The 57,671-nt window shown below is 62.0% G+C and carries 32 protein-coding genes and 7 pseudogenes (1 of these 39 running past the window's edge); 26 read left to right on the top strand and 13 right to left on the bottom strand.

Annotated elements, in window-relative coordinates:
- The 7 genes and pseudogenes from AWB74_RS30505 to AWB74_RS48685 form a co-directional block, all read left to right on the top strand.
- Window positions 1-1,164, top strand: partial view of a putative baseplate assembly protein gene (locus AWB74_RS30505; protein WP_061150357.1) — the 3' end only. 1,659 nt of this gene lie to the left of the window's left edge; the window shows 1,164 of its 2,823 coding nt (coding positions 1,660-2,823); the start codon falls outside the window, past its left edge; its stop codon occupies window positions 1,162-1,164.
- Window positions 1,161-3,371: a hypothetical protein gene (locus tag AWB74_RS30500; protein ID WP_061150356.1), complete on the top strand. Its 2,211-nt coding sequence runs from the start codon at window positions 1,161-1,163 to the stop codon at window positions 3,369-3,371. Before AWB74_RS30505 ends, AWB74_RS30500 begins: the two co-directional genes overlap by 4 nt.
- A gap of 46 nt (window positions 3,372-3,417) precedes the next feature.
- Window positions 3,418-7,023 (top strand): DUF6519 domain-containing protein, encoded by a 3,606-nt coding sequence (locus AWB74_RS30495; RefSeq protein ID WP_061150355.1) that lies wholly within the window; start codon window positions 3,418-3,420, stop codon window positions 7,021-7,023.
- Between the two features lie 28 nt (window positions 7,024-7,051).
- Window positions 7,052-11,944, top strand: coding sequence for an eCIS core domain-containing protein (locus AWB74_RS30490; RefSeq protein WP_061150354.1), 4,893 nt, complete (start codon window positions 7,052-7,054; stop codon window positions 11,942-11,944).
- Entirely contained in the window at window positions 11,941-12,876 is a 936-nt protein-coding gene (locus AWB74_RS30485) for a hypothetical protein (RefSeq protein WP_061150353.1), read from the top strand. The genes AWB74_RS30490 and AWB74_RS30485 overlap by 4 nt, the downstream gene beginning before the upstream one ends.
- 140 nt (window positions 12,877-13,016) lie before the next feature.
- Window positions 13,017-14,032 (top strand): annotated as a pseudogene (locus AWB74_RS30480) (L-talarate/galactarate dehydratase); the annotation flags it as partial.
- A 2,482-nt stretch (window positions 14,033-16,514) separates the two neighbouring features.
- Window positions 16,515-16,898, top strand: a complete 384-nt coding sequence (locus tag AWB74_RS48685) for a hypothetical protein (RefSeq protein ID WP_407642489.1) — start codon at window positions 16,515-16,517, stop codon at window positions 16,896-16,898.
- Between the two features lie 349 nt (window positions 16,899-17,247).
- Here AWB74_RS48685 and AWB74_RS48445 read toward each other — a convergent pair whose 3' ends face one another.
- Genes AWB74_RS48445 through AWB74_RS30460 form a run of 3 tightly spaced genes read right to left on the bottom strand, consistent with a single transcriptional unit; the run spans window position 17,248 to window position 19,114 of the window.
- Window positions 17,248-17,898, bottom strand: a complete 651-nt coding sequence (locus AWB74_RS48445) for an oxidoreductase (protein WP_327362664.1) — start codon at window positions 17,896-17,898, stop codon at window positions 17,248-17,250.
- Entirely contained in the window at window positions 17,787-18,323 is a 537-nt protein-coding gene (locus AWB74_RS48440; RefSeq protein ID WP_327362662.1) for an oxidoreductase, read from the bottom strand. The genes AWB74_RS48445 and AWB74_RS48440 overlap by 112 nt, the downstream gene beginning before the upstream one ends.
- A 23-nt stretch (window positions 18,324-18,346) precedes the next feature.
- Window positions 18,347-19,114: an SDR family oxidoreductase gene (locus AWB74_RS30460; RefSeq protein WP_061150351.1), complete on the bottom strand. Its 768-nt coding sequence runs from the start codon at window positions 19,112-19,114 to the stop codon at window positions 18,347-18,349.
- A gap of 103 nt (window positions 19,115-19,217) precedes the next feature.
- Between AWB74_RS30460 and AWB74_RS30455 the strand changes: the two genes are divergently transcribed.
- The 4 genes from AWB74_RS30455 (at window position 19,218) to AWB74_RS30430 (ending at window position 23,846) form a co-directional block, all read left to right on the top strand.
- The gene (locus AWB74_RS30455; protein WP_061150350.1) at window positions 19,218-20,162 is read left to right on the top strand and encodes a LysR family transcriptional regulator; all 945 of its coding nucleotides are present in this window, start codon (window positions 19,218-19,220) and stop codon (window positions 20,160-20,162) included.
- Between the two features lie 1,058 nt (window positions 20,163-21,220).
- Window positions 21,221-21,823: an NAD(P)H:quinone oxidoreductase gene (gene wrbA / locus AWB74_RS30445; RefSeq protein ID WP_061150349.1), complete on the top strand. Its 603-nt coding sequence runs from the start codon at window positions 21,221-21,223 to the stop codon at window positions 21,821-21,823.
- Window positions 21,824-21,854: 31 nt separating this feature from the next.
- Window positions 21,855-22,268, top strand: coding sequence for a DoxX family protein (locus AWB74_RS30440; protein ID WP_061150348.1), 414 nt, complete (start codon window positions 21,855-21,857; stop codon window positions 22,266-22,268).
- Window positions 22,269-22,883: 615 nt separating this feature from the next.
- Complete coding sequence (locus AWB74_RS30430; RefSeq protein ID WP_061150346.1) at window positions 22,884-23,846, top strand: DUF5996 family protein; 963 nt, start codon at window positions 22,884-22,886, stop codon at window positions 23,844-23,846.
- A 1,015-nt stretch (window positions 23,847-24,861) separates the two neighbouring features.
- On the opposite strand, the gene AWB74_RS30425 is transcribed toward AWB74_RS30430, so the two are convergent.
- From AWB74_RS30425 to AWB74_RS30385, 9 genes are all read right to left on the bottom strand, one after another.
- A complete protein-coding gene (locus AWB74_RS30425) occupies window positions 24,862-25,239 on the bottom strand; it encodes a BON domain-containing protein (RefSeq protein ID WP_061150345.1) in 378 nt (125 codons plus the stop codon).
- A gap of 28 nt (window positions 25,240-25,267) precedes the next feature.
- On the bottom strand, window positions 25,268-26,419 hold the full coding sequence (locus AWB74_RS30420) for a porin (RefSeq protein WP_061150344.1): 1,152 nt from the start codon (window positions 26,417-26,419) through the stop codon (window positions 25,268-25,270).
- Window positions 26,420-26,644: 225 nt separating this feature from the next.
- Window positions 26,645-26,992 (bottom strand): Rieske (2Fe-2S) protein, encoded by a 348-nt coding sequence (locus AWB74_RS30415; protein WP_061150343.1) that lies wholly within the window; start codon window positions 26,990-26,992, stop codon window positions 26,645-26,647.
- A complete protein-coding gene (locus AWB74_RS30410) occupies window positions 26,989-28,638 on the bottom strand; it encodes a fatty acid--CoA ligase (RefSeq protein ID WP_061150342.1) in 1,650 nt (549 codons plus the stop codon). The genes AWB74_RS30415 and AWB74_RS30410 overlap by 4 nt, the downstream gene beginning before the upstream one ends.
- A gap of 7 nt (window positions 28,639-28,645) precedes the next feature.
- Window positions 28,646-29,494 carry a TauD/TfdA dioxygenase family protein gene (locus AWB74_RS30405; RefSeq protein ID WP_061150372.1) on the bottom strand — a complete coding sequence of 283 codons (849 nt, stop codon included), beginning with the start codon at window positions 29,492-29,494 and terminating at the stop codon, window positions 28,646-28,648.
- A gap of 25 nt (window positions 29,495-29,519) precedes the next feature.
- Window positions 29,520-30,500, bottom strand: coding sequence for a quinone oxidoreductase family protein (locus AWB74_RS30400; RefSeq protein ID WP_061150341.1), 981 nt, complete (start codon window positions 30,498-30,500; stop codon window positions 29,520-29,522).
- A gap of 86 nt (window positions 30,501-30,586) precedes the next feature.
- Window positions 30,587-32,599, bottom strand: a complete 2,013-nt coding sequence (locus AWB74_RS30395) for an acetoacetate--CoA ligase (RefSeq protein WP_061150340.1) — start codon at window positions 32,597-32,599, stop codon at window positions 30,587-30,589.
- Between the two features lie 53 nt (window positions 32,600-32,652).
- Window positions 32,653-33,993 carry a spinster family MFS transporter gene (locus AWB74_RS30390; RefSeq protein ID WP_061150339.1) on the bottom strand — a complete coding sequence of 447 codons (1,341 nt, stop codon included), beginning with the start codon at window positions 33,991-33,993 and terminating at the stop codon, window positions 32,653-32,655.
- Between the two features lie 139 nt (window positions 33,994-34,132).
- Window positions 34,133-35,188 carry a BKACE family enzyme gene (locus AWB74_RS30385; RefSeq protein WP_061150338.1) on the bottom strand — a complete coding sequence of 352 codons (1,056 nt, stop codon included), beginning with the start codon at window positions 35,186-35,188 and terminating at the stop codon, window positions 34,133-34,135.
- Window positions 35,189-35,381: 193 nt separating this feature from the next.
- Here AWB74_RS30385 and AWB74_RS30380 point away from each other — a divergent pair, with 193 nt between their 5' ends.
- The 11 genes and pseudogenes from AWB74_RS30380 to AWB74_RS47445 all read left to right on the top strand — a co-directional run bounded on the left by AWB74_RS30380 (window position 35,382) and on the right by AWB74_RS47445 (window position 48,130).
- Complete coding sequence (locus tag AWB74_RS30380) at window positions 35,382-36,389, top strand: AraC family transcriptional regulator (protein WP_061150337.1); 1,008 nt, start codon at window positions 35,382-35,384, stop codon at window positions 36,387-36,389.
- Window positions 36,390-36,767: 378 nt separating this feature from the next.
- On the top strand, window positions 36,768-37,517 hold the full coding sequence (locus AWB74_RS30375) for an electron transfer flavoprotein subunit beta/FixA family protein (RefSeq protein ID WP_061150336.1): 750 nt from the start codon (window positions 36,768-36,770) through the stop codon (window positions 37,515-37,517).
- Window positions 37,518-37,519: 2 nt separating this feature from the next.
- Entirely contained in the window at window positions 37,520-38,479 is a 960-nt protein-coding gene (locus tag AWB74_RS30370) for an electron transfer flavoprotein subunit alpha/FixB family protein (RefSeq protein ID WP_061150335.1), read from the top strand.
- 83 nt (window positions 38,480-38,562) lie between these two features.
- Window positions 38,563-39,034 (top strand): annotated as a pseudogene (locus AWB74_RS30365) (MaoC family dehydratase).
- Window positions 39,035-39,048: 14 nt separating this feature from the next.
- A pseudogene (gene phaC / locus AWB74_RS30360) lies at window positions 39,049-40,789 on the top strand (class I poly(R)-hydroxyalkanoic acid synthase).
- A 119-nt stretch (window positions 40,790-40,908) separates the two neighbouring features.
- On the top strand, window positions 40,909-41,913 hold the full coding sequence (locus AWB74_RS30355; protein WP_061150334.1) for an AraC family transcriptional regulator: 1,005 nt from the start codon (window positions 40,909-40,911) through the stop codon (window positions 41,911-41,913).
- A 211-nt stretch (window positions 41,914-42,124) separates the two neighbouring features.
- Window positions 42,125-43,927: an acyl-CoA dehydrogenase gene (locus AWB74_RS30350; protein ID WP_061150333.1), complete on the top strand. Its 1,803-nt coding sequence runs from the start codon at window positions 42,125-42,127 to the stop codon at window positions 43,925-43,927.
- 17 nt (window positions 43,928-43,944) lie between these two features.
- Window positions 43,945-45,388 (top strand): annotated as a pseudogene (locus AWB74_RS30345) (4Fe-4S dicluster domain-containing protein).
- Between the two features lie 64 nt (window positions 45,389-45,452).
- Window positions 45,453-46,645: pseudogene (locus AWB74_RS30340) on the top strand (acetyl-CoA C-acyltransferase family protein).
- Between the two features lie 812 nt (window positions 46,646-47,457).
- Window positions 47,458-47,808: pseudogene (locus AWB74_RS30335) on the top strand (response regulator); the annotation flags it as partial.
- Window positions 47,809-47,911: 103 nt separating this feature from the next.
- Window positions 47,912-48,130: a hypothetical protein gene (locus AWB74_RS47445; protein WP_061150331.1), complete on the top strand. Its 219-nt coding sequence runs from the start codon at window positions 47,912-47,914 to the stop codon at window positions 48,128-48,130.
- 182 nt (window positions 48,131-48,312) lie between these two features.
- On the opposite strand, the gene AWB74_RS30325 is transcribed toward AWB74_RS47445, so the two are convergent.
- Window positions 48,313-48,534 carry a hypothetical protein gene (locus AWB74_RS30325; protein WP_061150330.1) on the bottom strand — a complete coding sequence of 74 codons (222 nt, stop codon included), beginning with the start codon at window positions 48,532-48,534 and terminating at the stop codon, window positions 48,313-48,315.
- A gap of 722 nt (window positions 48,535-49,256) precedes the next feature.
- On the opposite strand from AWB74_RS30325, the pseudogene AWB74_RS30315 reads away from it, so the two are divergent.
- The 4 genes and pseudogenes from AWB74_RS30315 to AWB74_RS30300 form a co-directional block, all read left to right on the top strand.
- Window positions 49,257-50,204 (top strand): annotated as a pseudogene (locus tag AWB74_RS30315) (transposase); the annotation flags it as partial.
- A gap of 33 nt (window positions 50,205-50,237) precedes the next feature.
- Window positions 50,238-52,976, top strand: coding sequence for an MGH1-like glycoside hydrolase domain-containing protein (locus AWB74_RS30310; RefSeq protein ID WP_061150329.1), 2,739 nt, complete (start codon window positions 50,238-50,240; stop codon window positions 52,974-52,976).
- A 10-nt stretch (window positions 52,977-52,986) separates the two neighbouring features.
- Entirely contained in the window at window positions 52,987-54,465 is a 1,479-nt protein-coding gene (locus AWB74_RS30305; protein WP_061150328.1) for an alpha-amylase family glycosyl hydrolase, read from the top strand.
- 960 nt (window positions 54,466-55,425) lie between these two features.
- Complete coding sequence (locus AWB74_RS30300; RefSeq protein ID WP_061150327.1) at window positions 55,426-57,489, top strand: hybrid sensor histidine kinase/response regulator; 2,064 nt, start codon at window positions 55,426-55,428, stop codon at window positions 57,487-57,489.
- The last annotated feature ends 182 nt before the right edge of the window (window positions 57,490-57,671 follow it).

The following is a 57,671-nucleotide window of genomic DNA, read 5'->3' as shown; positions in this document are numbered from 1 at the left end:
ATCGCAGCGGGCGCCGCCGCGGTCGCGACCGACCGGGACCGGACCACGGTCGCGCTGGCCGCGAAGCTGGACTATTGCTACGACCGCGCCACCGTGACGGTCAATGCGAATGTCGCGATGGCGACGCAAGGCGCCTCGACCACCGCGATCCTCGGCTCGGGCTCGGCGGCCACGCCCAACCAGCGCTTCACGCTGGCGTCCTCGCCGCTGACCTGCGTCAGCGCGAACACGCCGTCAGGCGCCGTCTCGACCTTGCAGGTGCGGGTCGACGACCTGCTCTGGACGCCGGTCGCGAGCCTCTACGGCGCGGCGCCCACCGACCGCGCCTACAGCGCGCCGGTGAACGACGACGGCTCGACCACGGTGGTGTTCGGCGACGGCGTCGAAGGGGCGCGGCTGCCGAGCGGGCAGAACAACGTGCGCGCGTCGTTCCGGGTGGGTCTGGGCGTCGCGGGCAATGTGGCCGCCGGCGCGATCACGAACCTGATCGACCGCCCGCTCGGCGTGACCGGCGTCACCAATCCCGAGGCGGCGAGCGGCGGCCAGGACCCGCAGTCGATCGGCGATGCGCGACAAAACGTGCCGCTCACCGCGCTGACGCTCGACCGGGCGGTCTCCCTGCTGGACTACCAGAACTACGCGGCCTCGTTCGCTGGTGTCGCCAAGGCGCTCGCGAGCTGGACGCCGAACGGCCCGGGCAAGGGCATCGCCATCACCATCGCCGGCGTCGATGGCGCGACGGTCGCGCCGGACAGCGATACATACATCCATCTGCTCCAGTCGCTGCGCACCTACGGCGATCCGTTCGTGCCGATCACGCTGAGCTCCTACACGCCGGCCACCTTCACGTTGCGAATCGCCCTGAAAATGGCCGCCGATGCCGACCCGGCGGCCGTGCAGGCCGCGGTCCAAGCTGCGCTGCGCAGCCGCTATTCGTTCGCGAACCGAAGCTTCGGCCAGCCGGTGTCGATCGACGAGATCGATGCGCTGGTACAGCCGGTCCCCGGCGTGGTCGCGCTCGAAGTGCGGCAGCTTCGCCGCATTGGCGCGGCGATCGGCTGGCTGCCGCTGCTTCAGTTCGGGCGGCCGTTCCAGATCACCGCGGACACCGACGAGATCCTGACCCTCGACCCCGCGCCTCTTTCGTTTGGAGCGCTGCCATGACACTGCCCGTCGATCAGGTCTTCGAGCTGCTGCCTGCGTGGTTCCGCTCGCGCGACAGCGGCCTCGTCGCGGGCGTCACGCTGCTCACGCCGGCGGAGCAGGCCGAACTCGCGGCGCTTCTCGCCGCCGTGAATCCCGATCCGGTGCAGCAGGCGCGCCTCGACTACCTCGTCGCCAAGCGCGATCGCGGGCCGCTTGCGTCGCTCTGCGCGGTCATCGGCGAGCAGGTGCTCGTGATCGAGGAGAACCTCAAACAGCTTTACGACGACCAGTTCATCGAAACCTGCGCGAACTGGGTGATCCCGTATATCGGCGACGTGATCGGCTATCAGGGCGTGCATGCGGTCACGCCCGACGTGTCGAGCACGCGCGCCGAAGTCGGGCACACGATCTCGTTTCGCCGGCGCAAGGGGACCGCGGCGATGCTCGAAGAGCTCGCGCGCGACGTCACCGGCTGGGGCGCCTGCGCGGTCGAGTTCTTCCAGCGTCTGGGCGACACCCAGCACCTGAACCATTTGCGAGCGCAGTGCCTCTACGCGCCGGACCTGCGCCAATGGGAGCCGCTCTACTACATCGGCGGCGCGTTCGACACGCTGTCGCATACGGTCGACGTGCGCCGCATCGCGAGCGGGCGCGGACGCTTCAACATCCCGAACATCGGCATCTTCCTCTGGCGGCTCAGCCCGTTTTCGGCCACCGCCGTCGTGCCGCATGCCGATGCGGCGGCGCCGTGGCGCTTCTGGATGAGCCCGCTCGGCAACGACATGCCGCTCTTCAACAATCCGCAGACCGAGGAGCCGGTCACGCATCTGGCGCTGCCGATCGACGTGCCCGACCCGATCGGCCTGCGCGTCATGGGTGCTCATCTGCCCGACTACTACGGCCAGAGCGTGCAGGTGCTGGTGAACGGAACCGCAGTCGATGCGGCAGCGGTGCGGGTCTGCAACCTGAAGGACGATGCGCCCACATGGCTTACGCAGCCCGGCGACGGGAAGATGGTGATCGATCCGCGCTCGGGCCGGTTCGTGATGCCGACGAGCATCGCGCCGGGGCCGGGCACTACGGTCACGGTGAGCTTTCATCGCGGCTTCAGCGCGGCCATGGGCGGCGGCGAATATGCCCGCGCGGCGAGCTTCGCGGTGGCGCCGAATGCGGGCGGTCCGGTGCAGCGCGTGCCGGCCGACCAGCCGACCATTCAGGGCGCGCTGAACGCGCTGGGCGGCGCGGGCGTCGTCGAGATCGCGGACAACGGCACTTATGCCGAGGCGCTGTCGATCGATGCTTCCATCGCCAACGCGACGCTCGAACTGCGCGCCGCCGACGGCTTCATGCCGACGCTGCTGTTGCAGGCAGAACTCGACGTGCGCGGCGCGGCCCACACGATGGTCGCACTCAATGGCCTGCAGATCGCGCAAGCCCCGATCCGCGTGCCGGCCGCGCCCGACGCGAGCGGCCAGCCGAACCATCTGAGCGCGCTCACGATCACGCATTGCACGCTGGTGCCCGGCGCCGCGATCGACCGCAACAACACGCCGGCCGATCCTTCCGCCGCAGCGCTCGTCGTCGAGCTACCGGACACGGCGCTGACCCTCGCGCAATCGATCACGGGCGCGATCCGCTCCGATCCGTCCACGAGCACCACGGCGACCGACAGCATCATCGATGCGACGGTGTCCACCAACGTGGCCTATGCGGGCCTCGATGCGGCTTCGGCGGGCGGCACCCTGAGCCTCGACGCGGTGACCGTCATCGGCAAGGTCAACGCGAAGGTCATGCAGCGGATATCGAACTCGGTGCTGCTCGCCGCGCTGGCCCCGGCCGACACCTGGACGGCGCCCGTGCTCGCCGAGCGCCGCCAGATCGGCTGCGTGCGCTTCACCTATTTGCCCGTCACGTCGCGCGTGCCGTCGCGCTATCGCTGCCAGCCGCCGCTGCCGGGCGAGAACGTCGCGGCGCTTTGCGTCGTGGCGAACGAAGGGCTGCCGGTCGGCCTCGGTCCGCGCTTCACGAGCCTGCGCTTCGGCACGCCCGGCTATGCGCAGATGGAGCCCGTCACCGCCGATGCGATCCGCCGCGGCGCGAGCGACGAAGGCGAGATGGGCGCCTTCCATCAGCTGTATCAGCCGCAGCGCGAGGCCAATCTGCGCGTGCGTCTCGTCGAGTACCTGCGCGTGGGGCTCGAGGCCGGAATCTTTTATGAAACATGAGGCGATCGCCACGGCCCGCCGCCTGTGAGCGTTGAGAGGAACTGTCATGAGCTTCGATGCCAGCCGCTTCACCTTCGACCCCTGGAACGACTACGCCGGCGTCGTCATGCAGCAGGGCCGCGTGCAACTCGACGAGGACTGGAACGAATGGGTGGCGGAGGTCATGCGCCGCATCCGGACCGGCACCGCCGATATCATCGGCATCGCTGCCGTGCCGCGCGCCACCACGCCCGACGGGTTCAACATCACGCCGTCGGCGAGTTCGTCGGGCGCCTTCACGCTGACGATCGGCCGCGGGCGCATGTACGTGGACGGCCTGCTCGCCGAGAACCACGGCCTGCCGGCGCCGAGTCCGCTGAAGTGGACCGACGGCACCCAGGGCGCGTCGGCGGCGCCCGCGCTGCTGTGGGACCCGGTGCTCGACGAAGAGACCGGCAGCACCGACGTGCCGTACGACCAGCAGCCGTACTACTTCGCTCCGATGCAGGCCGCGCTGCCGACGACACCCGGGCCTCACGTCGTGTATGTCGATGTCTGGCAGCGCGAGCTGACGCATCTGCAGGCGCCCGATCTCGTCGAGAAGGCGGTCAACGTCGATACCACCGAGCGCCTGCAGACCGTCTGGCAGGTCAAGGTGCTGGCGGACACCGGCGCGGGCACGGCCTGCGGCGCGGACCTCGGCGCCCTTCTGAACGCGGCCGGGATTCACCCGTCAGCCTCGCGCCTGACGACCGACGCGATCGACGTGCCGCTGCCGACCGACCCTTGCCAGATTCCGTCGGCAAGCGGCTTCAAGGGTCTGGAAAACCAGCTCTACCGGGTCGAGATCCACCAGGACGGCGCCAACGCCGGCGGCGCGAGCTTCAAGTGGTCGCGCGACAACGCCACCATCGCCACCCTCGTGCTCCAGATCACCGCCACCGATACGCTCGTCGTGCAGAGCGTCGGCCGGGACGATGTGCTGCGCTTCAATCCGCTCGACTGGATCGAGATCACCGACGACTGGCAGGAGCTCAACGGCCTGCCGGGCGAGATCCACCAGATCAAGTCGATCGAGGACGCGACGCGCACCATCACGCTACAAACCGCGCTCATCACCCCCGCGAGCTACCCGGTCGATGGCCAGGGCAACACCGATGCCGCGCGCCACACGCGCATCCGTCGCTGGGACCAGTCCGGCAAGGTGCTTGCAGCCGATGGCGCGACCGTCTACTGGGATCTCGACAACCCGGCCTCGGCGACGGTGCCGGCCGGGACCATCCCCCTGCCGCCCGCGGGCACGCAGGTGATGCTCGAAAGCGGCGTGCTGGTCAGCTTCTCGCTCGACGCCGCGATCACGGGTGGAACCTACGCCGCCAGGGACTTCTGGTGCTTCGCCGCGCGCACCGCCGACGGCACCGTGGAAAAGCTCACAGCCGCGCCGCCGCGCGGCATTCACCATCACTACGCGCAACTGGCCGTGGTGACTTTTCCGAACGGTGTCTCGGACTGCCGCACCTTGTGGCCGCCGCTGCCGGGCGGCGGCGCGGGTTGCTGCTGCGACGTCACCATCGGCCCGTCGGACCTCAAGGGCGACACGACCCTGCAATCGATCATCGAAGGGCTCAAGAGCAAGCGCGGCAGCGCCGTCTGTCTGGAGGCGGGGGAGTATCCGCTTACCCAGCCGATCGTGTTGACCGAGGCCCATTCCGGGCTCTCGATCAAGGGATGCGGCGATGACGTGGTCCTGTCGGTGCGCAAGGGTTCGGAAGGGGCGTTTCAGGACGGGGTCATCGTCATTGTGGGCGCGGGCGATGTACGGCTGGAAAACCTGCGGATCGAGATTCCCGAGGCTCCTTTCGTGCCGCCCAAAAAGACCTTCGCGGGATTGCCGCTCGCGGCCTTGCCGCCCGACGTGAACTCCGTCATCGGGCAACTGGTCGTCTCGATCGGCGTGCGCGCGATCAACTGCGCGGACCTCACCATCAGGGACTGCCTGTTCGAGTTCGGCAACTTCGGCAAGGACATGCCCAACAAGACCGGATTCGGTGTCGGCGTGTTCGGCGGCGGCGCCAACGACGGCCTCATGCTCGAAGGCAACACCTTCAGCGGCACGGGTCCGTTTCTCGCGGGCTACCTGCTGGCGCCCGCGGTGCAATTCAATGCGCCGGGCAAGGAGAAGCCCACGACGCGGCCGCCCATCCGGCTGCCGGGCGGCATCAACCGGTTTCCGCTGACCGACCTGGCGACGGCGGCTTCGGCTGGCACCGATGCGAAGGCCGCAAAGACCGCGAAAGCCGCCGATCAGGCGGCGCTTGCCGCCGTCACGCACACCACCGGCGTGCTGCGCGCGGTCGACGGGCTGCGCACCCTCGCCGTCTTCGCGCCGCAGACCCAGAATCTGGCCGCGGCGGGCGGTCAGGTGCTGGTGCCGAGCCTGATGTCGGCCTCGATCCGGAACAACGATTTCTCGGGGCTGGATATCGCCGCGCTCATCCTGGCGCAAGCCGGCGCCGTCGATTTTTCGGCCAATCAGGTCGATGCCGGCGGCGGGCTCTGGATTGTCGATCCGCAGGACCAGCTCGTGTTCGCCTACGACACCACCATGCTGCTCGGCAGCCTCGTGGCCTGTGCCTACCCCCTGCCCGCTGAACAGGGCATCGGCGATATCGCCGTCACCGCCGTGAAGGCGGCGTCGCCGCCGGTGCGCATCTATGCCGGGCCGAAGAGCTTCACCGACAGCACGGGCGACGTATGGACGCCCGACGCCAATGCCGCCGGGGTCGCGGTCTCGGGAGGCAGCCTGAACCGGCCGGCCAACCCGGCGGCGATCACCAACGCGCTGCCCGCCGCGTCGGATCAGGCGCTCTATCAGAGCGAGCGTTTCGGCAGCTTCAGCTACACCTTTTCGAACCTGCCCGCGGGCTACTATCAGGTGCGGCTCAAGTTCGCGGAGATCGCCGACACCAAGCCGGGCCAGCGGGTCTTCAATGTCTCGATCAACGACGATCGGGTGCTGACCAGCTTCGATGTGTTCGCCGATGCAGGCGGCGCGAACATTGCCGTCGACCAGACCTTCGGCGGCATCGTGCCGTCTTCGGGCAAGGTCGTGATCGACTTCGAGGGCGCGGGGAGCCCCGATCCGAACGCGAAGGTCGGCGCGGTCGAGCTGGCTTCGCAGCTCTACCAGTTTCCGGACTCGCTCAACGAGATCGGCCAGTTCCTGGTGCAACTGACGACGCTCGGCGCCCAGCCCTTCGCCGGAGCGTCCGGGCCGGTGCCGGACGTGCGCGTCGACGCGAATCACATGAGTGGTCTGGACGCAGCCGGGCTCCTGATGTTCAGCTCGCCGGACCCCGCCATGCAGGGCTCGGTGACGATGAACGGCAATCTCGTGCGCGTCGCGGCCGCGCGCGGCGAAGGCACGTTCTTCTTCTTCCTCGCGACGACCTGCCTGCTCGGGCCGAAGATCGCCACCGTGACCGGCAACCAGCTGCTCAACGCGAACCTCGAAGGCCTGGGCCTCCTGATCGCGATGGCGGACCCGCAGTCTCCCAAGGCCGCGATCACCGGCAACGTGCTGAGCGGGCGCTGCGTGCTGCCGGCACGCAATCTGGGCAACGCAGTGCCGCCGCCGATGAACAGCTGGGAGTTCATGAACACCCTGTTCTGAGGCGGGCACATCGCACCGGGATGCGGCCATGCATGCGTTCGAACACGCCAGCCGGTCTGAAGGAGAAGCCGGGCGCGCGCTCGGGGAGCGCCAGTGCGAGGCGCCCGAGCGCGAGCTGGACGGCAGGGCGCCCGCGAGCGCCGGGCCCGGCCGCGCGGCGGGCGCGTACGGTGCAGCGGGTGCAGCAGGCGCGCCGTGCGACGGCGGCGCGGCGAATGCCGGCGCTGCATGTGCGGCGTTCAGTTTCGCGCGCGTGCCGATCGCGCCCGGACAACGCGCTCCGGATGCGGATGCGGACGAGGCGGAGCGGCTCGCTCCGCGCGTCGCGCGCGTGACGGCCGAGATGTCGCGCGCCTTCGGACTGGACTTCTCGAAGGTGCGCATCCGCCACGATGCCGCGGCGGCACGCATCGCGGAAACCCATGGCGCCCTGGCGCTCACCGATGGCCGCGAGATCCTGTTCGCCCGCCATGCGTTCGCTCCCGGGACGACGTGGGGCGATCGCATCATCGCGCACGAGTTCGCTCACGTCGCCCAGGCCATGGGCGGCACGAAGCGCAGCGGCCGGCTGCGCGTGCGGGGCAGCGCGGTCGCGGCGCTTGGCGCACTGCATTTCGACGGCGCACGTCAGGCGGCTTCGGGAAGCGCCCTACGCGATATCGAGGAGGAAGCCGACCGCGCGGCGCAGGCCTACCTCGATGGCGGCGAGCCCGAGGTCGAGGCCGCCGCGCTCGACGCTCATGGTGCGCGCAAGGCGGCGTCGGATGCGCCCGCGCCGGCGAAAGCCCCGAAGATTCCCGCGCCTCCGCTCGGGGTATGGATTCGCGTGGCCAACGGCGAGACGTTCTTCTATCTGTTCAACCCGGCCGATCTGTCGAGCAAGAGCGCGCAGGAGGCGGCCCGATGGGTCTATGGAGTCTATGCCGCTCAGGTGTTCGGCGTGGGCCGTCAGCTTGCCGACAAATGCGCCGACGCGCAGGGCGTGCACTTCGAAGGCGGTCGGGCGCCGGCCGACTATGCGTCCGACGAGGGCTTCTGGGTGCGGATCGAGCCGGGCTTGCAAGAGGAAACCGTCAAGTACTTCGCAAACATCGGGATCCATCCCAAGCTTAGTCCGACGAAGGTCGCGACGATATACGACGAGCTCGGCAAGGGGAGCACCGGCGGCGCGGACGAGAGCGGCGAAGACACCGGCGCCGGCACCCAGCCGAAGACCGACGAGACCGCGGGCGACAAGGAGCGCCAGAAGGAACAGGACTCGCCCGAGCTTAAGAAGGCGCGGGACCTTCTTCAGCTGCTGCGCACGAAGTACCCGGAGATGTTCACCGCGATCAAGTCGGAAGACCTATCGGAACTCGATCTGCTGAAGTTCATCGCCCAGAACCCGACGCTCTTCGAGGACCTGCCGAAGATACCGATCGGCGCGACGCCGACCGCGGACCTGTCGAAGTTCAAGCAGTTCCTGGAGAAGTGGAAGGGCTCCCATCAGAACGACCAGGGAACCGGCGACACGCCCGGCCAGGGCGGCGGCACCAATCCCGAAGGCGAGGCCGTCAAGATGCTCCCTCCGGACGGCGAGATCGCGCTCGATCCGCCGCTCGATGCCTCGAAGGGCGACAAGTTCATCACCGGCTCCACGGTGGAAGCCAGCATGAAATGGAAGGGCGAGGCGCTCGGCTGGATGGATGCGTTTCCGCACTGGGGCCAGTTCGACTGGCGCCTCGTCGATACGCTCAAGAACACGGTCGTCGACAAGCCGTTTCACATCGGCCTCGGCGTGGGCGCCGACAGCTGGAGCGTCGATGTGCCGAAGCGGGGCGGCACCTATCAGCTGCTGGTCACGATCGAGAGCCCGCATTTCTACGGCTTCTCGTTCACGCCCAAGCCGGTGATGATGCCCACCGTCAACGAGGCGACCCGCGACAAGGATGTCTTCAACGCCTCGTTCGTCGGCGACGACGACAAGTTCCCGTTCGAGCGCGACGAGCGCGGCAAGCTCCGCCTCAAGCCGGGACAGAAGTCGCTGTCGCTCGATGACGAGATCACGAGCCTCGATACGCAGATCGGCGGCATCCATGCGCTCGAAGGCAAGGGCAAGCTCACCGCCGAGAACGCGAAGAACTACGCCGAGTACTTCGAGAACGAGAAGAAGGCGCTCGGAGAACTCAAGACCAAGACCGAGGCGGCGAAGGGAACGTACTTCGTGCGCATGACCTTCGTGTCGCGCGAGAACTCCTCGACCATTCCGCAGATGCGGGTGTACATGGTCGAACTCGAAGACTCCGTGACGCTCGATGACGACGAACAGGGAACGGCGACCTTCAAGGTCATCCTCTACGACACGACGCTGAACCAGGAGAACTACACCCGCCATCCCGGCGAGGGCGAGACGCCCATTCGCAAGGGCCACGAGGCGCGGGCGCACCAGCAGGCCGAACTGGACGCGGTGAAGGACATGGCGGAGCACTTCCACAGTCACAACGACTACCCGAAGGGCACCATCCACATGGCGGTGAAGCTGCTGCTCACCAACGGCGTCTTCGAGGACACGCGCAACACCAACAACTGGAAGAAGCCGGCCGAGGCGGCCATCGGCTATATCGGCATGGCGGCCGGGATCGCGCTGATCCTTGCCTCGCCGCTGGACCTGGGTGCCACCGCGGTGGCGGGCATCGCGCTGATCGGCGCGGCTTCGGGGCTCATCAGCGCCAGCATCGCGCTGGAAGAGCAGTTCGCCAAGGAAGGCCGCATCAAGGTGGACTCGCGCCTCGCGCTGAATCTCGTGACGATCGCCACCTCGCTCGTCGGACTGTCGGAGATCCGGGGCGCGTTCACCACGGTGCGCCAGCTGTCGAGAGGCGTCGCATTCGTGAAGATCGGCTTCAACCTCGGCGCGACCGGCATTCAGGCCGCGATCGTCTATCAGCAGGTGCAGGACGAGCTCAATGCCCTCGAAGCCCAGTACAAGCCGCGGCTGCTCTCGATGGACCCGAACTCAGCCGAGTACAAATCGCTCGAGCGCGAGTACAAGTCCAAGGTCGCCCAGATCATGGGGGCCGCAGCGGCCAACGGCACCTTCATGCTGGTCGCGTTCGGGCAGGGCGTTCATGGGCTCGCGGAACTGCCGGCGCCGGGGATGATGTCCGGCAAGAGCTTCAGCGTCCACGAGGACGTGATCGATCTGGTCCAGCAGTTCAGCGAGACCCGCGATCCGCGTCCGATCGAAGCGCGCATCCAGTCCGGTACGTCGACGCCGGACGAACTCGGCTATCTCAAGGAAGCCCTCGGCAAGATTCCCGCGAAGAAGGCGAGCGAGCTACCGGCGACACCCGCGCCCGCCAAGGGCAAGCAGCCCGCGGCCGCCGCGGCGGCCGGGGCAGGCGCAGCACCGGCCGCCCAGCCCGACACGCCGGCAGCGCCGCCGAAGCAGCAGCCTTCTCAGGCGGCGCAGCAGGCGGGCAAGCCTGCGGATCTGCCCGCCGACCCGCTCAAGCACGCGCCCGCAGCCGACCAGCCGCCGGCACAACAGTCCGCCCCACCGGCTGAACAGAAGCCCGCGGCACCTTCGGCCGACACGCCGCACGGTGCGCCGGCCGACGATCCGTCGGCGGCCCATGCCGACGCCCAAAAGAAAGCCGATCAGGTCGCGTCCGATGCAGCGGGAGACGCGAAGGTAGACACAAAGGGAGACGCAAAAGCGGCGCCCGAGGGCAAATCTGCCGAACCCGAAAAGCAGCTCGCCGATTCCCCTGACCCGGCGACCGCGCCACAGCAGCAGGCCGATACGCCCAAGCCCGAGACAACGGAAGAACGCATCGCGCGGCAGACGCAGGCGGCGAAGGAAGCCTATCGGCTCGCGAAAAAGTCGAAATACAAGAGCAAGAAGTTCGATACCGAAGAGGAGTTCATCAAGCGCTATACCGATCCGGACAACCCGAAGATCTTCGATCTGGAGTCGCGACATTGGGTGAACGAAAGCACCGAAGGAAAACCTTCCGAAACGATGGCAAGTACCAAGGGGCTGCTCGGGCAGGCGCGCGAGGACGCCCTCAATGCGGCCATGAGCAAGTTCACCGACATCGATTCCACTTCGACCTTCAAGCCCTACTACGACATGCTCATGGAGGAGCGTCTCGCCACCAAAGCCGATGTGAGGCGCGAATTGCAGGCGCTGCTCGACGGCATCCCGAAGGGGAAGTCATACACGGTCGATACCATCCGCCACAACCTGAAGGCCAAGTTCCGCCAGGAGATCGTCAAGCGGATGTTCGCCAACGCGGAGGGCCAGGCGCTCACGCCGCAGGAGAGCCACGCGGCGATGCGGCGCATGACCAAGGATCTGAACTCCTCGGACAAGGGCAATCTCACCGAGACGTGGATCGACGGCTACCGCAGCCTCGATCCCGACAACCCGAAGGCCGGCGTCGCCGAGCACGTTCAGTTGCCCGCCGAGGGCGCAGCCGCTTCTGAACAGGGCGTGCCGCCCAGGCGGACCACGTCGAAGCATGTGGAAGCCAGCAAGGGCGAGGGCGGCGCGGCGCCCTCGCAAGACCGCGTCCTCGACCGGGTCGAGTTCGATGAGCACAACGTCGGCACCATCAACGAGATCAAGTCCGGCGAAGGCAGGATGAACGAGCACGACCTGAGCCAGCATGCCGACAACATGGCGATGGTCAACAAGATGGGCGGCACGTCGGTCAACGTAGAGGATCAGCCAGTGGCATTGAAGCAAGTGAAGCTCACCTTCACCAGCCCCGAAGGAGCGAGCGCCAATGCCGACTGGATAGGCGACCAGCTGTCGAGAAATGGTAACCTCTCCGTCGAAGTCTTCAACAAGGCCGGCGAGCGGAAGGTATTCACCAAGAGCAACGTCGGCAAGAATGCCAGCGAACTTCTCAAATTCCTGGGACCAGCCAAATGAAATACGCATTGGAGCTGGGCCTTGCGGGCCCGGATCTCACGGCCATCCTCGAAGCCCTTGTCACGCAGGGATTGCCGCGTGCGGGCGACCCCATCAGACTCACCGTCGACGCGTCGCCAAAGAAGCCGGCCGCGGACTGGCTCGCGCGCGGTCTGAAGTGCAAGGTCGAGTTCATGGCCCGATGGGATGACGCCTGGATCAGCTTGGACCGCGACAGAATCGTCAAGCTCTCGATGGACGACTGCGAATTCGACCCCCCCGCGCTGCTGAAGCTGATCGAGACGCTGCCCGTGACGCTCGTCTCGGCCGGCTCGATCCATGGCGAATGGGAGGATGGAAGCCTCGGCGAGCAATACCTCGCACCCGGATTCGGCGACCTGCACTGGTCGCATGGTCCGTTCTGCGCATTCAAGGGAGCGGGGCACGAGCGGCTCGTGTCGCGCCGCTGGCTGGAATACGGGCCCTGGAAGCTGCTGCGGGGAAACGGCGACGTGAGCCTCGTGCAGTTCCACGAACTCGGCGCCGACGCGCAGACTGCCTTGCAGGAGGCGAGGCCGGGGCACGAGCGGATGGGCATCTCGCCGACAGGCGGCTTCGTTCAGCAACCGTTCCCCTATCGATATGGACTGAAGGGGCGCTATCTGCCAGCGCTTCGCAAACTCGACTTCGTGGTGAACGGCAGGCCGGTTCCCGAGCTCGAAATGCTGGAAGCGGCCGCCTCGCGGCACGATCAGATTCTCGGCGCGGAGAAGCGGATCGAATCGGTGGCCTACACTTTTGTCGTCGAAGAGGAAGCCCGTGACCATTTGCACGAACTCTGGCTACATGGCCTGGAATGCTGGGCCATCATCGAAGGAAAGGAAGTGCGGCTCGATGAGGAATACCATCCCGATGCATCGCCACCGGGTTGGGTGAAGCAAGGCGCGTTCTGACCGGCCCCGATAGCGGCGAGCGTTGAGATACGACTACCTTTGGAAACCAAAGGATGCTGCGCTTGCACGACCGGCTGTTGAGGATCGTTCTCTTTCCTTGCAACCGGAGCAGCCATTCGAACCAGCCGCGCCCGACGTAAGCCATTCTCTTTGCGGAGATTGAAACAGCAGACGGTCATCGCGGGCTCGGCTTCAGCTACTCAAAGCGCGCCGGCGGCCCCGGCCAATTCGCGCATGCGAAAGAGATCGCTCCCGTGCTCATCGGCGAAGATCCAAGCGACATCGCTCGACTTCGGGACAAGCTCGCGTGGGCAGGCGCATCAGTAGGCCGCAGTGGCATGGCTGCACAAGCGATCGGCGCGTTCGACGTCGCTCTCCGGGACGTGAAGGCCAAACGCGCGAACCTGTTCCTTGTCAAGCTGCTGGGCGCGCATCGAGACTCGGTGCGTTGCTACAACACCTCGGGCGGTTTCCTTCATACGCCACTCGATCAGTTGCTTACTAACACCGACGCCTCGCGAGAGAAGGGTATCGGCGGGATCAAGCTCAAGGTGGGACAACCCGACTGTGCGATTGATATTTACCGCGTGCAAACGGCGCGCAAGCATTCGGGCGATGTTTTCCCGCTGATGGTAGACGCCAATCAGCAGTGGGACCGGCCTCCGCACAACGCATGTGCCGCACCTTCGAGCAGTTCAACCTTATCTGGATCGAGGAGCCGCTCGATTGCTATGACGCGGAAGGTCACGCTGCACTGGCCGCCCAGTTTGACACGCCGATCGCAACCGGCGAAATGTTGACGAGCGTGTCCAAACATTGGGAGTTCATCCGTCAGCGCGGCGCGGACTATCTAATGCCGGATGCGCCGCATGTCGGCGGCATCACGCCATTTTTGAAGGTCGCGACATTGGCTGATCATGCGCGATTGATGCTGGCGCCGCACTTCGCCATGGAATTGCACGTGCATCTCGCGGCCTGCTATTCCCGTGAACCGTGGGTCGAACATTTCGAATGGCTGGAGCCGCTGTTCAACGAGAAGCTCGAGACACGTGACGGTCGGATGATGGTTCCCACGCGACCGGGCCTAGGGCTCACACTTAGCGACCGTGTAGCAGGCTGGACGGCTCAGGAGGCGGAAGTCGGTGCCCGCGGCTGACTTAAAGGAGTCACTTCCAAACTTCCTCGTCGCTGGCTGTGCGAAAAAAGTGTGAAAGGGAACGGGGCGTTACAGCGGCGCCGGCGTCTGACCGCCCTCATTGATCCGGCTAGATCAGTATGAAAGGTCCGCGGGTGGCGTTGGCTCGGGTGCCGAACTTCGCGCTGCATTTTAAGACCGAGCGCCACTTGACCGAACGTGCATCAAAGAAGGGGAGAATGGCAGCGCTCCACCGCGTGTTTGTAGGTAGCAAAAGTTTGCTGCAGCCGATGCCTGAATCTGTTCCGAAGCGGTCGTTCGCCTTCCGCAAAGCCGAACGACCGCGCCGGGTCGGTTCGGTGCATTCGCCGATGGCCCGGCGGCGGCGAGGTTCCCGCGTTGGTCATTAGGCGGAACCCGGCCATGAAGTGTCACTCGCGCGTACTGTCGTTCGGACATTCAGGCGTCGATTCCAAGCGGAAACCGGCCATTCCGTTATTTCTGAACGGAGCAGCGTTGATGCTCGGCCAATGCGGACGCTCAGTTATCGGCATCGTTGGCGCGAGTAATCATTGCATGGCGCACTTCGGACCCTAAATTGGAGAACGCTACCGCGCACCGTCTGGACGGTGGGCGGGCTGTCTCCTTGTCGGCGAGGCGGACATTGGCTCTTTCGCAGGTGTTTGCCAAAACTTGTTACGGGTTGCCTTTTTATTTGCGTAGTTCAGCGAGCGCGCAGCACGCTGCCACTCATTGGTCTAATGGAAGGTAGGGATTAACTCACCATGAATACGTACTATCTGGTCCAATACTCGTATGGCCTCATGTAGCTCATGTTCGATATACTGTGGCTCTCTACCTGCATCTAATGAATCGGCTATAGCGTCGATTACCGGTTTCGTTATATTGGGTGAAACTTTCGCTAGCCTATGATGCAGATTCGTACGGCGTTGAAACAGCATCCAGTACTCGTATCGGTCTGATACGAACAGAGACAGCCCCTCGTATTGCTCTTTCGGGATATTGAGCGAGTCGGCGATATCTTTAACGTCCTTACCCTTAGACGCCATATCGTCTATCACGGCTGCTAGGTCCTCACTTATAGCATTCAGGAAGGTCTCAATCGTTTGCTCCATTTCAAATCCTTGTTGAGTTAGACCCGCGTCCTCAACTTAATAAGATACTCGGCCGTAGCATGAGAAGGACGGTGGAAAGGGCCACACCAATTCTTGTCGGCTAATCGATGCGAATTACCAACAGGTGCGACTAGTTATAGCTGTATTCAGCCTGAAAAGATAGACATTCCGGTGGCAGTCGTTAAAACAAGGCGTTTCGGCCATGACACCGACAGGCTCCCCTCAGCATAACGGCCAATATCAAAAAAACTGTTGAAATAGGCCACGGGTGGCAAAGGCGACAATATCCCGGATCTGGCCAATTTAGCCATCCATGGGTAGGCTGCGCCTTAATGCCACCGTTCGGCCGTAAGCGGCTATGCACGTCGTTTTGATTACGCTTCGTGCCGCCGACGCCAAGCTGGATCAGTTGCTGACCTCTCGATGATCCGGGTAACGAGTTCGCGATTGCTAGCGGTTCCATAATGAGATCCACATCGGAGCGGTTCAAGTGAATCTCGGCATCCGGATCGAAACGAAGTCGGGGGCTGCCGCTGCTGTAGATGGCAGCAGGCGCGGCCGTGCTCGGTTTCGCGATTCGGCGCGCTATTTGTGGTCGGCCATACATTTGGGCGGCACGCAGGCGAGCCGAACCGTTGACTCATGCCACGGTTATCGTCCGCGGGCTCATTTTTTGGCCGGCGCAAGCATCTGCACAATCGCCAGCCCTGACGGCACCGCACATTCGTTCCGACACACGAACCTTCGCAGCCCTTGACGCGATGCTCGTCGCGCACGCATCCGCGGCCCTTTGCGGTCGACAGAGACGCGCCAGAGCATAGGCTACCGTCACTCCCATCACCAAGCTCAAACGCGGTCCCAAACGAGGGTGCTGGGCGCCACCTTGCTGCAAGCCATCCAGGATACTCGATAGCTCGCCCCATCTTGCTTTCGCGGCAACGCGGGCCGCAGGACAACCTCCACCGCGGCCGGATCACAACCGATACGCCCAATGGATGTGGGAAAGACGGGTTCGCATCCAAACAACGAAATAAACGGAGTTCGCCCGGCGGAAAGGGGCTACAGTGAGCAGACCGTCCTCACAATGAGGACGGTCTTTCAGAGGTAGTTATGCGATTAGATATCAAGAATGCAATTCCCCTCGCGGAAAATGAGGCTGCTTACAGCCGGGATCGTCGGGCGAAGCTTCTCATTCTCAAGACTGCGGACGATAAGAGAGCAGAGCGGAGGAGTATCAGTTTTTCACATATCGATTCAACCGTAAGCAAGTGGCGATTTCCTGCTAAACCGTAAAAAGCCGATCTTGGTGCTTCGTTTTCCCATTCAGCACCGAAGTTGCGACGCCGCCAGGCATCTTTCTGGGGCTTATGACGATCGACGGAAATCACGCGACGCCGGGGCGCATGAATCTTCGGCAGCGGCTTGATTGGCTTTTCGTGACAATCTGCGTGGCCCGCTACCCAATTCACACCGGTGCCGGGGAACTGGCCGTCGCATACATCGCGGCGACCGGTATGCCCTACACCACGCACCGCGGACTACTGCGCTCGCGTCATCTTACGAAAGACCTTGCCGAGCTTCACGAACGCGGGCTGGTAAAGCGCGAAATCGTCGTTTTGCGGCAAGGAGGCAGGATCGCCGTCGTGAACAAGTACGCTCTAACTGCCAAAGGCCGAGATCAAGCAAAAGTCATTATCGCCCGCACCATTTGCGTCGAATTGATTCCGGCTGCTGAAGACGTGTACACGTGACTTTTCAGATCAAAGGCGGCACTAGCCTCGAAGTCCTCGGCGCGCCGGGAAGCCGCATACCGCTGCGCAACGGCCCGTTCACCGAACGATGGGCCTCTCTGGTTGCCGAGATCGCCGGACAAGCCGCGATCGACGTGTTGCTTTTGGCCCAACCGAGTGATCCAGGACGTCCGGGATTCGCGAATGCGGGATAGCGTTCCGGCTCTGTTCGGCCCATGAGCGGCCGGTCGAGGTCGTCGTCCAGTTTGGCTAACGGAGGCCTCGTCCGCCCTCGCTTAATGGCCGTTGTTCGGTAAGCTAATTGCCGCCCGCACTGCCTCAAGCCGCCCAGGAGCGGACCTTCATCTGTTCAGGCAAGAGCGGGGTAGTCGAGATAGCCTTCGGGCCCCTGCGTGAACCACAACACGCCTTTATCGGCCGCCAACGGAGCGCCTGCGCTGAAACGCTGCGGCAAATCTGGATTTGCGATGAACGGTCGGCCGAAGGCGATGGCGTCCGCCTCGTCTCTGGAGATAGCCGCCGCCGCGCGATCGGGACCGTAATCAGAATTCAGGATGGTCACGCCTACGAATGCCTTCCTGATGGCAGGCGCGAAGGGCGGCCGATCGGATGCGCCGAAAGTCCCGTTCATCGGCGGTTCTCGTAGTTCCAGATGCGCGACACCGAGCGCCGATAGTGTCCGCGCCACGGCGACGAACACGGGCCCCGGATCGCTGTAGCGCACACCCTGGTCCGTGCCGTTCGGCGTGAGGCGCACTCCGGTGCGGCCAGCGCCGGCTATCTCGATCACCGCCTGCGTAATTTCCTTCAGCAGCCGGACGCGATTTTCGATGCTGCCGCCGTAGGCATCGTCGCGAAAGTTGGTGCCGTCGCGCAAGAACTCGTCGATCAGATACCCGTTGGCGGCATGCACCTGCACGCCATCGAACCCCGCGCGCATCGCATTTCGCGTCGCGCGGCGAAAATCGTCGAGGAGCGCAGGCACTTCGTCCGTGCGCATGGGTCTGCCCGCGACGTACGGCTGCTTGCCGTATAGGTATGCGCGTGTCCCGGCGCGGTCGTGCCCGACGCTGATAGCGGCTGCACGCCGCCATTGAAGCTGGGATGCACGGTGCGCCCCATGTGCCAGAGCTGCGCGATGATGCGCCCGCCGGCCGCGTGTACCGCGTCGGTGACGCGCAGCCAGCCCGCCACCTGTTCGTCGGACCAGAGGCCGGTCGCGAAGGGCCATCCCAAGCCCTGCTGCGAGATGCCGATCGCCTCGCTGATGATGAGTCCGGCGCTCGCGCGCTGGGCGTAATACTGCGCCATGATCGATGTCGACACGTGATCCCGCGTACCTCGCGCGCGCGTCATCGGCGCCATGAAGATGCGGTTGGGCGCTTCGATATCACCCAGCCGGATAGGGTCGAAAAGCGTGGTCATGTCTTTCTCCGCTGGCTTTGGGGTTACACGAGGCGCGCGCCGCCATCGACGTTGAGCGTGGCTCCGTTCATGAAGCCATTTGTCATCAGGAACACCACGCCGGCGCCGGCTTCGCTGGCGCTGCCGAGACGATGCAGCGGCAGCGTCTTCTCCATGTTTGCGACGACCGCATCGCGCGCGTCGCCGAGCGCCTTGCGCAGGATCGGCGTGTCGATCGGACCGGGCGACAGCGTGTTGACGCGCACAGGCGCGAGTTCGAGCGCGAGGCCGCGCGCGAGCGCTTCCATCGCAGCGGATGCCGCCGCGAGCACTGCGGTGCCGTAGGCGTTCGGACGGTCGGCGAGACTGCCCGAGATGAAGGTGATCGAGCCATCGGCGCTCAAGCGGTCGCCCAGCGCGCGAATGACATGCACGGCGGCCCAGATGCGTTCCTCGAACGCGTTCCGCAGATGCGCGACGTCCGCCTCGCGCACCGTCCCCGCGACGAAGGTGCCGGCCAGCAAGACCAGATGATCCACCTTCGGAATGTCGCTTACCGCCTGATGCAGCGCGTGCGCATCGGTCACGTCGGCTGCACGCCATCCGGCGAAGCCATGTTGCGCGGCGACGTGTTGAGCCGTATCCGCCGATCGGCCTACGACGATGACCTCCGAGCCCGCGCGCTTCGCCTGAAGAGCCGCGTCGAGCCCGATGCCAGACGTTCCGCCGAAGATCAGTGCGGTCTTACCTGCCAATGCGCCGTTGGCGACTTCCTTGGCCTGTGCGTCCTGCGCTTTCGTATTCGCGTTCATGTCCTTCTCCTGTTTGCTTCGCCGGTATGGCGTCGATGGAAGAAGGTTAATTCGCGAAGTCCAGCTTGATAATCAGGCCATAGTTCGCTTTAATGATGCCATCATGGAACAAATCGTCGTCGAAAGGCTGACTGGGCTGATTGCTTTCGCGCGTGCCGCATCGCTTGGCAGCTATACGGCGGCTGCGCGTTCGCTGTCCGTTTCGCCATCGGCAATCAGCAAGAGCATCCAGCGGCTGGAGCAGCATTTCGGACTCAGGCTGTTCAGCCGGACCACGCGCTCGCTGACGCTAACGCCGGAGGGACGAGATCTTCTTGAGCGCACGCAACGCTTATTGCGCGAGGCGGAAGGTATCGAGCAAGGCGTCGCCGCCGCGCGCGCGCAGCCGGCCGGAACGCTCAAAGTAACGGCGCCGTTGCCCGTCGGCGTGAACATCCTTGCGCCCGCGTTGCCCGCATTTTGCCGGCAACATCCGAAAGTGACCGTCGATGTGCGCCTGAGCGATCGATACGTCGATCTGATCGAGGAGGGCGTGGATGTCGCCATTCGCGTCGGCGATCCCGGCGACACGCGGTTGATCGCGCGCCGTCTCGCACCGCATCGGATTTGCGCGTTTGCATCGCCGGAATATCTGCGGGAACGAGGCGTGCCGCAGCATCCCAACGATCTCTTGCAACACGATTGCGTGAACTTCAGATATCAGTCGACGGGCCAGGAGGCCGCGTGGCCATTCGACGTGGGAGGCAAGCTCGTCGAGTTCACGCCTGCGTCGAGCTTAATTATCGACGTCAGCGACGCGATTGCCGCGACGTTGGCGGCCGGCGCCGGTATCGGGATTTCGACGACGTATATCGCGGCGCCATTCGTTCGACGGCACGAACTCGTGCCTGTGCTGCATGAGTTCGCCTACGACAGATTCCATCTGCATGCCGTGTGGCCCGAGAGCCGACGAAGCAATCCGGCGGTGAGAGCGTTTGTCGGATTTTTGCAGGACATCTTTCCGTCTCCCGCGCCCTGGGACGTACTGGTGCAGGCTCACGCTTCCTAGCGCTTGTCGTCGAGGAACACGCGGTCATCGTTTGGATATGCGATCCGTCACACGCTCGTCCCTCGTCGCATGGAATCTTTGCGCCTTGACCGAGCTGCCGAAATTCTCCATCGCAAAGTCGATGAACACACGCGTCTTCCCGGGGTAGAAGCCGCAGCGAAGCGTAGTAAAGGGGAATCATGCCCGCGTCTGAATGCAATTCGGGCAGCAAACGCACGAGCTTGTCGCCGGCCAAATCCGGCAGTACGTTGGGAAGCGCCAGCATCGCGAGACCCAGACCGAGCCTGGCGGCTTGCGCATGGAGGCGGGATCGTTCATCACATGTCGACGATCACCACAAATTGTTACTCGTACGATCTCGGCTATGGTTTTGTGCGCGCAAGCTCCAACCTACTTGAGAGAGACGGAGACCGTGAACGGCCGCTTTAGGAAACCACGGCTGGCCGTTATGGATGGGGGTACGCACTGCCGACTGGCGGCTTCCGGGCAGCGGAATTCCACTGGCCGCTTTCGAGCGATGACTTCAAGGAGCAGACGGACGCAGCCGACCCGTACCTGCCGTTGATGCCCGCGCAGCCGTCATGGCCGCTTACAGATTGTTCCCGACATCCCCGTTGAGTAGGGCCGGCTCAGTAGCCTCACTGGGTAATCGACGCGGTTTCTGCCTCACAGTCGCCGGACAGTGTGTGCTCGGAAAGGGCAGCCGCGTTTCCGCGTCTCTGTCAAGTCTGCAACGACACTCAGTAGAAGGATGCGCTGTTACTCGTCGATCGATCGGCTATATTGTTTTTGGGGCAATATCTCCGTGCCACAGCAATCGCCCGAGAATTAAAAGATGGCAGAGCGTGCTAAGTAACTCGATATTTAACCGGCCATTCAGGCAACGAACAAGCCGAGAGCTTGCCCACCCAGGCAACTGAAGGGGGATTCGGCCGAGGACCCGCGCCGGCGAGCCGAAGTTGCGATAGTAAAGCCGCGATCCGAAACTCAGACAGAAAGTCAACTGACGCGTCTTTGCGAGTGCCGCAGGCTCGCGAAATATCCACCAGGAGCAAAAAATGGCGAAGGTACTGGTTCTGTATTATTCAATGTACGGACACATCGAAACGATGGCCAATGAAGTGGTCGAGGGTGCTCGCTCGGTGTCCGGTACGGAAGTGACGCTCAAGCGGGTGCCTGAAACGATTCCCGATGAACAGGCAAAGGGAATCGGCGTCAAGCTGCACCAGGCTGCGCCAGTCGCGGTCCCCGACGAACTGGCCGACTACGACGCGATTATCTTCGGCACCCCCACCCGCTTCGGCAACATGGCCGGACAGATGCGCACGTTTCTCGACCAAACCGGCGGCCTGTGGATGAAGGGCGCCCTCGTTGGCAAGATCGGCAGCGTATTCGCGTCAACCGGCACCCAGCATGGCGGCCAGGAAACCACGATCACGTCGTTTCACTCCACGCTGCTTCATCAGGGCATGGTGATCGTCGGTGTCCCCTACGCGTGCGCCGGGCTCACGAATATGAACGAGATCACGGGCGGAACGCCGTACGGCGCCACCACGCTCGCCGGAGCTGACGGAAGCCGGCTGCCGTCGCAGAACGAACTCGATATTGCGCGTTATCAGGGAAAGCACGTCGCCGAGCTGGCTGCCAGACTTTTCAAGTGAGATCCTGCCTCAATACAAGGTCAACGCAACTATGCGCTACTTCTCTCTCGAGCAACGCAAGGACGCATTGTTTCTGCTCGCGCGCTTGCTGCTGATGGTTCTGTTCGTCCTTTTCGGATGGCAGAAGCTAGTGGGGTTCTCCGGCACGGTCGCCTATATGGGTTCAGTCGGCGCGCCCGCGCCGACGCTTTCGGCGATCATCGCTGTCGTGATGGAACTCATCGTGGGCATCGCAATCGTCATCGGCTTCTATACCCGCCCACTCGCCTTGCTGCTCGCGCTCTATACGCTAGGCACCGCTTTCATCGGCCATCACTACTGGACCATGACGGGCATGGAGCAGTACGCGAACATGATCAACTTCTACAAAAATCTGAGCATCATAGGAGGGCTCCTGCTTCTCGTCGTCACCGGTCCCGGGCGCTACTCGCTAGACAGGAAGTGACGTGGCGACGCGTCTTTTTCGAAGCCTGATAAGCGGCTAACTCAGGTGAGGAGGTGGATATTCACTGAGGAGATTGCGCTAGTCGATCCGGTTCCGAGTCGTGGCACTTAGTGCTCGCCGCCTTCGCGGGCGAACCTCGGCATCAGCCAACTTGACACCGGCGCCCGCGATGCATAAGCGAGCATTTTCCGAGAGAGTTCCTGCCTCGTTTCCAATGTCTGAGGTAGCTATGCCAGAGTCCTTTAGCACACTCGTCACACTCCTAAAAAGCGCGTGGGCGGTAAGCTTGTTGATCGCTGCGCCCATTGGCGTGTTCGTCGGAATTCTTGTTGGCTTGGCGACGCTGCGCAAATCGAGACTCGAAACCAAGAAGGAGCAAGACGGAGCAACCGACTCGCGGAGTTTTTTGTCAAGGTGGGCCTTGCCGGTAGGAACCAGTCGATTCAGTGGAATCTTTTGGATTGTCGTTATCGTTGTCGCTGTTACGGATGTCGTTGCGACACTCGTATGGGGGATGATTCATGGGCGGTGACTCAAAGGGCACTTCTTGTTTCACCCCGGTCTTGAGGTCTCGGACTCGTACGCCGCCGCTCACCCTTCGTGGAGGACGCTCCAATGCAAAACGCTCAAGGCCCTAAGCCCGCCGCATGGCCCCCTCTCGACTATCGCGCCTGGCGCGACACCGCTGTCACGCTACAGCTTTGGACGCAAATCGTCGGTAAGGTGAGGTTGTCGCTCTCGCCATGGCTCAACCATGGTTGGCATGTGCCGTTATATGTCAACGCGCGCGGCCTCGGCACCTCGGCCATCCATCTTGGCGACGAGTTGCTGGAAATAGACCTCGACTTGTGCGCGCACCGCTTCATCGTGCGCACCTCGAACGGGCCGGAGCGCGGCTTCGCGCTCGAGCCCATGTCGGTGGCGAGCTTCTACCAGCGCAGCATGGCCGAACTAGAAGCAGCCGGCGTGCACGTGGCCATTAACGTGCTGCCCAACGAGGTGGCCGATCCAATTCCTTTTGCCGAGGATGAGTTGCATCATTCCTATGACGCCGTTGCGGTACATACTTTTTGGCGCGCGCTCATCCAGGTTGATAGAGTTTTTCGGACGTTCCGCACGGGCTTTCTTGGCAAGTCCAGTCCTGTCCATTTCTTCTGGGGCAGCTTCGACCTCGCGGTAACGCGTTTTTCTGGACGCCCGGCCCCGGCGCACCCAGGAGGTGTGACCGGTCTGCCCGATGCCATCACGCGCGAGGCATATTCCCACGAGGTCAGCAGCGCCGGGTTCTGGCCCGGCAGCGACGCATATCCAGAGGCTGCCTTCTACTCGTACGCATATCCGGCACCCGAGGGCTTGGCGCAGGCCACGATAGAGCCGCCCGACGCACAGTGGTCGGACGCGTTAGGCGAGTGGCTGCTTCCCTACGATGCGGTGCGCTGCGCCGCCGACCCAGACGCGACCTTGTTGCGCTTCCTCCAAACGACTTACCGCGCCGCAGCGGAGCTTGCGGGATGGGATAGCGATTTGGAATGCGAGATCGGTGCCACGCGCCGACCAAGATGGGTCGAGATGTCATGAGCACATGACAAGTACCGACGGAGCCGCGGCCGGCCAGCGCAATTCGAGGCCCGGTGGGAGGGGTCGGTTCCTGGATTAGTCGATGAAAGCCTGAGCATCATCCCGCGCGTCATAGTCCGCTGGGTGAGTAGAGCCGCCGTCTAGATGACCAAGCTTTGCACCGAACGAACGTCTCTTTATGGGCCGTTAGCCGAGAAGACCGAGACCGAAGCGATGGCCTCAGCATGTCGGGAGCGTAGTTGATCAGTTGATCAGTTGATCCATATAAGGGAAGTTGGGAAGTCGGAATCGTTGGGAAAACTGTATGCTTATGGATCGCTGTGGCACGGTCGGCGGATCGAAGTGTCACCATGGACTGAGGTCATATGCCACCGCGACCCTGATGTCACGCGGCCGTCAGCTGGTCGCGGAGCGGTTGTAGACCTACGCGGCAGTCCGAGAACACAGGCGGCGGTTTTGAAATTGGAAACGCCCAGCCCTATGTTCCCGGCGCGCCGGCCAGTCGGTTCGAGGGCGAACCAGTTGTGCGGTGGCATTCGTGTGGAGGGGCCCGAGAACCTCTAACGCGGGGAAGGCGCAGCGGCGACTTGACGGGCGCTTATCCGTCGCCACGCTGCCCTGCGGTGACTTTGACTTCTGAGCAATTCCGGTTAGGGGCGTCTTGTACCGGCGCGGCTTTGCCTTGCGGCCCAAATATTTTTCTCACAAGATCAGCGACTTTCTGTCTCTTCCCGGAGAGCGCGTTCACCGCCCGTCAAACCGCACATACCACTGCTCGCGGTAGGCGAGGACATCGAGAGCAGCACGAGTCGCCGGCGCGCCGCCTCTCCTTCGAGTTGGATGTGCCGCTGCGTTACGGTTTTCCCCGCCGCCGGTAGCCGACTGGCCGCGGGTCGACGCAGAGATATACACGGAAGCGGTCGCTATCGCTCCGTCGACTTGTGACAGCCGTTCCAAGCAATTGCAAAAGCCTCGCACGGAACCGGACCGGACCCAGAAGAACAGCCGTGCCGACTTACTGTCCGCCGAATGGTTTCTGAACGGTCAGCTTATTGGCCACGGACGTGACGCCGGGAACGCCCCGGGTAATTTCGGCGACTTTGTCGATCTGCGAGGCGTCAACCACCGTGCCGTCGAGCGTGACCGCGCCGCTCTTCGCGACGACGCTGATATCGCCCGCGTTGATGTCCTTACTCTTCGCGATGGCGGCGTAGACCTTCCTGCGCAGCGCCCGATCGGCCCCGCGGATGTTCTTTCCTGTCGTGCTGCCGGAGGCGGCAGCGGCGTTCGAGGCCGCGCCCGCTTCGCTTGCGCCGGGCTGCGCCCAGGCATGCACGGATGCCAGCGCGATCAATACTATGCTAGCGATCCCGAGTGCTCTTGTTGTCGTCATAAAGTGCTCCGTTGTCGTGTACGAAAGATCAGAAGCTGTGGCGGATGCCGATCATGGCCGCGGTGGTCGAACGGTCCTGAGGAACAGGCGCACCGTAGGTGAGCGTTTGGCTCATGTTGCCGTGGTTGTCGACGTAGCCGACCTGTGCATAGGCGAGGGTGCGCTTGGACACGCTATATTCGGCGCCCAAAGCATATTCGGCCGAGTGATTAGCCCCGACGTTCCGGTCATGCAGGTAGTAGAAACCTGATGTGACCTTGAAGACCGGTGTGAACTTGTAGCCCAGGCCTCCTGAGAACATCTCCAGGTTAAATCCCTTGGGCCCGGTGCCGGTTGCGGGATTGCGAGCACGGCTGTAGGACGACGACACGGAAAATGACTCGAAGGTGTATTGCGCGCCCACGTAGTAAAACTGATTGTTGTTCAAGCCCGTCGACGGTGTCGTCACAAGTCCAGCGGCGGTCGTCGTGAACGGGTTGGAGTCGTGTCCGTTGTAGTACACGCCCGCGAGGTTCAGACCGTAGTTCGAATATTGGAGCACGGCCGACTCGCGCGTGCCCCCCTGGAATTGTCCGGGAACGCCGCCGGGCGCGTACTCTAGCGCGAGCGATACACCAAAGAACTTCGGCGAGCGGTAGACAATCGCGTTGTCGTCATACAGCGCACCGACCGAGCCGTTGGTGCTCGTGCCCTGCCAACCCGAGGCCTGGTTCAGACCAAGCCATCCCGTCAAGATACTGCCGAAGTATTGCGCGTTGCGCACGTCGGTGTCGGCCATGGCGTAGATCATCGGCACGATCTGCCGGCCCATATCGAGGGAGCCATACGGGCTCGACACGCCCACAGTCGTCTGTTGAGTGAACATTGAGGTCGCGGTCGGCGTGTCGGCCAAGCCGCTTCTCCCCGTGCCACTGTTGAACGATCCCTGCAGCTTGAAGTTGACCTTGAAGCCGCCGCCAATGTCTTCCGAGCCTTTCAAGCCAAAGATGCTCGAATAGATGCCGCCGTCCTTATATTGGTATACGTGGCCGAGGTTGACCTTGGACTGGAAGTTCGGCGCGTTTGCGCTCTGATACAGCAACCCGGAATCCACGACGCCGTACAGCGTGACTGAGGATTGCGCATGTGCCGAACTGGCGAACACAACAAGCGCCGCGGCGCAACTCCATTTCGTTTTCATATTGTCTCCATGTTTGGTTTTGAAAGTTGTCCGACGGGTCCGGCGCACGTATGGCAAGGTATGTTTATAGGACTACTACTTAGGCGCGTCCGAGGGCGCAAAGCGAACAGGGTGGTCGAGCTGTTCGTCGTTGCAAATGATTGTTGCGCCATCCGGGCCACCCAAGCTTGCGCTCGCAAAAGCGGGGGCTACGTTGCATTACCTCTTCATACTGCGCGGCATGGTTCACTCGTCGCCGGAATCCGTCTGCAACATCAACATGCCCTCGATCTCGTGCACGGGAAACCTGTGCAGGCACAGTCCACCGGCCGTACCTTCGTCCGCCTTCGCGAGGTCAAACTTCAGACCATGGGCGGGACATCGCAATACGGTTCCGTCGATGCAGCCGTTCGCCAACGACGCGCCCTTATGCGGGCACGAATTCTCAATGGCTTGGATCGTTCCTCCGACGTTGAACATGACGACGCTCTTGCCCTTGACGAAGACAAGCTTTCGTTGGCCCGGGGAAAGCTGGGTCGCCAACGCGACCGGCACTAGACGCAGTGTGCTGGCGGAGTGCGATTGGCAGGTCATGCTCGACTTTGCTCTCGCAGCAACTTCTTGTTGATCTTGCCCACGCTGGTTTTCGGGATTTCCCCGACGAAGGCGATGTGATCGGCATCAGGAACCGCGTATTTACTGATTCGCTTGGCATCAACATGCTGCATGAGCCGTTCGCGGATCGCCTCAACGCAAACGCCCATTTCCGCCTCGCGAACGACGAACGCCATGGGCCGTTCTCCCCACTTTTCGTCGCGCACGCCGATCACCGCACATTCCTGTACGCCGGCGACGCCGGTGATCAGGCTCTCGACCTCGATCGATGACACCCATTCGCCACCCGTCTTGATCACGTCCTTGATGCGGTCCACGATCCGGATATACCCGTCGGATGTCACGATTGCGATATCCTGCGTGTGCAGGTAGCCACCGGCCCAAAGCTCTTCGGATGCGTCCGGCTTGCCGACATAGGTCTTGGTGAGAAACGGTGAGCGCAGCACGATTTCACCTTGCTGCTTTCCATCGCGAGCGACGTCCTCCATGTTTTCGTCGACCACTCGGAAGTCGACAAACGGCACCGGGCGGCCCGTTGCACAGCGCATCCGCACTTCGTCCTGTCGGTCCTTCGGTGCGTATCCCGGCGGCAGTTGCGCTAGCGAGACGATGGGGCCGGTCTCCGACATACCATAGGCCGTAAAGACATCCATGCCGCGCTCAAGCGCAGCTTCACACAGCGCGGGCGGCAAGGCGGAGCCCCCAATCATGAGCTTCCAGCCCGTGAGGTCCTGCCCGTGCGCGTCCGCAGCCTGCAGCACCATCTTGAGGATGGTTGGCACGCAGTGGGAGAACGTGACCTTTTCCGACTGGCGCAAAGCGACCAGACGCTCGGGAACATAGCGTCCTGGCAGCACGGTTTTGAGTCCCAGCATGACGGCGATATAAGGCATGCCCCATGCGAGCACGTGAAACATCGGCGTGATCGGCATGTAGACGTCCTCCCGATGCAGCCGCTGGCCTTCGCGGGGGACACACAGGCTCATGGCCGTCCCCATCGCGTGCATGACGATGTCGCGGTGACTGTATGCGACGCCTTTCGGATCGCCGGTCGTGCCCGTCGTGTAAAACGTCGCGGCGCGCGTCCTTTCGTCGAAGTCGGGGAATTCGAAATCCGCCGAAGCGCACGCCATCAGTTCCTCATACTCGCCGGCGAGCGGCAGTGTCGTCGGCCGCATCAGTTCACCGTCGGCAAGCACGACCACCTGGCGCACGAACTTCAAGTCTGCCTCGATCTCCTCCAGCATCGGCACGAACTCCGCATGCACCAGTACGACCTCGGCGCGGGAGTCGTTCAGGGTATAGAGGATTTGTTGGGCCGACAGTCGCACGTTGACGGTGAAAAGCGTCGCACCCATCATCGGGATCGCGAAATAGCTTTCCAGGTAGCGGTGGCTGTCCCAGTCCATCACGGCGACCGTGGAGCCGTTTTGGACGTCCAGGCCGCGTAGCATGGACGCGAGTTGTCCGACGCGCACGCGGAACTGTCGAAAGCTGTAACGCTGTTCACCGCGATAGGTGATTTCCTGATCGCCATGGATGCTCAGCGCATTCAGGAGCAGTTGCTTGACGAGCAGCGGGTAGGTATAAGCCGACGGCGTCGGCGCGATCAGATTGTCTTGCATGGCAGGCTCAGAACGGTTTGCTTCCAACGATTCCTGCGCGCTCCATCTTGCGGAGGCAGGGCGGATAGTCCATGACGGCGTAGTGCTGCGTCGCGCTGTTGTCCCAGATGGCGACGCTGTTTGGCTTCCACCGCCAACGCACCTGGTATTCCGGGATGTAGGCCTGGCTGATCAGATAGCGCAGGAGCTCAGAAGCCCCCGGGTTTGCGTCCTGGCCGTAGCGTACGCGCTCGGGCGTGTGATAGTTCGTGAAGTGGGTGGTGAAGACGTTCACATAGAGAATCTTCTCGCCGGTCTCGGGATGCGTGCGCACCACCGGGTGCTCTGCGTCCGGATATTGTTCCCTGAGTGCGTGACGCCGCTCGATCGGCATGACCGATCCGAACGTTGCTTCGATGCTATGGCGGGCGAGCAGACCAGCGATTTCATCTTTCACGCGCGGTGGGAGCTTCTCGTACGCGAGAACCATGTTGGCCCACATGGTGTCTCCCCCGACCGGTGGGCACTCGATGCATCGCAGTACTGCCCCGAACTGCGGCGCCACGCGCCAGGTCGCATCCGAATGCCAAGCGTTTTCATAGCGGTCATTCGGCTGCTCCGGCGTGCGGTAGATCCGCACGAGACCCGGATGCTCGGGGTCGCTTCCTGCTACCGGATGGTCCTCGAGATCGCCGAAGCGACGGGCGAACGCGACGTGCTCGGTGCGGCTGATTTCCTGGTCGCGCACGAACAGGACGCGATGCTTCAGCAGCGCCGCGCGGATCTCGGCAAAAAGGCCTTCGTCGTGAACGGCGTCGGCTAGGTTCACGCCAGTCAGTTCGGCGCCAAGGGCGTAAGTCAGTTGCTCGATACGCATGATGATGTCCTTCAAGCAACGATGTTTAGATCACAAAAACCGACGAGCCGGTCGTCTTGCGCGACTCCAGATCGCGATGGGCGTTCGCGGCGTCTTCCAGTGCATAACGCTGGTTGATCTCGATGCGGATGCGGCCCGATGCCACGTGGCTAAACAGCTCGCCGGCGAGGTCCGCCTTCTCCGCGGGATCGGCGATGTAGTCGGCCAGCGCCGGACGGGTCAGGTAGGCTGAGCCCTTGAGGGCAAGGATGTGCGGACTGAACGGCGGGATCGGACCCGACGCGGTGCCGACGCACACGACCAGGCCCCGGCGCTTGACTGAGTCGAGCGAAGCGTCGAAGGTGTCCTTGCCGACGCTATCGATCACCACGTTGACGCCGACGCCATCGGTCAACTCGCGCACTCGCGCGGCGACATTCTCATGGCTGTAGTTAATGATGTGATCGCAGCCATGAGCACGTGCCACTTCGGCCTTCGCTTCGCTGGAAACCGTGCCGATGACCTTCAGCCCGAGCAGCTTCGCCCACTGCGACACGATCAGCCCGACGCCGCCCGCAGCGGCGTGCAGCAGAATAGTGTCGCCTTCCTTAAAGGCGTAAATACGGCGCATCAGGTACGCCGAGGTGAGGCCACGCATCGTCATGGCAGCGGCCGTATCACAGGCGATCCCATCGGGCAGCCTGATGAGCGGAGCGGCGGTGATGAGCCGCTCCGTGCAATACGCGCCGAGCGTGTTTGCCGCGCCGGTATAGGTCACACGATCGCCGACCGCCACGTTGGTCACCCCCGGCCCCACTGCTTCCACTACGCCGGCGGCCTCAGTGCCAATGCCCGAGGGCAGCGGAGCCGGATACAGGCCGGTGCGAAAGTAGATGTCTGCAAAGTTGAGGCCAACCGCCTCGTGGCGCAGCCTGACCTGATCCGGCCCGGGTTCGCCGACCGCGACGTCCTCATAACGCAAGACCTCGGGGCCTCCCGTTTCATAAAATCGAACAATCTTTGCCATGCCTTGTCTCCTTCATTCACTGTCTGAGTAGGGGCGCGTCTGCCGTGTGCCGGATCGGCACTTCATAGCGGACGCGCGAACGTTAATTACCGAGCCACCGCGGTGCGATCGGCGGCGAACTGGGCGAACCAACTAAGGCTTTCAGGATTCGCCATGGTGTCTGGATTGGCTACTTGCGCCAGCGGCTCGCCGAGCAGCAGCTTCTTGATGGGCAGTTCCATCTTCTTTCCAGACAACGTGCGTGGAATCGCGGAAACCTGGAACACTTCATTCGGCACGTGTCGGGCGGAGAGCGCAACCTTGATGCGCTGGCGAATGCTTGCAGTGAGCGCAAGCGTCAGCTCGGCACCCGGGCGCAACACGACGAACAACGGCATGTAGGACTCACGGCCCAGGTATTCGAGGTCCACAACCATGCTGTCCAGTACCTCGGGCAAGTCCTCGACGGCTCGGTACAACTCACTGGTTCCCATGCGGATGCCATGGCGATTGATCGTGGCGTCCGAGCGGCCATAAATGATGGCGCCGCCTCGCGGGGTGATGCGCACCCAGTCTCCATGCCGCCAGACATCTGGATACATGTCGAAGTAGCTGTCGCGGTAGCGCGCGTTGTCCTTGTCGTTCCAGAAGCAGAGTGGCATCGACGGCATAGGTGCCGTGCAGACCAACTCACCGACCTCGTCTACCACTGCGTTCCCCGCGTCGTCGAAGGCCTCGACCCGCGCGCCCAGGCAGCGGCACTGCATTTCGCCCAGGTAGACGGGCAGCGTGGGCACGCCTGCTACAAAGCAACCGGCGAAGTCGGTGCCACCTGAGAGTGCATTGATCCAGATCGGGCCGACGCGATCGAGAATCCAGCGGTAACCTTCTGGCGACAGCGGAGAACCGGTCGAGCCGATCGCCCGTAGTTGCGGCAGGTCGGACACGCCGCGGGGCTTGATGGCGGACTTTTCGCAGGCCTGGAAATACGCCGCGCCCGCGCCGAAGAAGCTCACACCCGCGTCACCGATGAATCGCCAGAGCGCATTCATGTCGGGATAGCCGGGATTGCCGTCGAACAGGCATACCGTCGCGCCTGCGAGCAATCCACCGACTTGCAGGTTCCACATGATCCAGCCGGTACTGGCCTGCCAGAAGAAGCGGTCACCCGGATGCAGATCGAGATGGAGCGTGGTGAGCTTGACATGCTCGAGCACGATGCCGCCCTGCGAGTGAACAATGGGCTTCGGCAGGCCGGTCGTACCAGAGGAGTAGACAATCCACAGCGGATGTTCGAACGGCACATGCTCCACCTCGAGCGGCAGCGCGTTATCCGAAATGGATTCAGCCCACATCACGGCGTTGGATAGTCCGTGGCAATCGTCCTGGCCACGCAACGTCGGAACGACGACGACATGCTCGACGCTCGGCAACTGCTCGAGCAGCGTGCACAGTACCGGTAGACGATCGAACTCCTTGCCGCCATACCGGTAGCCGTCGACTGCGATCATGACCTTGGGTTCGATCTGGCGGAAGCGATCCAGCACCGCCAGGTCGCCCATGTCGGGCGCACAGGCCGACCAGATGGCGCCGATGCTTGCCGCGGCGAGAAACGCCACGATCGCGTGCGGGGTGTTGGACAGGTAAGCAGCAACTCTGTCGCCCCGAACCACACCCATGCCGCGCAGCGAGGCGGCCAGGCCCGCAACCTGACGTTCGAGTTCCGCCCAACTCATTTCTCCCGCCTCTCCCGCCTCGTTGCGGAAGACAATGGCCGGGCGTCCTGCCGCCGAGTGTCGAAACACCTGTTCGACGTAGTTCATCTGCACGCCCGGGAACCACGTAGCGCCCGGCATGCTGGCCTCAGCCAGTGCGACCTGGGGCTTCTGGACCGACGGGATGCCCGCCCATTGCCACAGCGCAAGCCAGAAAGCGTCGATCTCGTTGACTGACCACTGCCACAAGGCGTCGTAGTTTGCGAATGACAGGCCGCGCTCTTTTTCGAGCCATTGCATGAATTGCGTGACGCGGGCGTGGTCGATGATGTCTGAAGACGGTGACCAGGCAGGCAACGTCGGCAGTGTATCGGCGCTCAGGGTCGGACTATTGGAAATGCTCATTGCTCGGGTACCGATAAGAGGGTGTTTGCTGTCAAGGCGCATTGCTGCGCGGCTCAGGCCGATACCGTCATCGGTGATCCCGGCGAGGTCGCGGCATCTAGGCGGATATGCTCCACCTTCGCCAGTTCAGACTCATAGGTGCGCATGGCGAGCAAAAAACACAGCGCCGAGAGCAAACCGAAAGCGGGCACAACTGCGAGCGCTGCCTGCAGGCCGAAAGCGTCTGACAGCAGGCCGCCAACGAAGGGACCGACAGCAAGGCCGAACAGATTCTGGAACAGCGCCAGAATGGCGGCTCCGGTGGAACGGACACCCGGATGAATCACGTTGAGCACCACGGTGGCGGTAGGCGCCACCGTGCACATCATCAGGAAACCACCCAGCGCGATCAGCAGGAACTGCAGGTTCGCGGGCATGGTGCCGCCAAAGGCCGTCACAAAGACCAGCAGCGTTGCCGTGCACAGAATGGCCATCATCACGAGTTTGTTGCGCGGCCGGCGTACGGCAACAGCATCCGCCGCCACACCCCAGATAACCGAACCCACGGCACCGCACAGCACGATCACCGCGGCCAGCATCCCTGCGTGCTCCGGAGCGGCGCCGTGGTAACGGTGAAAGTAGCTGGGAAGCCACGACCAGATCATCGACACGACGACGAGTTGAAGCGCGGCGCCGAGGCAGGTCCACCATACGGCGGGCGAGCCAGCCAGCGTCGAGACGATCTGCCGCGCAAAGCTCTGCACAGAGTGCCGTGTCTTGTCCATGCGGGGGGCGAGTTCCACCGTCTTATAGTCCGGCACGAGCAGGTACAGAAACGCGAGGACGAGGCCCGGGACGCCGACGACACCGAATGCCGCTTTCCAGCCCCAATGCGACGCGACAACACCACCCAACATCACGCCCAGCACGGAACCGAGCGAGGCCGCCGCGAAAAAGGCGCCCAGCAGCGTGGTGCGCAGCCGCTTCGGAAACAGGCTGGCAATCAGGGCGCCGCCCACCGAGCCGTAGCCCGTCTCGCCAAGACCAACGATGGCGCGTGCTGCGAAGAGCTGTCCGAAACTGCGCGCGAACATGCAGGAGATTGTCGCCAGGCTCCACACCGTTGCCATTACGAAGATGCTTTTGACCCGGCTGAAGCGGTCAGCCATCAGCGCGACAGGAAGGCCGCCCGCGGCCACGACGATGGAGATGATTGACACCAGGCTGCCCAGTTGCATGTCCGACAGACCCCAGGCGGTTTTCAAGTGCGGAAACAGCGACACGATGACCTGACGGTCGATGTAGTCGAACAACATGAGCGCGAAAGTCATTGCGAAGGCGAACCACGCCTGACGCCGACTGACGAGGTAGCCGTCGCGCTCGTCCGAGCGCGGCGCAGCGGAATGCAAGTCCATCATTGATGTCTCCGAGCCGAGGCTCTTTCATGGAGAACCTCTTTCTATTTAGCGGCCTCCTGGAGAGACCGGGAAATCGCTGCTTCGCAAGGGCTGCGAAGCAACGACGTAGCCAGGCGGCGAACGTACGATCTTGTACTCAAGCAGCGCGCAGCGGAACACCTCGGGCGCCGGGCTGGCGGTTCGGTGCCATGCCGTTCGCTGCCAGCGTCTCGTCAACGCCGTCGTACCAGGTACCGATGCGGTAGATCTCGCGGGCTTCCTTGCCGGTGGCGATTTCACGGCCGAGCTCATGGGCGACACGCACGCACTGCCGGATCTGCTGCACGGACGTCATGCGATTGCCGTGCTGATCGGTGAGGGTGTCTTCAGTGCCGACGCGCGGATGGAACCCCATTGCCATGGACATCATGTTGAGCGGCAGCACGTTATGTAAAAGAGACTCTGAGGTGACGCAGACGCCATCGGCTGCGCGCTGCAGGAGATACATGAAGTTGTAGGGATTGGGGCCGTCGGCGCCGCCGGCGATGCCAATCCAGGTCAGGTTGACCGGGCCTTTGTAGATGCCGCGGCGGATCATGCGTTCGATCGTGTCGTAGGAGTGCACGCCCGCGAGTTGGAAGTGCGGCTGGATACCCGCAGCCTGCAGGCGTCGCAGATGCTCTTCAACCCAGCCCGGACCTGCGGGGACAGTCATCTCGCGATAGGCTTGCTGCAATACCGGTTCAGCGAGCGAGGTACCCGCCACGGCCTCCGGCGTCATCAACTCCATGATGTTCATCTGCGTGGTGTTGATCGCGATCGTTACCTGGTCAGGCTTCGGGTCCAGCTCGGCAAGCATATGGCGCGTGTCATCGGACAGCCACGTCGCGGCCTGGCCTTCATCTTCCGGCGCGAAGGAGATGGAGCCGCCGACCTGGATGATCATGTCGGGCACCGCCTTGCGCACGCCGGCGATCAATTCGTTGAACTTGGACAAGCGCTTCGATCCCTTGCCGTCGAGTTCGCGCACGTGCAGGTGCAGCACTCTCGCTCCGGCTTCATAGCAATCGACGGCCTTTTGAATCTGCTCGTCCATCGTGACCGCAATGTCCTCCGGGAAGTCGGACGGCATCCACTCGGGGGCGTAGGGGGCGACGGTGATAACAACCTTCTGCTGGTTTTGGGGATGAAGCGAGTCGTCGAGAAATTGCATGGAAAGGGCTCCTGGGTGTTGAGCACCGATGCCGGCGTGCCGTTCGGTGTATGGCTACACTGTAGGCCGGCCTTGCGATAGACTTTTTCGTTACGGCGCCAATCATTTTCGTTTTGGTGCCACTAGGTGGAAGTACCAATCGCGCGCTCAAACGGCCGTGCAGTGCGGGCTGCCGCGTCGAGGAGATCGAAAAATGGCAGAGCCGATGGTCCGTGCGAGGGCGTTAAGCGGCTACCTGCAGGTCGCGCGGCGGCACGGGCTGATGCCCCTGGAACTGCTGAGGCAGGTGGGGCTCGATGCCGTCGTCCTGCCCAATCTGGAACAACGCATTCCCATTACAGCGGTTTGCCAGCTGCTGGAAAGTGCCGCCTCGAGTGCGAAGTGCCCGACCTTTGGGCTAGAGATGGCCGACACGCGCCAACCACTTGATTTCGGCATGCTCGAGCTGATGCTTTCGCACAAGCGCACCCTGCGCGAGGTCCTACTGGCGGCGATTCAGTATCGCCATCTGCTTAACGAGGCGCTGGCTATTCATGTGGAAGCAGGCGGGAGCACGGTCGTGATCCGCGAAGAGATCATTGCCGAGCAGGGGATTACGACGCACCAGGCCACTGAACTCGCCATGGGCGTGCTGGCCCGCAGTTGTGTCGCCGTCCTCGGGGAACACTGGCAGCCAAGGGGCGTCTACTTCTCCCATCCTGCGCCGGCGAGCATCAGTTATCACCGGCGTTTTTTCGGATGCCCGATCACGTTCAACAGCGACTTCAACGGCATTGTCTGCGCCGCTGAGGATCTCGATCGCCCGAATCCGAACGCGGATCTGGAACTCGTGAGGTATGCGGAGAGCCTTGCTAACCCTCTTAATGTTTCAGGGCCAAACTCGATTGTGCTGGATGTGCGCAAGACCATCTACCTGCTGCTGCCCATCGACCAGGCTGCTGTCGATCAAGTTGCAAACCACCTTCACCTGAGCGTACGCACCATGCAGCGCCAGCTCGGAACGGCAGGTACCAATTTCTCCGATCTCGTCGAGGAAGTTCGCCGGGAACTCGCAGCGCGCTATCTAAGCAATCGCCGTTACCCGATCGGGCAGGTGGCAATGCTGCTCGGTTATCCCAGACAGTCCACCTTCACGCAATGGTTCACGGCGCGGTTTGGCACATCACCTCGCGCATGGCGGAATAAGCAGTTAGAGAAATGACAAGTGCAGGCGGTTTGCGCGCTGCGGGTGTGCCGACCGCCTCCAACACCTCGAAAGCGAGACTCTTCGAGTCAACGGTTCACGTCCGCCCCTGCGGCCTTTTCTCCAATACGGTTGGCTCTGCAGATGACTTTCTGATATCCAGCGTGACGTCCACCGACACTCCGTCGTCCCGCGCGTCGGTGACGCTGTTGGCAAGATTTATCAATAGATCGTCAAACTTGGATAGTCGATTCTGTCGTCTGCTCCGATAGCATGTCCTCAATCGTTGCTCACGTTGCTGTTCGCAATCCGGCAGGGTGGAATCTGGCTTTGAGGTCGGGCCGCGAGGGCACGAAGTACACCATTGCTATGACTGTTTCCGAGTAGGAGATTTTTGTGAGAGTTCTTGTCGCCGTAAAGCGAGTGATTGATTACAACGTGAAGGTCCGTGTGAAGTCGGACAACACGGGAGTCGATATCGCCAACGTGAAGATGTCGATGAATCCGTTCGACGAGATTGCCGTGGAAGAGGCGATGCGTCTGAAGGAAACGGGTGTTGTGACGGAGGTGGTTGCGGTTTCTTGCGGTGTCGCGCTATGTCAGGAGACGTTGCGCACGGCGCTGGCCATTGGTGCGGATCGCGCGATTCTCGTCGAATCCGTGGATGAATTGCAGCCGCTGGCGATCGCGAAGCTTTTGAAGGCGCTGGTTGATCAGGAAAAGCCCGATCTCGTGATTCTCGGCAAGCAGGCCATCGATGACGACTCGAATCAGACCGGTCAGATGCTTGCCGCGTTGGCGGGTTTGCCGCAGGCGACGTTCGCGTCGAAGGTCGTGATCGCCGATGGCAAGGCAACTGTGTCGCGCGAAGTCGATGGCGGCTCGGAAACGCTCTCGCTGAAGCTCCCGGCAGTCGTGACGACCGACCTGCGCCTGAACGAGCCGCGCTACGTGACGCTGCCGAACATCATGAAGGCGAAGAAGAAGCCGCTGACGACCGTGAAGCCGGCCGATCTAGGCGTCGATGTCGCGCCGCGTCTGAAGACGCTGAAAGTCAGCGAGCCGCCGAAGCGCAGCGCCGGCATCACCGTGCCGGACGTGAAGACGCTGGTGGAAAAACTGAAAACCGAAGCGAAGGTGATCTGAACATGGCTATTCTTGTAATCGCAGAACACGATAACGCGTCGATCAAGGCAGCGACGCTCAATACGGTTGCAGCGGCGGCTGAGGTCGGAAAATTCGTTGGCGGCGACATTCACGTGCTAGTGGCAGGTTCGAACGCGCAAGGCGCGGCGGATGCAGCGGCGAAGATCGCGGGCGTGGCCAAAGTGCTGCTCGCCGATGCGCCCCAACTCGCCGATGGCCTCGCGGAAAACGTCGAAGCTACGGTGCTGGCGCTTGTGCAAGACCCGGCGAAGGATTATTCGCACATTCTGGCGCCGGCGACGGCTTACGGCAAAAACATCGCGCCGCGCATCGCCGCGCATCTCGACGTCGCGCAGATCAGCGACATCACCGCCGTCGATAGCGCCGACACGTTCGAGCGCCCGATCTACGCGGGCAACGCAATCGCGATCGTGCAGTCGATCGATCCGATCAAGGTCATCACGGTGCGTGCGACGGGTTTCGATCCGGTCGCGGTGGAAGGCGGCAACGCAGCGGTCGAAAAGATCGAAGCCGCGGCGGACGCAGGCATTTCGCGGTTCGTGAGCCGCGAAGTCACGAAGCTCGATCGTCCGGAGCTGACGAGCGCGCACATCATCGTGTCGGGTGGCCGTGGCTTGGGCAGCGGCGAGAACTACACGAAGACGCTGGAGCCGCTGGCGGACAAGCTCGGTGCGGCGCTGGGCGCATCGCGCGCGGCAGTCGATGCGGGCTATGTCCCGAACGATTTCCAGGTCGGTCAAACCGGCAAGATCGTCGCGCCGCAACTCTATGTGGCCGTCGGCATCTCCGGCGCGATTCAGCACCTCGCTGGCATGAAGGACTCGAAGGTCATCGTCGCAATCAACAAGGATCCGGAAGCACCGATCTTCAGCGTCGCTGACTACGGCGTCGTTGGCGATCTGTTCGCCGTTGTACCGGAATTTGAGCAAGCACTGGGCTAACCCAACCAGCGGTTGGCGCGAGTTCCACAATCTACCGCGGATAACGAAGCAACACGACGCCGCCCCAAGCAACTGAAATCATCATGAATGAACTTAACGGATTCGATTTTGAAGACTTGCGACTCGGCATGAGCGCCAATTTCGCAAAGACCATCACTGAAGCGGACATCCTGCTGTTCGCTGGCGCGTCAGGAGACATCAACGCAGTCCACATCAATGAGCAGTTCGCGCAGACGACGCCCTTCAAAGGTCGCATCGCTCACGGAATGTTGACCGCGAGCATCATCTCCGCGGACGATCGCAGGTCGGCTGCCTGGACCGGGCACCATCTACCTCGGTCAAAACCTGCGCTTCAAGGCGCCTGTCCGACCTGGCGATACCGTGCAAGCGGAAGTGACTGTCAAGGAACTGATTCACGACAAGCGCCGCGTGGTGCTGTCTACCGTTTGCACGGTCGGCGGCAAGGTCGTGATCGAAGGCGACGCGATCGTCATGCCGACTTCGTGCGACGATCGCCCCAAGGCATGCGCGGTCTCCGCTGCCAGCAACGGGTAACAGCGAGGAGTGCAATGAGAATGCCATTCAGTATGCCGCATGAGTTCGCGATGGGATGGGCCCGGGCCGGACTTGATTTTTGGCGCGCTTCGCCCGCAATGAACCGTTTTGGAACGACGATGCTTGCCCCTAACGATCGGGGCAGCATCCCCGGGTCGTCCGGCGCGCAAAGCATCCTGATGCGGGCCGGCACCCAGTACGTGCAACAGCAAACGGAACTTTGGAGCAGCGCCATCGAAGGGATGATTGGCGCTCGGCCGGGATTGAAGTCGGTGGCCGAGCCCGAGCACGGCGATCGGAGATTTCATGGCGAGGAGTGGTCCGACAACGGCTGGTATAGCCTATTGAAACAGAGCTATTTGCTCAACGCCCGGATGCTCGGAGATCTCGTCGAGGGAAGCGCGCTCAATGACAAGGACAAGCAAAAACTGCGCTTTTTCATGCGTCAGTTTCTCGACCTTGCCAGCCCAGCGAATTTCGCAGCGACCAATCCGGAGGCCATCCGCGAAGCGGTTGAATCGAGGGGATTGAGTCTGCTCGCAGGCCTTACGCATCTGCTCGAAGATCTGAAGGATGGCGCCATCTCGATCACCGACCAAAGCGCATTCGAAGTAGGCCGCAGCGTCGCCACATCAAGCGGCGCCGTGGTCTATGAGAATGAACTGTTCCAACTGATCCAGTACGCGCCGTTGACGCCCGAGGTCGCACGGCGTCCGCTGGTGATCGTTCCTCCGTGTATCAACAAGCTCTACATCCTGGACCTCCAGCCCGAGAATTCCTTTGTGCGCTTCGCAAGCGAGCAGGGGCTTACAGTGTTTATCGTGTCATGGCGCAATGCCCAACAGGACCTGGCGCACACCGACTGGGACGCATACCTTGAGCACGGTGATGAAGACGATCGAGGTCGCTCGTACCATCATTAACGCCGACAAGGTCAATGCCTTGGGATGGTGTGTCGGCGGGACCATGCTTTCGTCGGCGCTTGCGGTCATGCGGGCGAACGGTGAAGATCCCGTGGCGAGCCTGACGCTGTTGACGGCGCTGCTCGACTTCAGCGAACCGGGCGATCTGGGTGTGTTTATCGACGAACTCGGCGTTTCGATGCGAGAACAGACCATCGGTCGCGGCGGCCTTTACCCTGGGCGAGAGCTCGGCTTCGTGTTCCAGGCGTTGCGTGCCAACGATCTGATCTGGCCGTACGTCGTCAATAACTACCTGAAAGGCAAAACCGCGGCCGCTTTCGATCTGCTGTACTGGAACTCGGACACGACCAACCTGCCCGGGCCGATGTATAGCTTCTACCTGCGCAACATGTATCTCGAGAACAACCTGTGCGTGCCAAACAAGCTTGAGCTTTGTGGCAAGGCCGTTGATCTTGGAAAGGTCGATATGCCAAGCTATTTGCTGGCAACGGAAGAAGACCACATCGTGCCGTGGCGATCCGCCTACCAATCCACGCAATTGTTGGGCGGCGAAACGGAGTTTGTGCTGGGGGCAAGTGGCCATATCGCGGGTGTGATCAATCCGGCCGCAAAGAGCAAACGCAGCTACTGGACGAACGATGCGTGCGGCGAGACCGCGGACGAATGGTTCGCGACCGCTGCCCAGCAGCGCGGCAGTTGGTGGAATCACTGGATCGCCTGGGTCAAGCGGCACTCGGGTGAACAAGTAGAGGCGCGCACGACGTTGGGCAATACCCAGTTCAGAGCGATCGAATCCGCACCGGGGCGGTATGTGAAAGCGCGGTTCCAATGATTCTGGAGGGACGCGAGGGTCCCATGCTTGACCCGTGCATGGCATGGCGGGACGCTTCCCGTCGCCGTGATGCGACGGGAAGGGTATGCTGAAGGGTCTTCGCCTCTTGCAACCACGTCATGCACGCTCCAGGCGCAACAGTACCGATGTCGCTCGTCCAAGGCTTCCTGGACAGCGTCGCGACGCAGGCGAACATTGTCGAGAGGCACCTCGCGTCCGCGAACATCCCTGCGGCGCTTTTGGACCAGCCCGGGGCACGCGTCACAGAGGAACAGTTCTCGACCTTATACCGCGCGCTTGCAATTGAACTCGACGATGAAATGCCTGGGGTTTTCTCACGACCTCTGCGCAGCGGTACGCTCAAGTTTCTGTGTCTCAGCCTGCTGGACGCAGCCAATCTCGAAACTGCGATGCACCGTTTCGGGCAGTACTTTCACATCGTGCTGGACGACTTTCGTTTCGAGTCGCGCCGCAGCGAGCTCGTCGGCAGCCTTGTGTTGCATCCGGGAGTCACCGGCACGCCAGCCAGCGTGCTCGGACAGGAACTGATGCTCAAACTGGCGCACGGTGTGGCGTCCTGGCTCATCGGCCAGCGCATCCCATTGCTGCAGGTGCAGTTCGCGTTTGACCGTCCGCCTCACGCGCTCGAATACCTCTATCTCTTTCCCGGCCCCGCGAAATTCGATTGTGGGCAAACCTCGATGCAGTTCAGCACCACGTACTTCGACATGCCCGTGCGCCAGCGCAAGGCGAACTTGCGCAGATTTCTTGCGCGCGCGCCGGAAGACTGGATATTCGTGTCATTCAGCGAGCAATTTTTCAGTCATCGCGTGCGTGAATATCTGGCCTCGCGTCTCCCCGACATACCGACCATCGAAGAAGCGGCGACAGGTTTGCACTGCTCAGTGCGAACCCTGTGCCGGCACCTTGCGGCCGAAAACACGGCATTTCAGGTGCTCAAGGACGAACTGCGCCGCGACATCGCGATCCAGCGCCTGACAGGCACCCGTGACGCAATCGCCGCCATTGCGGGGGACGTCGGCTTCGCCGATCCAAGCGCGTTCCACAGGGCGTTCCGTCACTGGACGGGCAGCACGCCGGCAGCGTATCGCCGCGGTGGCTGATTTCGTCCAATCTGTGCGGCGTCGACCCATATCGATGGGTCGCTGAGGCTGCGCGATCCGCCCCGGCGTGGCCAGGGATGTCAAGAGGTCGTCCAGTTTGGACAGCCGGTTTGCGACTGCCCGAGGATACGATTGACTCATACATTGTCCCTGCCGCCTGAAGGCGAGACGGGGCCACTCTTTACATGACTATCTGATTGGACGTATCGCAATGAGCTACTCGGCACCTCTCAAAGATATGCTGTTTGCAATGACGGAACTCGCTGGAATCGACCGTCTGTCGGGATTGCCCGGCTTCGAGGAAGCGACTGTCGACACCGCGCAGGCGGTTCTCGAAGAGGCCGCGCGGCTTCACGAAGACGTGCTCGCGCCGCTGAACTTCGAAGGTGACAAGAGCCCGAGCACCTGGAAGGATGGCGCAGTGACTGTCACGTCGGGTTTCAAGGACGCGTTTCACCAGTTCGCCGAAGGCGGCTGGCAGGGTTTGCAACATCCGTCCGAATACGGCGGACAGGGCTTGCCCAAGCTGTTCGCGACGCCCTGCATCGAGATGTTAAACGCCGCGAATCTTTCGCTTGGACTGTGCCCGCTGCTTACCGACGGCGCGATCGAGGCTCTCCTGACGGCAGGCAGTGAAGCGCAGAAGCAGCGCTATGTACCGAAACTCATCTCAGGCGTTTGGACCGGCACGATGAATCTCACGGAGCCGCAGGCAGGTTCCGATCTCGCACTCGTGCGCACGCGCGCCGAGCCGCAGGGCGACGGCTCATTCCGGATCTTCGGCACGAAGATCTTCATCACATGGGGCGAGCACGACATGACCGAAAACATCGTGCATCTCGTGCTCGCACGCACACCCAATGCCCCGGAAGGCGTTAAAGGCATCTCCCTTTTCATCGTGCCGAAATTCCTCGTAAATGACGACGGGTCGCTGGGCGAGCGCAACGACGTGCACTGCGTGTCGATTGAGCACAAGCTCGGTATCAAGGCGAGCCCGACAGCGGTACTCCAGTTCGGCGATCACGGCGGTGCAATCGGCCATCTGGTCGGCGAAGAGAATTGCGGGCTGGAATACATGTTCATCATGATGAACGCAGCTCGCTTCGCCGTGGGCGTGCAGGGCGTAAGCATGGCGGACCGCGCGTACCAGAAGGCCGTCGTGTACGCGAAAGAGCGGGTGCAAAGTCGGCCCGTCGATGGTTCCGCAAAGCAGGCCGTGACGATCATTCAGCATCCCGACGTGCGCCGGATGCTCTCAACCATGCGCGGACTGACCGAAGGCGCACGCTCGCTCGCTTATGTAGCCGCCGCCCATTGCGACCTTGCGCATCGTCATCCTGATTCGGCGCAGCGCGCCGAACACCAAGCTATGTACGAGTTCCTGGTGCCGATCGTGAAGGGCTGGAGCACGGAAATGTCGCTCGAGGTGACGAGTCTGGGCGTGCAGGTGCATGGCGGCATGGGCTTCGTCGAGGAAACCGGTGCGGCCCAGTACTATCGCGACGCGCGCATTTTGCCGATTTACGAAGGCACGACAGCGATCCAGGCCAACGATCTCGTCGGCCGCAAGACCCTGCGCGACGGCGGTCGGGTGGCGGCATCGGTCCTGATCCAAGTCGACGAAACATTGTCCGCGTTGCGCTCGCATGCCTCCTATCGTTCGAGCGCGGCCTTTCAAGCGATGCACCGGCATCTTTCTGCCGGCCGCGATGCGTTGGACAGCGCGGTGCGCTTCGTCCTCGAGCACGGCAAAAGCGATCCCAATGCGGTGTTCGCGGGCAGCGTCTCCTACCTGATGCTTGCAGGCGTCGTCCTGTCGGGTTGGCAGCTGGCACGCTCGCTTCTCATCGCGACCGACAAGCGCTCGGAGGATCCGGCCTTTCATGACGCGAAGATCGCGACCGCGCACGGCTATGCGACGCAAGTTCTGCCGCGTGCAGTTGCGTTCGAAGCGGCGATTGCCGGCGCGCGCGATGGCGAAGGCGTGCTCGCGATGCACGAACACGATTTCTGATCCGAAAGTGTCGCGACATGGCAGCAGCAAACGTCACTGAGCAGTACGGCCCGCGCGAGACGATGGAATACGACGTGGTTATCGTCGGCGGCGGTCCGGCAGGTCTCGCGGCCGCGATTCGCCTCAAGCAGCGCGCGGCGGAAGAAGGCGCTGACGTCAGCGTCTGCGTGCTTGAAAAGGGTGCGGAACCCGGCGGCCATATCCTCTCGGGCGCGGTAATGGATCCGCGCGCCTTGACCGAACTGATCCCCGACTGGAAGGAACGAGGCGCCCCGTTGAACGTGCCGGTCACCGAAGATCGCTTTCTCTTCTTGACCGCAACGGCCGCACGCGCCGTGCCGGGCTGGGCACTGCCGGAGAACTTCAAAAACCACGGCAACTATGTGATCAGCCTCGCCAACGTCACGCGGTGGCTTGGACAGCAAGCCGAGACGCTCGGCGTGGAGATCTTCCCGGGCTTTCCAGCAGCCGAAGTGCTTTATCACGACGATGGGGCGGTGAAGGGCGTCGCCACGGGCAACATGGGCATCGGCAAGGACGGGCGAGCCAACCGGCAATTTCCAGCCCGGCATGGAGCTGCATGCGAAGTACACCCTATTGTGCGAAGGAGCGCGCGGTCACTTGGGGCGTCAGCTTTCGGACCGGTTCGGGCTGCATGACGGCGCCGATCCGCAGGTTTATGGCCTCGGCATCAAGGAGCTGTGGGAGATCGGCCCTTCAAAGCACAAACCCGGTCTCGTGATTCATACCGCCGGCTGGCCGCTCGATACACAGACTTACGGCGGCTCGTTTCTCTATCACACCGACATCAATCAGGTGATGGTCGGCTTCGTGGTCGGTCTCGGTTATACGAATCCGTACCTTTCGCCTTTCGAGGAATTTCAGCGTTACAAGACGCATCCGGCGATCCGGCGTTTCCTGGAAGGCGGCAAGCGCGTTTCATACGGCGCACGTGCGATCACCGCGGGCGGGCTGATGTCGCTGCCGAAGCTCGTGTTTCCGGGCGGCGCCCTGGCTGGCGATGACGCAGGGTTTCTCAACGCATCGCGCATCAAGGGCTCGCACGCTGCGATCAAAACCGGCATGCTCGCCGCCGATGCCGCGTTGGACGCGCTGCGCGCGGGCCGCCAAAGCGATGAACTCACCGTATATCCGCAAGCGTTCAAGCGGTCCTGGCTTTATACCGAATTGCAGAAGGCGCGCAATTTCAAGCAGTGGATGAGCAAGGGCCTGGTCACGGGAACGTTCATGGTCGGCATCGAGCAGAAGCTGCTGCGCGGTAACGTGCCGTGGACGCTGCATCATCGGCACCGCGATCACGAGACGCTCAAGCCTGCGTCGCAGTCCAAGCCGATCGACTACTGCCTGCACTGCAAGACCTGCGACATCAAGGATCCGTCGCAGAACATCGTGTGGCTCACGCCCGAGGGCGGGGGCGGCCCAAACTATCCGAATATGTAACCACCAGCACTGTACCCCGTGAAGGCAGCTGCCTTGGCCGGTCAAAGCTAGAGAGGAAAGTGAAATGCAGAGAGAAGTCGTCGTTGTGAGCGGTGTGCGCACCGCGATCGGCAAGTTCGGCGGCAGCCTGAAGGCGCTGCCACCGACAGAGCTCGGCACGATCGTCGCGCGTGAAGCACTCGGCCGGGCGGGCGTGCAAGGAGACGAAGTCGGACATGTCGTGTTCGGCAATGTCATCGCCACCGAACCTCGCGATCTCTACCTCGCACGCGTTGCTGCAATGGACGCGGGTGTCAGCGAGAAGACGCCTGCGTTCACGGTGAATCGCCTTTGCGGATCGGGATTGCAGGCCATTATTTCGGCTGCACAGACGGTTCTTCTTGGCGATGCGGATATCGTCATCGGCGGGGGCGCGGAAAACATGAGCCGCGCGCCGTATCTCTCGGCCGATGCCCGCTTCGGCACGCGTATGGGGGATGGCCGCCTGTTGGACATGATGCTCGGCGCATTGCACGACCCGTTCCACTCGATGCATATGGGCATGACAGCTGAAAACGTCGCGAGCAAGTATGGAATCACGCGCGAACAGCAGGATGCGCTGGCCGTCGAGTCGCACCGTCGCGCCGAGCATGCGATCGCACAAGGACGGTTCCGGGAACAGATCGTTCGGCTGGAACGCCGGGTCAAGGGGCAGTCGGCAGTGTTCGATACCGACGAGCATGTGCGCACGGAACTCGATGCTGGCGAAATTGCCGGACTGCGTCCCGCGTTTCAGCTCGATGGTGGCACGGTGACGGCCGGCAACGCTTCGGGCATCAACGACGGCGCAGCGGCGCTCGTGATGATGGAGCACATGACGGCCGAGCAGCGCGGCCTGGAACCGCTCGCACGTCTCGTGTCGTATGCGCATGCCGGCGTAGCCCCGCGCTATATGGGCATCGGTCCCGTGCCGGCCACGCGTGCAGCGCTGCAGCGCGCGGGTTACGTGTGTCGGACCTGGATGTCGTCGAGTCGAACGAGGCATTTGCCGCACAGGCCTGCGCGGTAACGCAATTGCTCGAACTCGATCCGGCCAAGGTGAATCCGAACGGCTCCGGGATTTCGCTCGGTCATCCGATCGGTGCAACCGGCGCGGTGATCACCGTCAAGGCTTTGTATGAGCTCCAGCGTGTCAATGGTCGATATGCGCTTGTCACGATGTGCATCGGAGGCGGGCAGGGCATTGCAGCGGTTTTCGAAAATCTGCGGCGCGGTTAAGCCAAGGCTCAAGTTAACAGACAAGCGCGTCATTCGAGACGATGACTTGTGGCCTATCTCTATCCCCGGTACGCGACAACTGACCGGGACGTTTCGAAATTAAGTGTCCTCTTGCGAAAGGCGGGGCCGCCGTGTGGGTTCGAGCAGGCGAATTCAATTGGAAAGGTAAATCATGAAACACGATTCAAAGGAAAAGTACGCATCCCGACAGGGCAGCGAGCAGTTCAATCACGCGCAAAGTCATCACACTGTTGGCTGCGAGAAGACGCGCCGGTGTACCGACCGAAACTGGGCGTGGACGACGACAGGCAGCCAGTATGATTGGATGGATTCGCACGCGCCGTCTGGACAATTCGATTAACCGGTGACGATTGCCCCATCTCGTTTCTGCTCTATAACGCCGGCACGCAACATGCTCAACCAGCCAGACACACAAGACTGGCGAAATCCTCATGCGAATCAAGCTGAAACCGCTCGGCGAAAAGGTGAGGTGATGGTCATCACGGGAGCGATGGGCGGAATCGGCCTCGTCACCGCACGAATAACCCGTTAAGAGATACCGATGCGAAAGGCGATACTGCATTGCGCCGTAGTGTCCCAGCGCGATGCGTAGGGCGGCGGCACGTCGCGCGGGTTCGGCCAGACGAACCGCCGAGCGCACGTGGCGCGGCGATCGGCGTCGCCGCTTTGTTGATGCTCGAGGCGGGCCGGCGCTCTGTTCGCGCGACGCGCAGACCGTCCCCAAATCGGCGCGCGCCCGTATCGAGCTGGATGATCTTTAGCCCCGGAGGCCGTGCCGAAATCGGACGGAATCGACCATGATTTTCCTGTTCGTCGAAGACGATGCAAACGTAGCGGCGGCGTTCGCGGCACTGGCCGCGTCGCTCGGACATCAAGCGGACGTTGCGCGCACGGGAGGCGAGGCGCTTCGCATGGCGGGCCAGACGCGCTACGACACCGTGTTCATGGATATCGCCTTGCCCGATATCGATGGCCGCAAGCTTTGCGAGTATATACGGTGCGCGGGCGCGTCGAACGATGCATGCATCGTCGCGGTAACGGGCGACCAAGACTTCGACGCAACGGCTTCCGTGCAGTTCGACGGCTGTCTGCGAAAGCCGGTTACGGCGTCGGAACTGACGGGAACCATTGAGCGCTGCTGAGCGCTGTCATATCTCTTCGTGTCGGCCCGCGGTGCATCCTGGATAACGTTGGCTTAAGCGAAGCCGCGCTACGATCGCGTGAGCAAAATAGACGCGGGCGTTCATGAATCGATACTTCACCAATCGGCACGGCGCAGTGCGGCGCCTCACGGCCATCAAGCGCGAGGGAACCGAGGCGCTTGGTGCGACTGTAGTCGGCCGGCAGAAGGATGGCACCGAAGTCCGAGGACTCGAACAAATACTGCGGCATCTGCGTGTCGGGCGCATCGCCTGTTTCCCTTGCGGAAATTCGTTCGACGCCGACATCGTCTTCGTCAGCTAGACGACGGCGGTGCAGCACCTGCATCACGCCGTACCCTTCCGCCTCGCGCCGGGGCTCCTGCAATGCGTTGCATCTCATGCCCGGCTCACTCGCCGGTTGCGGCTGTGCCATGATCCAGAAACGCGACGCACGATGCCTGTGCCATCGGTCCGCCGACATGGACATGCCCATCCGGAACGGAATCAAGCTCGAGCGCTCGCGTCCATGTGTACGTAGCTGGACGCACCATCAAACTGGCGGTCGGCTTGTCGCAGGATCGCCTCGAACAGCGGCGCGCCCGCGTGCGCATACACCCCGAGATCGGTGTCGCCGTACGTCGCGTCTTGGATATTGAACGTCAGGTACACGAGCCGAACCAGCTCATTAACCAGATAAGCGCTTCCCGCTTCTTCTTTGCAGGCCACCTAGGTCATCGGGTGGCGGAAGGGACAATTCGATCAGTGTAGCCCTTTGGCGGCGTTCCCTGGGAAGAAGCCGCCATTGTCGGGGCGCATCGAGTGATGACGACGCGACTTAGCAATACGGGTTTGCAACATAAAGCGGGTGACGCATTTCCAAACGTGGGATGTCATGCCGAAATTGCTTGCCCCTGAGTCCGATCGCTCGACATGGAACACTCGACCTTGAAACTCAGATTTCGGCAAATCGATGCGGCGTGAACTTCGCCCTTCCGTCCAAGCTCGGCGCCATCGAATGCATGATTTCACGTGCCGTGCTGGAGGCGTATTTTTTGGCTACCGCCCCAAGCGGACGATGCTTGGATGCTGAGGACTTTTCACGATGGCGCCAACCGTATCCGCGCCATTGCCCATCGAAAGCTGCTGGCACATCCCACGGCACGCCTTGAGCTAACGACGGCTGACTTCTCACGAGGCTAGGTCAGGAGGCGTTGCGGTGTTGGCATTGCTCGGCGCGTCGTTGATGGCGCAGGGGATGAGGAGAATCCGGCATTGACGGTTTGTTGTACAACTGCGCTTCTCGCGAAGGCTTCCGCTCCCGCGAGCGCTCACTTTACCCCGCTCGATGAGGCGGAAGCCTATCTCGATCAATGAGCGCATTCAACCGAGGCTGTGTAAAAACGCGTTGATTGCCTATAGTTAGTCAACACGTCTTTCGATGGTGGCCCATGAAGCGATTTATTGAGAGCGCGGCGCGAGATCAAGTCGCACTGGTACCTGAGTGTCTCGACGACTACGTCGATGCCGATAACGCCGTACGAGTGGTAGACGTGTTTGTTGATGAGCTTGATCTCGTAGGTCTTGGCTTCGAGCGGGCCTCGCCCTCCTTGGTGGGCAGACCGGCATATCATGCGTCGACCCTGCTCAAACTTTACCTCGAGCGGGAAGCACGACGGAAACTCGAATTTATCTGGTTGACGGGCCGACTGGCGCCTGACTTCAAGACCATCGCAGACTTTCGCAAGAACAACGGCGTCGCGATCCGCAAAGCCTGCCGCGAGTTTGTGTTGCTTTGCCGCCGGTTGAAGCTATTCGCAGACGCAACTGTTGCTATCGACGGCAGCAAATTTAAGGCGGTGAACAACCGTGACAAGAACTTCACTGACCGCAAGCTTCAGGCTCGAATGGAGCAATTCGAACAAAGCATTGCCCGCTATATGGATGAGTTTGACAGGGCCGATCGAGAGCCGTCAATCCTGCCAGATGAACGCATCCCTCATTTGAAAGAGAAGATTCAGAAACTCAAAGAACAAGTGCAGAAGCTCGGCGAGATTGAGGCGCGGATGCGCGCAGCGCCCGATGGCCAAATCTCGCTAACGGATCCGGATGCTCGCTCAATCGCAACCAGTGGGCGCGGCACGGGAATGGTCGGCTACAACGTAAAGACCGCTGTAGACCTCAAAAGTCACATGGTCGTTGCACATGACGTCGTCAACGTTGGTCATGATCGAACGCAGTTGGCCAGAATGGCGGAAATGGCGCGAGCCGCGATCGGCAAAAAGAAGCTGACGGCGCTTGCCGATCGCGGCTACTACAAGAGCGATGAAATTCTTCGCTGCGAGAAGCAAGGAATCAAGACGCTCGTCTCGAAACCGCTGACATCAAACAACAAGGCAGCCGAGTTTATTCAGCAGTGACGGAGAACTAGCATGAGCCAGGTAATCGTCGATGTGGTGGAACAAAAGCGCCTGAACGACTCGCGTGAGGCACAAGTACCGTGGAAGCAATGGGGGCCCTACCTTAGCGAGAGGCAGTGGGGCACGGTGCGTGAAGACTACAGTGACAACGGCGACGCCTGGAACTACTTCACCCATGACCATTCGCGTTCGCGCACCTACAGGTGGGGCGAGGACGGCCTCGGCGGACTGTGTGACGACCAGCAGCGCCTCTGCTTTGCGCTCGCGCTATGGAACGAGCACGATGCGATATTGAAGGAGCGCCTGTTCGGCCTCACCAATAGCGAGGGCAATCATGGTGAGGACGTGAAGGAGTATTACTTCTACATCGACAGCACGCCCACGCACTCGTACATGATGTACCTCTATAAATATCCTCAGAGGGAATATCCGTACCGGGATCTGATCGAGACCAACCGCAAACGATCGCGGGAGGAGATGGAATACGAACTGCTCGACACTGGCATCTTCGACGATGACCGATATTTCGACGTGTTCGTGGAATACGCGAAGGCCGCTCCGGAAGACATTCTCGTGCGGATTTCCGTGCACAATCGCGGACCGGAGGCGGCACGGCTTCGGGTCCTGCCGACGCTCTGGTTCCGCAACACATGGTCGTGGGGCGAGGACAATCGCAAGCCGTCCCTGCACGACGCGGGTGCTGGCGCCATTCGGGCCATGCATCATGATCTGGGCGAATATTGGCTCCATTGCGATGGCGCGCCGGAGACGCTCTTCACCGAAAACGAAAGCAATACGCAGCGCCTGTGGGGGCAGCCCAACGCGTCGCCGTTCGTCAAGGACGCATTCCACGCCTACGTCATCTCAGGACAGCGCGACGCCGTGAATCCAGCCAGGACGGGAACAAAGGCGGCGGCCCATTACACCTGCGACATACCCGCCGGCGGCAGCGCGATCATCCGCTTGCGACTCGCGTCATCCCGACTCGACGACGCCTTCGGCGCTTTCGATCAGATCTTCGATAGCCGCCTCGCCGATGCGAACGAGTTCTACGAGCGCATCACGCCCAAATCGCTGACCGAAGATCAGCGTCGCGTGCATCGCCAGGCGTTGTCGGGCATGTTATGGGGCAAGCAATACTACTACTTCGATCTCGAACTCTGGCTGCGCGAACACGGGAGCCACCCATTGCTCGACTCCGCACGGCGCGATGTGCGCAACACGGAGTGGTTCCACATGCTGAACGCCGACGTGATCTCCATGCCGGACAAGTGGGAGTATCCGTGGTATGCGGCCTGGGACCTGGCCTTCCATACGATTGCGCTGGCACAGGTCGATTTCGATTTTGCGAAGGAGCAACTGCTGCTGATGCTGCGCAGCCTCTACGTACACCCGAGCGGCCAGATTCCAGCCTACGAGTGGAACTTCAGCGACGTGAATCCGCCAGTGCACGCCGCCGCCACGCTCTGGCTGTACAAGTACGAAAGAGAACTGGGACGGGCCGACCCGCGTTTCCTGGAACGCTCGTTTCAGGGGCTGATGCTCAATTTCAACTGGTGGGTGAATCGCAAGGATCCGTCGGGCCGCAATGTGTTCGCTGGCGGCTTTCTCGGTCTCGACAACATCGGTGTTTTCGACCGCAGCGCCCAACTCCCGACCGGGGGATCGCTCGAGCAGGCGGACGGGACCGCATGGATGGCGTTCTACTGCCAGGCCATGCTGGAGATGGCCGTGATTCTGACCGAATACGACCCGCTCTACGAGGAGGTCGCCTTCAAGTTCGTTCAGCATTTCATGTGGATCGCCTACGCGATGGACCGACGCGGGGAACACGACGACGAGATGTGGGACGAGGAAGATGGCTTTTTCTATGATCTGCTGCGGCTCCCCGACGGTCGGACGACGCGCCTGAAGATAAGGTCGCTGGTGGGGCTGCTGCCGCTGTGCGCGTCGACGGTATTCGAATCGCAGTCCATCACGCGCTATCCGAAGCTGCTGGAGATGATCGCGCAGTTTCGCAAACGCTACCCCGAATTGATCGCGCAGGTTGCCCCGACCGATAGCGGTTTCATCGGGTACAGGGAGCGCAGGCTTCTATCGATCCTGAACAAGCGCAAGCTCGAACGGGTGCTCGGCTACATGCTCGACGAGAAGGAGTTCCTGGGGCCCCACGGCATCCGTTCGCTCTCGCTGTATCACCTGGAGCACCCGTATGTCATTCACGTCGGCGGACAGGAATACAAGGTGCAGTACTTGCCCGCCGAATCGAACACGGGCATGTTCGGCGGCAACTCGAACTGGCGCGGACCGGTGTGGATGCCGGTCAACTTGCTGATCGTCCGCGCGCTGGCAAACCTGTATAGCTTCTTTGGCGACGATTTCAAGGTCGAATGCCCGACCGGCTCCGGGCAACACATGACGCTCTTCGAAGTGGCGAAGGAGATCGAGCGTCGCCTGACCGGCACGTTCCTGCGCGACGCCCAAGGCAAACGGCCGGTTTACGGAGGAACGGAAAAATTCCAGAGCGATCCGCACTGGCGCGACCTGATCCTGTTTTACGAGTACTTCCACGGTGACAACGGTGCTGGCCTCGGGGCCAGTCACCAGACCGGCTGGACCGGCCTGGTCGCTGCGCTGCTCGACCTGTTCGGACGCGTCGACGCCAAAACCATGCTGGAAACAGATCGCGGGCGCGTGGTGTCCCACCTCGTCAGAGAACAGGTGAGCGGAGAAGACACCGGCAAGGTATGAGGAGCGCAGCATGTCCAGCGTACGCTACCCGGCGCTATACCAGATCAACACTCGCGTCTGGCTGACTGAGTTGTCTCGCGCGTCAGGCTGGCGCGCGACGCTCGACGATATTCCAGATGCCGAACTGGATCGGCTCGCCGCACTCGGCTTCGACTGGGTCTGGTTGCTGAGCGTCTGGCAGACCGGACCGGCGGCCCAGGCAATTTCTCGCGCTCATGCCGGCTGGCGCCGCGAATTCGCCGATACGCTGCCGGATCTCACGGACGACGACGTCGCAGGCTCCGGGTTTGCTATCCGGAGCTACACGGTTCATCGCGATCTGGGCGGCGCCGAGGCGCTCGCCCGCTTGCGGCAGCGGTTGCAGCAACGCGGATTGAAGCTGATGCTCGACTTCGTGCCGAATCACACGTCGCCGGATCACGACTGGATCGACACGCATCCGGACTACTTCGTGCACGGCGACGAGTCGGACCTGGCTCGCTCTCCGTCGAACTATTGCCGCGTGCAGACAAGGAACGGGCCGCTGATACTCGTTTACGGCCGGGATCCCTATTTCGACGGATGGCCCGACACGCTGCAGCTCGACTACGGCAATCCAGAGTTGCAGCAGACGATGGTCGGCGAACTGAAAAGAGTCGCCGCTCAATGTGACGGCGTACGCTGCGATATGGCCATGCTGGTCTTGCCCGACGTGTTCGAACGAACCTGGGGCATCCGCGCCGAACCGTTCTGGCCGAAGGCGATCGAGGCCGTGCGACGTGAGCATCCGCAGTTCCGCTTCATGGCAGAAGTGTATTGGGATCTCGAATGGACGATGCTCCAACAGGGCTTCGATTACGCCTACGACAAGCAGATGTACGACCGCTTGCGCGATGTGAACGCACGGCCGGTGCGCGAGCACCTGCATGCCGGACTCGATTACCAGCAGAAGCTGGCGCGCTTCCTGGAAAACCACGACGAGCCCCGGGCCGCGGCGACCTTCGAACCCGGTGAACATGAAGCCGGCGCCATCATCACATTTCTTTCGCCTGGCTTGCGCTTCTTTCACAAGGGTCAGTTCGAGGGCTGCAGGAAACGGATTTCGCCGCATCTGGCGCGGGCGCCACAGGAGCCTGTCGACGCAAGCTTGCAAGGGTTCTATGAGACCTTGATGACGGTGCTGCGGCAGCCGATCTTCCGAGAAGGTAGGTGGAGCCTCGTCGAAATCGTGCCGGCGTGGGAGGGCAACTGGACCTCGGATTGTTTCATCGCGTGGGTCTGGCAGCGGGACGATGGCGAACGGCGGCTCGTTGTCGTCAACTACGCGGGGAACCAGAGTCAATGTTATGTGCGAATCCCGTTTGCCGAAGTGACCGGCAGCACGGTGCGGCTGACGGACATGATGGGGCCAGCGAGTTTTGATCGCGACGGTGGTGACGTCGCCTCGCGCGGCCTCTATTTGGATCTCCCGCCTTGGAGCTATCACGTCTTTGAGCTGACTGCATCATGAAGCGGACGTCGGGGAGGCGGGTGCGAGTGCTATACAAGAGCTCGACTCCAAGCGTCGACTCAATTCGGAAGCGTTGATTCGCCAAGCGTAATACGCGATTCGGCCTGCATGATTGCAATGGCCGATATCCGGTCTAGAATGTTTTTCGGCACGAAAGGCAGCTGTCCGGTGCGAAGAGGCCGCTTCAACGGAGGCTTGAGGGTGCCACCGAAAGGCAGCAATTGGCCGATTGCGTGATGTCGCGAACGGCCGTTGTGCGGTGGTCCAGCTCGCAACCCCCGGATTCGACTGACTGACCGCTTTGAAGGTGGTCGTCTGGAGTGGGTCGATTTCGCCCGTTGCGGTTTGCCGGTCGCTCGCCGGCGGGTTCGCAGACCAAGGGGCACGAGCGTCAGAACCAGTCTGCGCGCAGTACCTTGCGACGAAAAATCGAACTGAAACGTCGACGCATTGCTTGACGCGGCTGGCGCGAACCAATGCGAGCGCAGTGTCCGTAGCAAGCATTAGCCTATGAGTTGACGACGCCGATACGCCGGGTCATAGTAAATCTCCTTTACTTCGCGCTCGGCCATGTAGATAACGATGTCAACCGTCGTGATGACGGTTTTTAAGATCACGTCGTAGTCGACCGTAAATCATGAAGACTCGATAGCCGCCATGCATCTCGAGATGGCGCTTTCTAACCGCGCCGGGCTACCTCTGAAACACACGACCGCCCGGAGAACGTAAAACGATAAAGAAACTGATTCTGCCCACGAGCTTTCCCAGTAGCGGAGAAACTTTCTTTTCTGATCGCGCCAGCGTTGGCAGACACGAATTTTGCTCCTCTTTGGTGGATTACAGTGTGGGCTTGCTGCACGCAGAACCTAGAAATAGTCCATGACGTCTCGTTTTCTTGACACTAGACGGGCCCTAGACGTACGCACGTCGGGTTCAGCGTTGTCTGATCGCAGCGCACCGATGAATCGCGAGTCGTTGATTAATCCAGGGGCCGAACTGACACTAAGCGACCTGGCTCGCGAATTGGCACGGTCACGGCGTCAATTGCTGCGTCGCGGGCTACTTGGGATGTCGACTCCGTGCGCGCAGACCGACCCGGTCGTCAAGCGCAGACTGCTCGCATGTTTCGTCTACATGCTCTCGGAAGTATGCGACGCGCTGCTGTGTGCGGACCGTTCTGAACTGCCGACGGACAATGCGCGCGTCGTGCTCCCTGGAGGACTGTACCCACGAGACTGGCAGGTTACAGATCTGTTTCGCAACATTGAACAGGTGCAGCGTTGTCTGAAGGAGGAGATCCGCGCGTTTTTTGGCCCCGTTTCCACGACGGTCGACGTGCACATGCGGGCCCACGAGATCGTCGAGCGCACGTTTCGCGGGATTATCGAAGCTGCGATCGAGGCTCAGTTGCAACGGGAGGCTGCGAAAGTCTCGGCCGCCCAGGACAGTCTGCAAAAGGCGCTGACGTCGCTTCAGCATACCGAGGAGCGATTGCGCGTCGCCACAAATGCTGCTGGCATCGGGATTTTCGAATGGCGTGGCGCGTCGCGTTCGGGCGTGTGGGAAAACCGCCAGATGTACCAGATCACTGGGCAGCCCGAGAAAAAAGGTCCGCTGACGGCGGAACAGTTTATGGCGCTCGTGCATCCGGCCGACGTCGACGTGCTGCTATCGCATTTCCGATCCGCTCATGCGTCGGCACAACCTGTTCATGTCGCGTTCCGCCTGAGCCGTGTGGCGGACCGTGCGCTCAGGACCGTGGAGATGTTTGGCCACTTCCGTTCGCTCGTTGAGCAGGACGATTACATATTCATTGGGAGCCTCTGCGACGTAACCGAGCGGGCTGACGCAGAGGCGAGGCTGAGGGACGCGGATCGCCGTAAGGACATCTTCCTGGCAACGCTGGCGCATGAACTGCGCAACCCACTGGCGCCTGTGCGTAATGCAGCGCATCTCTTGGGTCATGACGCGGGGAACGATCCGGCGAAGCGGGAATGGTTGCGCAAGGTAATTGAACGTCAGACCGGGCACCTGGCGCATCTCATCGATGACTTGCTCGATGTATCGCGGATCACCACGGGCAAGATCGAATTGCGGCGCGAGGTCTTTGACATCCGGCAAGCACTGGACCATGCGCTCGAAATGTCCATGCCAGCTGCGCTGCAGCGACATCATGACATCGTACGGCTGCCCATGGAGCAGCCCGTCTATGTCGACGGCGATCCCGCTCGGATGACCCAGATTTTTTCGAACCTTCTGGATAACGCCATCAAATACACCAACGAAGGAGGGCGAGTGGTTGTTCGCGCAGCGGTCGTCGAGCGCGAGGTGTGCGTGACGATAACGGACACCGGCACAGGCATTGCGGACGATGCGCTTCCTAACGTATTCGAACTATTCGCGCAGGGTTCAGGCCACGGTGAACCGTCGAGAGGCGGTCTGGGTATCGGGCTGTCGGTGTGCAAATCCCTGACGGAGATGCACGGAGGCCGGATCGTCGCCAAGAGCGAGGGCAGGGACAAGGGGAGTGAGTTTGAAATACGGCTACCGATCTGCGAAGCCAATAAGCAAGAGGCGGTGCAAGGATTCAATGGGCAGGAACGCTTGTCCGTTCGGCTGCCGATCCTTATTGTCGACGACAATGACGATGTGGCATTGTCGCTCGCGATGATTCTAGACGAGCACGACGTGCGCACCGCGCGCAGCGGAGAGGAGGCCCTTCAAATCACGGCAGCCTTCAAACCCAGGTTGGTTTTCCTCGACCTCGGTCTTCCAGACATTAGCGGCTACGAGGTCGCGCGTCGTCTGAGGGAGCGGCAAGCTGCTGGCGGGCATCTTGAGATCGTCGCTGTGTCCGGCTACGGTCAGCCGGAGGACAAGGCACGCTCGGCGAGTGCGGGATGCGACAGCCATTTGATTAAACCCGTCGACGTTGAAGCCCTGCTCGCGATCGTGACGCGAATCGCAGCTCGGCCAACACTTGAGACCACGGATGTTTCGTCGGCTGAAGGTCGCCGAAAGTAAGTCATCGACGAACGCGAGTCACGCCGCGCAACGATTGGGAACTCACAGCGCAGGATGCATTAAAACGGATTCCCGCAATCGGCCACAAACTGCCGGTCACATGCACCGCCGGCAGGCCGCTCAGGCGTCGGCTCGGCTTCGCAACCGGCCATCTGATTGTCACAACGCGAGCGCTCGTCATC

It is taken from the genome of Caballeronia arvi, from assembly GCF_001544695.2.
In the GTDB taxonomy this organism is placed as follows: domain Bacteria; phylum Pseudomonadota; class Gammaproteobacteria; order Burkholderiales; family Burkholderiaceae; genus Caballeronia; species Caballeronia arvi.
This window is presented reverse-complemented; position numbering and strand designations above follow the sequence as displayed.

Bases quoted from the DNA above. Each gene is read 5' to 3' on its own strand.
- AWB74_RS30500 (WP_061150356.1), top strand. From the start codon at position 1,161: ATGACACTGCCCGTCGATCAGGTCTTCGAGCTGCTGCCTGCGTGGTTC.
- AWB74_RS30495 (WP_061150355.1), top strand. From the start codon at position 3,418: ATGAGCTTCGATGCCAGCCGCTTCACCTTCGACCCCTGGAACGACTAC.
- AWB74_RS30490 (WP_061150354.1), top strand. From the start codon at position 7,052: ATGCATGCGTTCGAACACGCCAGCCGGTCTGAAGGAGAAGCCGGGCGC.
- AWB74_RS30485 (WP_061150353.1), top strand. From the start codon at position 11,941: ATGAAATACGCATTGGAGCTGGGCCTTGCGGGCCCGGATCTCACGGCC.
- AWB74_RS48685 (WP_407642489.1), top strand. From the start codon at position 16,515: ATGACGATCGACGGAAATCACGCGACGCCGGGGCGCATGAATCTTCGG.
- AWB74_RS48445 (WP_327362664.1), bottom strand. From the start codon at position 17,898: ATGCGCACGGACGAAGTGCCTGCGCTCCTCGACGATTTTCGCCGCGCG.
- AWB74_RS48440 (WP_327362662.1), bottom strand. From the start codon at position 18,323: ATGACCACGCTTTTCGACCCTATCCGGCTGGGTGATATCGAAGCGCCC.
- AWB74_RS30460 (WP_061150351.1), bottom strand. From the start codon at position 19,114: ATGAACGCGAATACGAAAGCGCAGGACGCACAGGCCAAGGAAGTCGCC.
- AWB74_RS30455 (WP_061150350.1), top strand. From the start codon at position 19,218: ATGGAACAAATCGTCGTCGAAAGGCTGACTGGGCTGATTGCTTTCGCG.
- wrbA (WP_061150349.1), top strand. From the start codon at position 21,221: ATGGCGAAGGTACTGGTTCTGTATTATTCAATGTACGGACACATCGAA.
- AWB74_RS30440 (WP_061150348.1), top strand. From the start codon at position 21,855: ATGCGCTACTTCTCTCTCGAGCAACGCAAGGACGCATTGTTTCTGCTC.
- AWB74_RS30430 (WP_061150346.1), top strand. From the start codon at position 22,884: ATGCAAAACGCTCAAGGCCCTAAGCCCGCCGCATGGCCCCCTCTCGAC.
- AWB74_RS30425 (WP_061150345.1), bottom strand. From the start codon at position 25,239: ATGACGACAACAAGAGCACTCGGGATCGCTAGCATAGTATTGATCGCG.
- AWB74_RS30420 (WP_061150344.1), bottom strand. From the start codon at position 26,419: ATGAAAACGAAATGGAGTTGCGCCGCGGCGCTTGTTGTGTTCGCCAGT.
- AWB74_RS30415 (WP_061150343.1), bottom strand. From the start codon at position 26,992: ATGACCTGCCAATCGCACTCCGCCAGCACACTGCGTCTAGTGCCGGTC.
- AWB74_RS30410 (WP_061150342.1), bottom strand. From the start codon at position 28,638: ATGCAAGACAATCTGATCGCGCCGACGCCGTCGGCTTATACCTACCCG.
- AWB74_RS30405 (WP_061150372.1), bottom strand. From the start codon at position 29,494: ATGCGTATCGAGCAACTGACTTACGCCCTTGGCGCCGAACTGACTGGC.
- AWB74_RS30400 (WP_061150341.1), bottom strand. From the start codon at position 30,500: ATGGCAAAGATTGTTCGATTTTATGAAACGGGAGGCCCCGAGGTCTTG.
- AWB74_RS30395 (WP_061150340.1), bottom strand. From the start codon at position 32,599: ATGAGCATTTCCAATAGTCCGACCCTGAGCGCCGATACACTGCCGACG.
- AWB74_RS30390 (WP_061150339.1), bottom strand. From the start codon at position 33,993: ATGGACTTGCATTCCGCTGCGCCGCGCTCGGACGAGCGCGACGGCTAC.
- AWB74_RS30385 (WP_061150338.1), bottom strand. From the start codon at position 35,188: ATGCAATTTCTCGACGACTCGCTTCATCCCCAAAACCAGCAGAAGGTT.
- AWB74_RS30380 (WP_061150337.1), top strand. From the start codon at position 35,382: ATGGCAGAGCCGATGGTCCGTGCGAGGGCGTTAAGCGGCTACCTGCAG.
- AWB74_RS30370 (WP_061150335.1), top strand. From the start codon at position 37,520: ATGGCTATTCTTGTAATCGCAGAACACGATAACGCGTCGATCAAGGCA.
- AWB74_RS30355 (WP_061150334.1), top strand. From the start codon at position 40,909: ATGCACGCTCCAGGCGCAACAGTACCGATGTCGCTCGTCCAAGGCTTC.
- AWB74_RS30350 (WP_061150333.1), top strand. From the start codon at position 42,125: ATGAGCTACTCGGCACCTCTCAAAGATATGCTGTTTGCAATGACGGAA.
- AWB74_RS47445 (WP_061150331.1), top strand. From the start codon at position 47,912: ATGAATCGATACTTCACCAATCGGCACGGCGCAGTGCGGCGCCTCACG.
- AWB74_RS30310 (WP_061150329.1), top strand. From the start codon at position 50,238: ATGAGCCAGGTAATCGTCGATGTGGTGGAACAAAAGCGCCTGAACGAC.
- AWB74_RS30305 (WP_061150328.1), top strand. From the start codon at position 52,987: ATGTCCAGCGTACGCTACCCGGCGCTATACCAGATCAACACTCGCGTC.
- AWB74_RS30300 (WP_061150327.1), top strand. From the start codon at position 55,426: ATGAATCGCGAGTCGTTGATTAATCCAGGGGCCGAACTGACACTAAGC.